The sequence below is a fragment of the Kribbella antibiotica genome (assembly GCF_004349055.1).
Classification (GTDB): Bacteria; Actinomycetota; Actinomycetes; order Propionibacteriales; family Kribbellaceae; genus Kribbella; species Kribbella antibiotica.
The window spans coordinates 1-45,224 of record NZ_SMKX01000062.1; the positions used below are offsets into that span (position 1 = coordinate 1).

Annotated in this window: 41 protein-coding genes and 1 tRNA gene; 22 read left to right on the forward strand and 20 right to left on the reverse strand. The window is 67.0% G+C overall.

All coding sequences use genetic code 11. The annotated features are described in order from the left end of the window. Together E1263_RS21300 and E1263_RS21305 are read right to left on the reverse strand one after the other, a co-directional pair. On the reverse strand, positions 1–2,373 hold a 2,373-nt coding region (locus tag E1263_RS21300), incomplete at its 3' end, for a polysaccharide lyase family 8 super-sandwich domain-containing protein (protein WP_132170046.1). A 700-nt stretch (positions 2,374–3,073) separates the two neighbouring features. Beyond that, on the reverse strand, positions 3,074–5,191 hold the full coding sequence (locus E1263_RS21305) for a DUF8094 domain-containing protein (RefSeq protein WP_132170048.1): 2,118 nt from the start codon (positions 5,189–5,191) through the stop codon (positions 3,074–3,076). A gap of 181 nt (positions 5,192–5,372) precedes the next feature. Between E1263_RS21305 and E1263_RS21310 the strand changes: the two genes are divergently transcribed. Next, entirely contained in the window at positions 5,373–5,909 is a 537-nt protein-coding gene (locus E1263_RS21310; protein ID WP_132170050.1) for a TetR/AcrR family transcriptional regulator, read from the forward strand. Positions 5,910–5,921: 12 nt separating this feature from the next. On the opposite strand, the gene E1263_RS21315 is transcribed toward E1263_RS21310, so the two are convergent. Both E1263_RS21315 and E1263_RS21320 read right to left on the reverse strand, forming a co-directional pair. Next, positions 5,922–7,052: a DUF6652 family protein gene (locus tag E1263_RS21315; RefSeq protein ID WP_132170052.1), complete on the reverse strand. Its 1,131-nt coding sequence runs from the start codon at positions 7,050–7,052 to the stop codon at positions 5,922–5,924. A 29-nt stretch (positions 7,053–7,081) separates the two neighbouring features. Next, a tRNA-Gly gene (locus E1263_RS21320) sits at positions 7,082–7,155 on the reverse strand. Positions 7,156–7,476: 321 nt separating this feature from the next. On the opposite strand from E1263_RS21320, the gene E1263_RS21325 reads away from it, so the two are divergent. Beyond that, positions 7,477–7,917, forward strand: a complete 441-nt coding sequence (locus E1263_RS21325; RefSeq protein ID WP_132170054.1) for a MarR family winged helix-turn-helix transcriptional regulator — start codon at positions 7,477–7,479, stop codon at positions 7,915–7,917. 136 nt (positions 7,918–8,053) lie between these two features. Continuing rightward, entirely contained in the window at positions 8,054–8,629 is a 576-nt protein-coding gene (gene dcd / locus E1263_RS21330) for a dCTP deaminase (protein ID WP_132170056.1), read from the forward strand. On the opposite strand, the gene E1263_RS21335 is transcribed toward dcd, so the two are convergent. The 3 genes from E1263_RS21335 to E1263_RS44070 all read right to left on the reverse strand — a co-directional run bounded on the left by E1263_RS21335 (position 8,630) and on the right by E1263_RS44070 (position 10,561). After that, entirely contained in the window at positions 8,630–8,863 is a 234-nt protein-coding gene (locus tag E1263_RS21335) for a hypothetical protein (protein WP_132170058.1), read from the reverse strand. 91 nt (positions 8,864–8,954) lie between these two features. Beyond that, entirely contained in the window at positions 8,955–9,797 is an 843-nt protein-coding gene (locus E1263_RS21340) for a DUF4097 family beta strand repeat-containing protein (protein WP_420323386.1), read from the reverse strand. Continuing rightward, positions 9,794–10,561: an Arc family DNA-binding protein gene (locus E1263_RS44070; RefSeq protein WP_132170062.1), complete on the reverse strand. Its 768-nt coding sequence runs from the start codon at positions 10,559–10,561 to the stop codon at positions 9,794–9,796. The genes E1263_RS21340 and E1263_RS44070 overlap by 4 nt, the downstream gene beginning before the upstream one ends. Before the next feature lie 110 nt (positions 10,562–10,671). On the opposite strand from E1263_RS44070, the gene E1263_RS21350 reads away from it, so the two are divergent. Continuing rightward, positions 10,672–11,466 carry an SDR family NAD(P)-dependent oxidoreductase gene (locus tag E1263_RS21350; protein ID WP_132170064.1) on the forward strand — a complete coding sequence of 265 codons (795 nt, stop codon included), beginning with the start codon at positions 10,672–10,674 and terminating at the stop codon, positions 11,464–11,466. Between the two features lie 25 nt (positions 11,467–11,491). Next, complete coding sequence (locus E1263_RS21355; RefSeq protein ID WP_132170066.1) at positions 11,492–12,217, forward strand: hypothetical protein; 726 nt, start codon at positions 11,492–11,494, stop codon at positions 12,215–12,217. On the opposite strand, the gene E1263_RS21360 is transcribed toward E1263_RS21355, so the two are convergent. Together E1263_RS21360 and E1263_RS21365 are read right to left on the reverse strand one after the other, a co-directional pair. Further along, positions 12,214–13,014 (reverse strand): LolA-like protein, encoded by an 801-nt coding sequence (locus E1263_RS21360; RefSeq protein WP_132170068.1) that lies wholly within the window; start codon positions 13,012–13,014, stop codon positions 12,214–12,216. The two genes, E1263_RS21355 and E1263_RS21360, sit on opposite strands and share 4 nt — an antisense overlap. Positions 13,015–13,113: 99 nt before the next feature. Further along, positions 13,114–15,273: a (Fe-S)-binding protein gene (locus E1263_RS21365; RefSeq protein WP_132170070.1), complete on the reverse strand. Its 2,160-nt coding sequence runs from the start codon at positions 15,271–15,273 to the stop codon at positions 13,114–13,116. Positions 15,274–15,459: 186 nt separating this feature from the next. Here E1263_RS21365 and E1263_RS21370 point away from each other — a divergent pair, with 186 nt between their 5' ends. Continuing rightward, positions 15,460–16,005, forward strand: a complete 546-nt coding sequence (locus tag E1263_RS21370) for a hypothetical protein (RefSeq protein ID WP_132170072.1) — start codon at positions 15,460–15,462, stop codon at positions 16,003–16,005. 72 nt (positions 16,006–16,077) lie between these two features. Here the strand turns inward: E1263_RS21370 and E1263_RS21375 are convergent, their stop codons facing one another. Next, positions 16,078–17,529: a helix-turn-helix domain-containing protein gene (locus tag E1263_RS21375; RefSeq protein WP_132170074.1), complete on the reverse strand. Its 1,452-nt coding sequence runs from the start codon at positions 17,527–17,529 to the stop codon at positions 16,078–16,080. A gap of 82 nt (positions 17,530–17,611) precedes the next feature. On the opposite strand from E1263_RS21375, the gene adh reads away from it, so the two are divergent. Together adh and E1263_RS21385 are read left to right on the forward strand one after the other, a co-directional pair. Next, the gene (adh, locus tag E1263_RS21380) at positions 17,612–19,135 is read left to right on the forward strand and encodes an aldehyde dehydrogenase (protein ID WP_132170076.1); all 1,524 of its coding nucleotides are present in this window, start codon (positions 17,612–17,614) and stop codon (positions 19,133–19,135) included. 2 nt (positions 19,136–19,137) lie between these two features. Beyond that, positions 19,138–19,515, forward strand: coding sequence for a DUF779 domain-containing protein (locus E1263_RS21385; protein WP_132170078.1), 378 nt, complete (start codon positions 19,138–19,140; stop codon positions 19,513–19,515). A gap of 53 nt (positions 19,516–19,568) precedes the next feature. Here E1263_RS21385 and E1263_RS21390 read toward each other — a convergent pair whose 3' ends face one another. Next, the gene (locus E1263_RS21390; protein ID WP_132170080.1) at positions 19,569–20,048 is read right to left on the reverse strand and encodes a hypothetical protein; all 480 of its coding nucleotides are present in this window, start codon (positions 20,046–20,048) and stop codon (positions 19,569–19,571) included. A 250-nt stretch (positions 20,049–20,298) separates the two neighbouring features. Between E1263_RS21390 and E1263_RS21395 the strand changes: the two genes are divergently transcribed. Together E1263_RS21395 and E1263_RS21400 are read left to right on the forward strand one after the other, a co-directional pair. After that, a complete protein-coding gene (locus E1263_RS21395; RefSeq protein ID WP_202868983.1) occupies positions 20,299–21,501 on the forward strand; it encodes a S53 family peptidase in 1,203 nt (400 codons plus the stop codon). A gap of 226 nt (positions 21,502–21,727) precedes the next feature. Then, entirely contained in the window at positions 21,728–24,631 is a 2,904-nt protein-coding gene (locus E1263_RS21400) for a M36 family metallopeptidase (RefSeq protein ID WP_132170084.1), read from the forward strand. Positions 24,632–24,687: 56 nt separating this feature from the next. Here the strand turns inward: E1263_RS21400 and E1263_RS21405 are convergent, their stop codons facing one another. Both E1263_RS21405 and E1263_RS21410 read right to left on the reverse strand, forming a co-directional pair. Then, positions 24,688–25,125 (reverse strand): hypothetical protein, encoded by a 438-nt coding sequence (locus E1263_RS21405; RefSeq protein ID WP_132170086.1) that lies wholly within the window; start codon positions 25,123–25,125, stop codon positions 24,688–24,690. A gap of 151 nt (positions 25,126–25,276) precedes the next feature. Further along, complete coding sequence (locus tag E1263_RS21410; RefSeq protein ID WP_132170088.1) at positions 25,277–26,281, reverse strand: LacI family DNA-binding transcriptional regulator; 1,005 nt, start codon at positions 26,279–26,281, stop codon at positions 25,277–25,279. 137 nt (positions 26,282–26,418) lie between these two features. Between E1263_RS21410 and E1263_RS21415 the strand changes: the two genes are divergently transcribed. After that, a complete protein-coding gene (locus tag E1263_RS21415) occupies positions 26,419–27,336 on the forward strand; it encodes an amidohydrolase family protein (RefSeq protein ID WP_132170090.1) in 918 nt (305 codons plus the stop codon). After that, on the forward strand, positions 27,333–27,893 hold the full coding sequence (locus E1263_RS21420; RefSeq protein WP_132170092.1) for a cysteine dioxygenase: 561 nt from the start codon (positions 27,333–27,335) through the stop codon (positions 27,891–27,893). The genes E1263_RS21415 and E1263_RS21420 overlap by 4 nt, the downstream gene beginning before the upstream one ends. On the opposite strand, the gene E1263_RS21425 is transcribed toward E1263_RS21420, so the two are convergent. From E1263_RS21425 to E1263_RS21440, 4 genes are all read right to left on the reverse strand, one after another. Further along, entirely contained in the window at positions 27,863–28,858 is a 996-nt protein-coding gene (locus E1263_RS21425; protein WP_132170094.1) for a GlxA family transcriptional regulator, read from the reverse strand. The two genes, E1263_RS21420 and E1263_RS21425, sit on opposite strands and share 31 nt — an antisense overlap. A 149-nt stretch (positions 28,859–29,007) precedes the next feature. Further along, complete coding sequence (locus tag E1263_RS21430; protein ID WP_132170096.1) at positions 29,008–29,616, reverse strand: class I SAM-dependent methyltransferase; 609 nt, start codon at positions 29,614–29,616, stop codon at positions 29,008–29,010. 54 nt (positions 29,617–29,670) lie between these two features. Further along, positions 29,671–30,321 (reverse strand): hypothetical protein, encoded by a 651-nt coding sequence (locus tag E1263_RS21435; RefSeq protein ID WP_132170098.1) that lies wholly within the window; start codon positions 30,319–30,321, stop codon positions 29,671–29,673. Positions 30,322–30,402: 81 nt separating this feature from the next. Next, positions 30,403–31,029: a hypothetical protein gene (locus E1263_RS21440; RefSeq protein WP_132170100.1), complete on the reverse strand. Its 627-nt coding sequence runs from the start codon at positions 31,027–31,029 to the stop codon at positions 30,403–30,405. A gap of 235 nt (positions 31,030–31,264) precedes the next feature. On the opposite strand from E1263_RS21440, the gene kdpF reads away from it, so the two are divergent. From kdpF to E1263_RS21480, 8 genes are all read left to right on the forward strand, one after another. Then, a complete protein-coding gene (gene kdpF, locus E1263_RS21445) occupies positions 31,265–31,354 on the forward strand; it encodes a K(+)-transporting ATPase subunit F (RefSeq protein WP_131363646.1) in 90 nt (29 codons plus the stop codon). Beyond that, complete coding sequence (gene kdpA, locus E1263_RS21450) at positions 31,354–32,988, forward strand: potassium-transporting ATPase subunit KdpA (RefSeq protein WP_132170102.1); 1,635 nt, start codon at positions 31,354–31,356, stop codon at positions 32,986–32,988. The genes kdpF and kdpA overlap by 1 nt, the downstream gene beginning before the upstream one ends. A 68-nt stretch (positions 32,989–33,056) precedes the next feature. Beyond that, the gene (kdpB, locus tag E1263_RS21455) at positions 33,057–35,069 is read left to right on the forward strand and encodes a potassium-transporting ATPase subunit KdpB (RefSeq protein ID WP_272949680.1); all 2,013 of its coding nucleotides are present in this window, start codon (positions 33,057–33,059) and stop codon (positions 35,067–35,069) included. A gap of 14 nt (positions 35,070–35,083) precedes the next feature. Continuing rightward, positions 35,084–35,689, forward strand: a complete 606-nt coding sequence (gene kdpC, locus E1263_RS21460) for a K(+)-transporting ATPase subunit C (RefSeq protein ID WP_132170106.1) — start codon at positions 35,084–35,086, stop codon at positions 35,687–35,689. Between the two features lie 13 nt (positions 35,690–35,702). Further along, complete coding sequence (locus E1263_RS21465) at positions 35,703–38,270, forward strand: sensor histidine kinase (protein WP_132170108.1); 2,568 nt, start codon at positions 35,703–35,705, stop codon at positions 38,268–38,270. A 110-nt stretch (positions 38,271–38,380) separates the two neighbouring features. Next, entirely contained in the window at positions 38,381–39,058 is a 678-nt protein-coding gene (locus tag E1263_RS21470) for a response regulator (protein WP_132170110.1), read from the forward strand. Next, positions 39,055–39,813 (forward strand): methyltransferase domain-containing protein, encoded by a 759-nt coding sequence (locus E1263_RS21475; protein ID WP_132170112.1) that lies wholly within the window; start codon positions 39,055–39,057, stop codon positions 39,811–39,813. Before E1263_RS21470 ends, E1263_RS21475 begins: the two co-directional genes overlap by 4 nt. Before the next feature lie 51 nt (positions 39,814–39,864). Then, a complete protein-coding gene (locus tag E1263_RS21480; RefSeq protein ID WP_132170114.1) occupies positions 39,865–40,707 on the forward strand; it encodes a prenyltransferase/squalene oxidase repeat-containing protein in 843 nt (280 codons plus the stop codon). 808 nt (positions 40,708–41,515) lie between these two features. Here E1263_RS21480 and E1263_RS21485 read toward each other — a convergent pair. The 3 genes from E1263_RS21485 to E1263_RS21495 form a co-directional block, all read right to left on the reverse strand. After that, a complete protein-coding gene (locus E1263_RS21485; protein ID WP_132170116.1) occupies positions 41,516–42,937 on the reverse strand; it encodes an aromatic amino acid lyase in 1,422 nt (473 codons plus the stop codon). Positions 42,938–43,075: 138 nt separating this feature from the next. Then, the gene (locus E1263_RS21490; protein WP_132170118.1) at positions 43,076–43,321 is read right to left on the reverse strand and encodes a type B 50S ribosomal protein L31; all 246 of its coding nucleotides are present in this window, start codon (positions 43,319–43,321) and stop codon (positions 43,076–43,078) included. Next, the gene (locus tag E1263_RS21495; protein ID WP_132170120.1) at positions 43,318–44,421 is read right to left on the reverse strand and encodes a CobW family GTP-binding protein; all 1,104 of its coding nucleotides are present in this window, start codon (positions 44,419–44,421) and stop codon (positions 43,318–43,320) included. The genes E1263_RS21490 and E1263_RS21495 overlap by 4 nt, the downstream gene beginning before the upstream one ends. Before the next feature lie 75 nt (positions 44,422–44,496). Here E1263_RS21495 and rpmG point away from each other — a divergent pair, with 75 nt between their 5' ends. Further along, positions 44,497–44,664 (forward strand): 50S ribosomal protein L33, encoded by a 168-nt coding sequence (gene rpmG, locus E1263_RS21500; RefSeq protein WP_132170122.1) that lies wholly within the window; start codon positions 44,497–44,499, stop codon positions 44,662–44,664. After that, positions 44,664–44,969: a 30S ribosomal protein S14 gene (gene rpsN / locus E1263_RS21505; protein ID WP_132170124.1), complete on the forward strand. Its 306-nt coding sequence runs from the start codon at positions 44,664–44,666 to the stop codon at positions 44,967–44,969. Before rpmG ends, rpsN begins: the two co-directional genes overlap by 1 nt. Positions 44,970–45,224: the final 255 nt, after the last annotated feature.

Here is a 45,224-nt window from a genome sequence, read left to right on the forward strand (position 1 = left end):
GACCTTGATGCCGGGGGTGGGGGTTACTGGGCGGAGGTATTGGGCCCAGAGGTTGAGGGTGATGGTGGCTCGGGTGGTGGTGGGGTCTGAGACGGCGACCGTCAGGCCGGTTGGGGTGTGTTGAAGCAGGACTGAGGCGGGGCCGTTGATGGTGAGGCCGGGGAGTTGGTGGGGGCCCGGAGCGAAAGTGTTGGCGGCGGTGAGGCGGAGGCCTTGGTGGTGGATCGCTTGTAGGCGTGGGGTGTTGGCCAGTACGGCGACGCGGCCGTGGGCGTAGGCGCGGAGCGCTGGCTCGGTTGCGTGGGGGACCAAGGCGTAGGCGAGTGTGCGGGTGGATCCGGCCGGTTGGGCGGCGGTCAGGGCGAAGACCTGTTTGGTGACTGGGGTGTCGGGGTTCGCGGTTCGGACCACTCGTCGGCTGCGGGTAACGGTCTGCAGTGTGGCGGAAACCTCGGTGGGATTGAGGAAGTAGTAGCCGACGGCAACGTTATTGGCGGCGTACCGGATCCAGCGGGGTTTGCTGGACTGGTCCGCTGCGGTGATGCTGACCGCCTCGCCGGGCGCCGCGATGCGGGTGTCGAGGGTGGTGGTCACTGCACGCTCGGCGTCGTGGATGCCGGCGGCGAGGACCACAATCTCGTCGTCCAGCAGGAACCACGATTTGGTCGCGGACGCGTTCCGGTACGTGACGAAGTCGTCCGGCAACTCATCACGCCGCGCGTAGGCGAAGTCGTCCGACTGCACCCACCCGACTGCGCCGTACGCGTCGAGTGTTGCTCCGCCGGAGTGCTTGTTGGTGCCGGTCGGGAAGTAGACGTAGGTGTTCTGCGCTTCTGATGACGAGGTGAACTCTGGTGGGCGGCCGTAGTACGCCGTCCCGTAGAGCTCGGGGATCGACTTGCGGGTCTCGACAGGCGCGGTCACTCCGGCAAGCCCGTACGGCGAGACGGTCGTGAAGTAGTCGACGCCGTACGAGCGGGTTTGGTCCTGGCCGCTCAGATAGAGGTAGTGCGCGCCGTCGCCCTGGAACCACGGCATCAGGTTCTCGCCGCTCATGTACTCGTACTTGCTGATCCGATCCGAGTTCCGCGCCACCGCGAACGCGAATCCGGGCCGGCGGTGCACAGTGCGGTCCATTGCGTTGAACGCCGTACTGCTCGCCGCCGGGTTCAGATCGGCCGGCACGATTGCCGGATCTGCTCTGAGGTCCGCGAACCGCGCGATGCTGACCGGCGACACGAACGTGTTCGGGTTGATCGTCGGCCTGGCGGTGAACTTGGCAAAGGACTTCAGGCGGCGCGCATCCTCGGCCGCCGCGTAGTCGGCCAGGTCGACCACTGCCTCGACGACGACCGCGACATCGTCGTACCCGGTGGCTGTTCTCGAGACCGCGCGTCCCTTGACGATCTCCATCATCCAGCCCTCGAAGATGAGCGGCGCGAACCCGTGCTCGACCCAGCCCTGGACGACGCCGATCAGCTCAGCGGTCTGCGCGTACGACGTGTTGTCGAGGATCTTGACGGTTTGGACGACGCGGCTGAGCAGAGCCTTGCCGTAGGAGCCGGTGTAGGCGACGGATGCGTGCTGGATGAACGAGCCGTCGGCGTAGTAGCCGTCGGTCACTCCGTGCTGCAGGTTGTACGGATCGACGGTCGCGAACACCGTGAACTGGTCCGTCAGCGCCTTCCGGATCCGCGCGTCGTCGCCGAGCAATGCGCCTTGCAGGACGCGGTTCGCGGTGATGTCGACGAGGTTCGCGCCGGTGTGGAACCGCGAATCGAGATCGACATCGCCGTCCTTCCCGTTGCGGAGATACGCGTCCATCGAGGCGACGTACAGCGTGATGAGACTGGTGGGCGCGTCGATCAGCGCGAGTGTCTTGGACACGAACGTGGAGATGCCGATCTCCCACGTGAACCAGTTGCCGTAATACCCGCGCGACTGATCGCCGTACCAGTTGTCGTGGAGCTTTTGCAGCCCGTCGGTGACCTTGGTGCGGACCTGCGCGTTGCCCTGCAGATCGGACGTCGGTCCGGGGCGGCGATACGCGAGGGCGATCTCATAGAGGTGCTGGTACGACGCACTCAGATTCGGATCGCTGGTTCCTAGCGGGAGCCCCGCGAACAGCTCGTTGGAGGCGGCTCGGTCCATCGCGGCCAGCCAGGTGCGCGCGGTCGCGTCCATGGCGGTCAGCTTGGCGGCGACCTCGGTCCGGGCGTTCGACTCCGCCGTACCGGCGTAGATCGCGATCGCATTCCCCAGCAACAGGCTGGGTTCAGTAGTGCTGACGGCGCCGGCCCGGACCGGATTCACGGCGGTCAGCAGAGCGGTGGCCGGGACAAACGACAGCAGACAGCGGCGGCTGATCTCCACAACAACTCCCAGGGCGATGGGAAAAACCTCACACCCAGAGTCAATCAGCCGAAACTAACCTACGGCAACCGCTTACCGCCCTCAATCTGGGGTTGGGGCGGACGCCCATCACCGTCCAACCCCAGTTGTCAGAGCGGCCCAAGCGTGGGCGCCCGCCTCCAACGGCAGTTAGACGGTGATGGCGGTCCGCCCACCCGCCGGACCCGCCCCAACCGCAGTTCCCGATACCTCGCCGCACCGGACAAGCCGGATACGAGGCCGGTGGCTGGCCGCCGCGGCGGCCGCGTTACAGAAAGAGCTTGGCTGGGCCCGGCACGGGCTGAGGTACTGGCGATGCCGGCGACCGCGTGACCGCCGACTGAGGTACCCGCTATGGCTGAGGTCCAAAATCTGCGCCAAGTGGAAACTCCACGTCGCCATACGAACCGATCGCCGGGCTGGCCATCCCGACCAGCCACTGCGGCGACCAGCCACACGCCTCTATTCGGCCGCAGCGGCGACCAGCCATCCCCAGACGTATCCCGGCCGAGTCACCTCAGCCCACCGCCAACCGAAACGTTCTCATCACCGGCCACCCAAAAGCATCCGGCTAACGAGCAAACACTCACCCGAACGCGACCGGGGCACACAGCGAGGACTCCCGTCCGGACATGAGCCGGCCCCGCTTCCGTGGGGAAGCGGGGCCGGCTTCAGACGCGGGTCAGGAGCCGCCGGCTCCTACCAATTGCCCGTCCATGGAGAGGATGCGGATGGGGCCGCCGGTGGCTTTGGCGGGGATGACGAGGGCTACCTGGTGGAGGTAGTCCTGGTGGAGGGTCTGGGTGAACTTGACGTTGCTGCTGAAGGCGGTTGCCTCGCCGCTGGTCCAGTAGGCGTTGGAGCCTGGCTCTACGCGTTGGAGGTACTGCTCGGTGAGGCCGAGGAAGACCAGGCCTTCACCGTCGGCTGTCATGAAGGTGACGGGAGTCCCGGTGGCCTTGTAGGTGTCGCTGACGGCGGCGATATAGGACTCGGCGGCGTCGGCGACCTTGGACTTGGCGCGCTGCTCCATGAGCTTGGCCATGCCGGGGGAGGTGGTGAAGAGCTTGGACTGCGGGGCTTTGGGGCCGCCGCTGAGGTATGCCGCGAGGGTAGGCGCCACTGCCGCCGGGTGGGTGGCGAGGCTGGCGATGTCGGCGCGGCTGGGCGTGCGGACGCCCTCCATGGCGGGGAGGTCGATCGAGCGGCCGGGGTAGACGGAGTGCGTGAGCAGCCAGGGGGCGCCGGCGCTTTCGCGCTCCCAGACGCCGAGCTGCCGGGTGTCCGCGGCGTCGGAGACGCCGGAGGTGACCACGAAGCGCATCGGGTACGCCGTGAACTCCGGGGCACCGACGACCGGGTTGGTGAAGGTGAACGGCTTGCCGATGGCCTTCCCGGCGCGGTCGAGTTTGCGGCCGATCTGGTAGCCGGCGAGGGTCTGGGCGAGGTTCGGCTCGGCCTCGATGGCGGCGGCGAGTTTGCTGTCGCGGGCCGCGTTGGCCTTGTTGTTGAGCTCGTTGTACTTCGTGACGACGGCCTTGGCGTCGGCGATGGTGACGGCGGGCCGGCGGTCGGGGAGCGTCAGGTTGTTCTTCGGCGGCATCAAGCCGCAGCTCGTTGCTGTCAGCAACAAAGCGCCACTGGCGAGCAGAGCGGCCGTGCGCTTCACGGCCTCGTCGCTCTTCACGAACTCCGGCGACTCGTCCAGCGGCAACGTCTCTGCAGGCGGGGCCGACTCGGCGCTAGGAGCCGGGGCCGACTCGGCGCGAGCGGCCGGCGCGGCGGCAACCGGCACGGCGGGGGCTGTCGGGAGCGTAGCCCGCGACTTCGCCCGGGCAACGGCCGCCGGCGACATCAGCATCGGCGCCGACCGCAACGGTTGCACTCCCGGAATCGGCCGCACCGGCGCAACCTGCGCCCGGCCAACCTGGGCCGAGACCTTCTGAGCCGGCGCAGCCTGCACCGAAGCAGTCGGAGCAGTCGGAGCGGCGGCGGCGATCACGGCGAGCGTCTCGGTCGTCTCGTCGACCAGCGCCTGCTCTTTCGCTCGCACCTCAGGAGCCCGGTACGCCGGAACATCCTCGACCAGCACCCGATTAGCCGGAGCAAACGGGTTCGCGCTGCGCGCCACCACCGGACCAGCAGCCATCGGCGTACCGGCGAGCTCAGCAGCGGCTGGCTCATCAGAGCGATCCGCCGACGGGCGCCGGAACGCAAGTGCGATCCCCAGCGCCAGCGCGACGATCCCGGCGCCGAGCACCAGCAAGCTGATCCCGAACGACCGGTGCAGTTCGATCCCGAAGCTCACCTTGGCGTCGACCGCCGGGGTGCCGTCGGCGTTCATCACGACGACCGAGTAGCGACCGTCCTGCATCGGCCAGGCGATCGACTGGTTGCCGGTGCCGCCGGACTTGGCGACCCACCAGTCCAGGTCGGCCGGCGGGGTCAGCTTGTTCGAGAAGCCGTTCATGGTCTGCGTGCTGACGGTCGACGGCACGTCGTACCGGATCACGCGGGTGTGGGCGGCGCCGGAGAGGTAGTCGGCGACGTCGAGGTCCTGCGCGATGCCGACGAACAGCGGCTTGGACCCGGTCACGCTGACGCGCAGGGTCGGGCCGTGCCGGTCGAGCAGGTCTGGTGCGGTGACCACGGCCAGGCCGTCGCTGGTCAGCGCGCGGCCTCCGGTGGAGATGGTGTTGTCCGGGCCGACCAGCCAGAACGCGGCGGCGGCACCGGCCACGCCGACCACCAGACCGATGAGGGTCAGCAGCAGGCCCAAAGCAGTGCGGGCGAAACGCATCAAGAGCTCCCGTTGGTACGACGAGCCCGGCCCGCGGACGGGGGACCGGACAGCGGGCTCGACCGTGGGCCCCGTCGGGATCCCCGTACTTCACCCGTTGCGGTATCTAACTGATCGACCACGGATCTGTTACGATCTCGTCAATTAGCGAATGGTCATTCACAAATTCGGAGGCCCAGAAATGGCCCGTCCGAGGCTGGTCAGTGACGACGCGATCCTGGATGCGACCCGCCGGGTTCTGGCCGAGTCCGGGCCGGCGCAGCTGACGCTGGCCGCGGTCGGCGAGCGGGCCGGATTGGCCGCTCCGACTCTGATGCAGCGGTTCGGTTCCAAGCGCGGCCTGCTGCTCGCTGCGGTCACTCGGTCCGCGCAGCAGGTGCTGCCGGCCGCCGACGAAGCTGCGTCCCGCCACGCGTCGCCGCTGGCTGCCCTCCGCACCTTTCTCCTGGCCGCTGCCGCGCACCAGCTCGTGGACCTGGGCAACGATCCGGAGGTACGGCGTCAGGTCCAGTCCCGCTCGGATGCCGTGCTTGCCGCGTGCGAGCGCTTCTACCGAGCCGCCCTAACCAGCGGCGAGCTGCGCCCGGCGACCGACGTACAGGCTCTTTCCCGGCAGACCCTGATCAGCTGGACCGGGGCGCTCGCGGTCACCGGCCTGGGGCCGCCGCGCGCCCTGATCGCCGAGCAGCTCAGTGCGCTGCTCGCGCCACATCGTTGATCAGAGCAACGATCAACCGTTTGATCGAGCTCGGCGGGCCACCACGAGGGTGCTGATGATGTCGGCCACGAAGACGAAGTGCAGCAGCACGTGCATGGTGCAGTACCGCGGGCTGATCAGGCGTTGCCGCAGCATCAGCGCGAGACAGGTCACCCCGTAGATCGAGGTCGGGATCAGCATCAGGAACGCGGCGATCAAGGTCGGGATGAGGCCGAGGGAGGCGACGGCGCCGATCAGCCAGAAGTCTCTCGGCTCCCGCGCCATCCGCAGTGGCAGGTACGACAGGAACCCGATGATGACCGCACCCACCAGGAAGTTCTGGACGAAGAGCGGGATCATCACCAGCTTGACCACACGAGTCGAACGCCGCAGCAGTTCGAGGTCGCCGGCCAGGAAGGCGCGCACCGCGGTCCGGAACGCGACCAGCGGCACGATCGGAACCGCCACCAGGACGAAGAACGCCAGGGCCGGGACGGATGCGAGGTACCAGATCAGGTCGGCGGTGGATCGCCCGAAGATCGACGTGGAGTACGCGATCACCCAGATCGCGCCGAGAATCGACGCGACGGCCAGTACACCGGTCAGCAGGTTCCGCGACAGCCAGCTCGGCGGTCGCGCCGTACCGAGGCGGTTCCGCGCGACCTCGATCACGACAACCGCGCCGGCCACATCCACGACGAAGAGGAACTGCAGAATCAGGTGCAGGCCGTAAAACACCCGCCCGATCCGCTCGTCCCTTCGCATCACCACGAGACAAGCCACCGCGTACGCCGAGGTGGGCAGCAGCACGAGATAAGTCAGTACGACGAACAGCAGCGCAATCAGGAATCCGCGGAAACCGAAGTGGTCACTATCGTCTGCGCCGACGGAGACCACGATCCGCGTCAGTGCGACGAAGTTCAGCACGAAGAACGGAATGGCGGCGATCTTCACGACATTCGCCGAACCCTGCGCAACGTCGAGGTCCGCGCGCCGTGCGAGCCGGATCGCATCGGCGATCGCGAGCGCTCCCACGATGAAATAGATCACCAGCCACCCGATGGCCAAGGCCGGAAAGACGGGCAGATCGGCGGCCAGACCGGCCACCAGAAGAGCGCCAAGACCGAGCCAGGCCGCGAGAGCGCGGGACGCCGCACTAGCCATGGAGGGATGCCTCATCATGTGCTGACAAATGGAGCGGGTGACGAGAATCGAACTCGCACTGTCAGCTTGGGAAGCTGATGTTCTGCCATTGAACTACACCCGCGCGTCGCCGTACTGAACGAGCGGAGAAAGCATAACCGATGGGTGGGGGCACCGGCGCGGCGGGTCCGCGCGGCGGCGACCGGGGTTGTTGCGCGATCAGGTGAATGGGGCCGAACGCATCGAAAAGGGGTCCACAGACGGTTGGCGCGGACGTTTGCGGGGGAGTTTTCCACAAAGGGTCCGTCCAAGGGCTGGGCATGCCCCGCATCTTCTGGCAGATTAGAACGCGTTGCCGGGGGCAACATTCGACGCAACGTGAGGATGCGGTCCTTGCCAGGACCGGACAAGATGGTTGCGGGGCAACTGGATGAAGGGGTGAACGGTGGCAACAGACACGAGTGACGCGCTGGAGAACCTGGAGAAGGAGCTCGTCACGTTGGCGCGCCGGCTGCGTGGTTTGCAGCGGACGCTGTCCGACGAGGCGCATCCGGATCTGGAGCCGGCGCAATATGCGTTGCTCAACCACGTCGAGGATCTGGCGCCGGTGCGGATGGCCGACCTGGTGGCTGCTCTCGAGGTGGACAAGGGACCGGTCAGCCGGGCCTGTGCGCGACTCGAGGAGGAGGGCCTGCTCAAGCGCGCCGCCGACAAGACGGATGCACGAGCAACCCTGCTGACGCTGACCGCGGCCGGTAAGCGCAAGCTTGCCTCGGCGCGGAAGAAGCGGCACAAGGTGATCGAGGACCTGCTCAAGGACTGGTCGCCGGCACAGGTCAAGACCTTCGCCACCCAGGTGTCGAAGTTCAACAAGCTGTCCGACTAGTTCGTTGCCTCAGGCCACAGGACTGGTGGCGGTGCATGCCGGGGAGCTGAGGGCTCCGGACCACTCGTCACCGGCCTCTTGGGGCTGTTCGAGGCGACATGGCGCTCGGTGGAGGGCGGCACGCTAGGCTTCCTACGTGCTGCTCTCCGACCGCGACATCCTGGCCGAGCTCGACGCGAAGCGCGTCGGGCTGGAACCGTTCGACCCTGCGATGGTGCAGCCGTCGAGTGTCGACGTGCGGCTGGACCGGTTCTTCCGGGTCTTCGAGAACCACCGGTACCCGCATATCGACCCTGCCGAGGAGCAGCCGGACCTGACCCGTGAGGTCGAGCCGGAGGGTGACGAGCCGTTCATCCTGCACCCGGGTGAGTTCGTGCTCGGGTCGACGTACGAGATGGTGACGCTGCCCGCCGACGTCGCGGCCCGGCTCGAGGGCAAGTCCTCGCTGGGGCGGCTCGGTCTGCTCACGCACTCCACCGCCGGCTTCATCGACCCCGGCTTCTCCGGCCACGTGACGCTGGAGCTGTCGAATGTCGCGACCCTGCCGATCAAGCTCTGGCCCGGGATGAAGATCGGCCAGCTGTGCTTCTTCCGGCTGTCGTCGCCGGCCGAGCACCCGTACGGCTCGGACAAGTACGGCTCGCGCTACCAGAATCAGCGCGGCCCGACGCCGTCCCGCTCGCACCTGAAGTTCCACCGCACCGACATCTGATCACCGGACGACCGAGAGCCCCGTACTGCGGGCTTCGGGGCGGGCGTGCCTGGCCTGCGGCGCGGAGTTCGTCAGCGGCTCCAGCTTGTCGGCCAGCCGCCGCAACGCGGTGGCCAGGCCGTGCCGGGTTCCGCCATCGGTCTCTTGGTGGTCGTGCATCAGCGCGCGGTTCTCGGCGGCCCGGACCTGCTCGGCGACGCGGTAGCGGGCGACCTCTTGGTGTTCGGTGATCATGGCTGTTCTCCTTCGAATGAGGGTGATTTTGGGATGGCTGCCGCCAGGTCCCGCCGGACCGATGCCGGCGGAACCTTCTGGAGGGCGTGGATCAGACCTTGACGACGGTGATGTCGCCGGTCACGGTGCGGGCCCGCAGAGTCAGCGAGCGTTCGCCCGCCTCGGGCTTCGCGCTCGGCTCCAGCTCGGAACGGATCCGGCCGGTGACCGTCTTCAGGTCCAGGTACGTCGGGATGCCGTCGGGAACCCCGACGCGGACATCGCCGTTGGCCGTCTCGGCCTGGATGCTCGGTCCGTCGGCCACCTCGACCGTGACGTCACCGGAGCCGGAGGTGGCGACCGAGTGGTCGCGGACCCGCTCGATGGTGATGTCACCGGAGCCGACCTTGATGCTGGTCGGTCCGGCCGCGTCACCGATCCGGACGTCGCCGGAGCCGGTGCTCAGCCCGATCGTGGTGGCGGCTTCGCCGATGTCGATCGAACCCGATCCGGTGCTGCCTTTGGTGATGCCTGCCACGTGGGCCACCCGTACGTCGCCACTTCCGGTGCTGACCGCAAGGTCGCCCTGGACGGACTCCAGGCGGATGTCGCCGGAGCCGGTGGACAACCGGGCGGTGCCGAGCGGGACCTGTGAGGTGATGTCGCCGGAGCCGGTCTTGGCTCGCACATCCAGGACTGCCGGGGTGGAGATCCGAACGTGGATCTCGGGGCCGCGGCGGGTGTTGAAGCGACGTCCCTTGCGGAGCTCGACGATCAGCTCGCCGTCCTCCACGGTGTAGATGACGTCCTCATCGGTGCCGTCCTCGACCTCGAGGTCGACGAACGTCTGGGTGCCGTCGACGGGGACCAGCAGGACCTCGCCGGAGCCGATCTCGATCCGTGTCCGGGTGACCTCGCCCTCTTCGGCGATCAACTGACTCGTGAAGCCGCTCACTGTGTCCATCCTTGGAATCGCTGGCTGGAGCCGCGCTCACTGCGGCGGCTGTCTTTCTCTGCGCGGCGCTGGTCGGCCTCCGCGCGACGCTCGTCACGCCGGGCGTCCCGGTCGCGCCGGCCACGTTCGGGGCCGAAGACGCCGTCGTCTCCGAACGGTCCGCCAGGACCGAACACGCCGTCCGGGCCGAAGACACCGTCGGGTCCGAGCGGACCGTCAGGGCCCAGCGGGCCGTCCGGGCCGAATATCCCACCACCACGCGGCGGGCGCGGCGGCCGTGGCGGACGGGGAGCGCCACCACGGCGTCCCCGGTCGCTCAGCGACATCATCACCGTGCGCATCAGCCATGCGTTCGAGGAGATGCCCTCGGCGGTGGCGGCCTCGTCGACCTTGTTCTTCACCGACATCGGCAGCCGCAGTGTGATCCGCGCGGTCGGCTCGTCGGCGTCGAGGGACAGGTCGTCGCCCTCGGTGTCGTCGTCCAGGTCATCGGCTGGGTCGTCCGGCCCGGTCAGCTGGCTGGGGGCCGGCGTGACTACGAACTCGGGACGGCCGCCGGCCATCCGGAGCTCGACCGAACCGGGGGACAGCTCACGGCTGATCTCACCGGCGGCGTCGGACAGGGCTGAGATGAGGGCCAGGCGGCCTGCGTCATCCAGCGTGGCTGCGAGGCGCTGGGCCACGCTGCGAGTCTGGTCGTCGGCCAGGGCGGTCGCGTTCTCCACGCTCCGCCGTACCGACTCGAGGTACGGGTCAAGTTCCATGACGCCAACTATGACGTCATCGTGACGTCAATGTCAACCATCAATGATGTCATCGCGATGTCATCGCGGCGTCAGGGCAGAATGGGTGGCACCGAAACGATGGAGGAAACGTGTCCAGAGGAGTGCTTGTCACCGGCGCATCGCGCGGGGTCGGAGCTGCCGCGGCAATGGCCTTCGCGCAGGGCGGTGACCGGGTCGTGCTGCACTGCCGGGGCGCCGTCGAGCGCGCCGAAGAAGTGCGCGCCGGACTACCTGGTGCCGGGCATGCGGTGGTCGCTGCTGACATCGGCGATCCGGCCGAAATACCTTCCCTGGTTGACGAATCGGCCCGTCTTCTGGGCCGCATCGACGTACTGGTGAACAATGCGGCCATGTACGTCGACGAGCCGGTCGCGGGGTCGCGTCGAGTCGGTCATCCGCTGGCCGAGACGTCGTACGAGGAATGGGTCACGGCCTGGCGGCGGACCCTCGCAGTGAACCTCGAAGGTACCGCGCATGTGACCTGGTGCGTGGCCCGCCAGATGCTCGACATCGAGCCGGCCGAGGGTGTACGGCGGGGTGCGATCGTCAATGTTGGTTCGCGCGGCGCCTACCGGGGTGAGCCTGATGTGCCTGCTTACGGCGCCTCGAAGGCCGGATTGCACGCACTCGGCCAGTCGCTCGCCGTCTCGCTGGCGCCACATGACATCACCGTGACGTCAATCGCCCCCGGTTTCATCGCCACCGACCTGACCGCCGACTTCCTCAAAGGCGCCGGCGGTGACGCCATCCGCGCCCAAAGCCCCTTCAACCGCACCGCAACGGCGGAAGAGGTCGCCGCCGCCATTCACTGGCTGGCGTCCTCCCCGGCCGGGTGGTCCTCCGGCGCCGTCCTCGACTTCAACGGCGCCTCGTACCTGCGTTGACCTACCAGCGACCTACGATCCAGCCATGGATGGGGACCTGGCCGTGCTGATCGGCCTCGTGGTCGTGATTCCGGTCGGTCTCCTGGTCGCGGCGCTCTATCGCCGCCTCAACCGGGCCGACAATCGGAGCCGGCGGACGGCCTTCCTTGCCGAGACCGGCTGGTCGCCGGCGCCGGTGAACGACTGGGCGTTCGCCAGTGTGCGGAGCGGCTTCCCGACAGCCATGGTCGAGGACGTCATCACGGTGGGAGCATTCGAGGGGCGTGAGTTCGCCGTCGTGGACTGCACCCACCACCAGGACGAGATCGCCGGGCATCCAGAAGGTACGACGCTGCACTATCCGATGAAACTGCATCTCGTGCTGCTGCAGTTGCCGGTCGCGCTTCCGTCGATCGTCGTCGCGCACCACAACTGGATCAGCCGCGGCCTGACCGCCACCCGGAAGACCGGCGTCGCGCCCTTCGACAAGCAGTTCCAGGTTGTCAGCGGCGACGGCGGCTTCGCATCAACAGTGCTGAGCCCTTACCTGATCCACTGGATGCTGAACAACCCGGGGCTGCAATGGCGCATCGTCGGCAATGCCCTGGTCGGCTGGCACCAGGACCGCTGGTACCCGCCGGAAACCGTAGCCCTGGTCACTGCCCTCGGCGGCATTGCAGACTCCATCCCGCCCGACGTCCAGGCCCGCTACGGCCAACCCGCGCCCAGCACAGCGGGCCTACCGCCCGCCCTGCCAGGCATTGCCAGCTAGCTGACGATCTTGCTTGCGGGCGGTGCGGTGATGCTGACCGGTTTGTTGTAGTCGGACAGGGTCATCTCCATCGAGACGCCGCTGACGTCGAACTCCATCCGGCGGACCCGGTGCGACTTGTCCATCCACAGCGTGTAGGGGATGGTGGCCGGCATCCCCTTCGGCAGCTTCTTGCCCTGGGTGGCCAGCATCTTCGCGGCGTTCAGGTTGACCTCGTACTGCTCCATCTTCTCGCCGACGATGGTGTCCTCGCCGACGAACTTGACGCTGACCAGGCTCTTGTCGAACGACTTGAACGCCTGCGTCGGGTCACCGCTCTTGAGCAGTGAGTCGAGCTCGGCGACCTGGCCGGACTTGAACTTGAGGTACTTGCCGGCCGGAGTCGCGCCCGGGATCGAGGCGTAGCCGGCGCCGCCGGAGACGATCATCTTGGCCGTCTTGCCCTTGAAGGCCGCGCCGGTCATCTCCATCGACATGGCGGCCGGCTTGACGCTCTGGACACCACGGATCGTCATCAGCGTCTGGCCGTTGCCCTTCATCGTGGCGAACGTGCGCCACGATGTCGCCTTGGTCAGCGCGGAGTTCATCTCCGGTACGAAGGTGACGCGGTTCAGGCGGACGACGGCCGGCGGCGCGATCGGCGTCTCGACGGTCTTGGACGGCTCGCTGCTGGCGACGGTGGTCGGTGTCGGTGTCGGCGGCGGCACGGCGGCCGGCTTCTCGTTGCCGCCACAGGCGGCGAGGCCGAGGGCCAGGGGTACGACGGCGGCCGTGGCGACGGCGGCGCGGAACTTCATGGTGCGATTCCCTCCCAGGTGGTTCAAACCTCGGAGCTTAAGGTCTGAACCACCTGACAAGGAAGGAAATTGCACGTTGCTGCAATCGCGGAGGACTACTTAGCCACGTTTCACCGAGGCGAGCAGCAGCTGGGCGACGTCCTGCACCTCCACCTCCTCGCGCGCAGTGCCGTCGGCCTGCTTGGCGGTGAGGCCGTCGGACAGCATCACGCGGCAGAACGGGCAGCCGGTGGCGATCTTGTCGGCGCCGGTCTCGACGGCCTCGTTGGTCCGGTTCATGTTGATCCGGGTGCCGACCTTCTCTTCCATCCACATCTGCGCGCCACCGGCACCGCAGCAGAACGACTTCGTCTTGTTCCGCGGCATCTCGGCGTACTCGGCGCCCGGGATGATTTCGAGCAGTTCGCGCGGGGCGTCGTACACCTGGTTGTGGCGACCCAGGTAGCACGGGTCGTGGTAGGTGATCTTCTGGCCGTTGAGCGTGCTGTCGGCCGGAGCGACCGGGGTCAGTTTGCCTTCGCGGACCAGCCGGTTGAGCAGCTGGGTGTGGTGGATGACGTCGAGCTCGACGCCGAGCTGCGAGTACTCGTTCTTCAACGTGTTGAAGCAGTGTGCGCAGGTGGAGACGACCTTCTTCGCGCCGGTCTCCTTGAAGACCTCCGCGTTCTGCATCGCCAGCTGCTGGAAGACGAACTCGTTGCCGGACCGCCGCGCCGGGTCACCGGTACACGTCTCGCCATCACCGAGCACTGCAAACGAAACGCCGGCGATGTTGAGCAGCTCGGCCACGGCCTGCGTGGTCTTCTTCGCGCGGTCCTCATAAGCGCCGGCGCAGCCGACCCAGAACAGGTACTCGACCTCGGCCAGCGTCTCTGGGTCAGTTTCAGCCGTGCCGCCGATTTGTTTGACCTCGAACGGCAGGTCCTTGGCCCAGTCCATCCGGCCGGACGGGCTCATGTTCCACGGGTTGCCCTTGTTCTCCAGGCCCTTGAACAGCCCGTTGAGCTCGGACGGGAACGACGACTCGATCAGCACCTGGTAGCGGCGCATGTCCATGATCGCGTCCACGTGCTCGATGTCGACCGGACACTGCTGTACGCAGGCACCGCACGACGTACAGGCCCACAAGGCCTCTTCGTCGATGACCGCGACATCGGCCGGGCCGACCAGCGGCTTCTCCTGCTCGTCGAGCACCAGCTGGGACAGCGACTTGCGCTCGTCCTCGGACGCCAGCAGGTACGGCGCCTTCGCGTACGCGTGCTCGCGCAGGTTCATCATGATCAGCTTGGGCGACAGCGACTTGTCGGTGTTCCAGGCCGGGCACTGCGACTGGCAGCGACCGCACTCGGTGCAGGTCGTGAAGTCGAGCAGGCCCTTCCAGGTGAAGTCCTCGATCTTGCCGACGCCGAGGGCCGCGTCCTCGTCGAGCTCCTCGATGTTCTCGAAGTCAATCGCCTCGCCCTTGACCATGATCGGCTGCAGCGCACCCAGCGCCGTACCGCCATCGGCATCACGCTTGAACCAGATGTTCGGCCACGCGGTGAACCGGTGCCAGGCAACACCCATGGTCGCGTTCAGCGAGATGGTGATCATCCACGCGAACGAGATCAGGATCTTGATCATCGCGACCAGGTAGACCGTGTTCTCCAGCGCGTGCTCGGACAGTCCGCTGAACAGCAGGTCGCCGACCCAGAAGGTGGTCGGGAAGTGGAACTTGCTGCCCGCGCCGAGCGAGTACTCCAGGCCGCGCAGCAGTGCGATACAGATCAGTACGCCGAGAATCGTGTACTCGACGTAGTACGCCTGCCACGCAGTGGAGCCGAAGAACCGGCTGTACCGGCCCTTCTCCCCCCGGGGCAGCGCACGCAGCCGGATCACCACCAGGCCGATGATCGAGATCAGGCCGGTCCAGGTCAGGAACTCGCTGACCCACTCGAAGACGAACCAGTGCCCGATGATCGGCAGCGCGAAGTGCGCGTCGAACAGCTGGCCGAACGCGGTCACCAGGCTCAGCACCAGCCCGAGGAAACCGAACGCCACGAACCAGTGCAGGATGCCGATATGGCTCCACTGCAGCATCCGGGTGTGGAGGAGGGTCTCCTTGCCCAGCGTGAGGCTTCGCAGCCCCGGCTGGTCGGTACGGCCGGGAGCGGGCTGACCCAGTCTGATGACGGACACGATGTGCCCGATCGTCTTGCCGAACAACGCGACGCCGACCACGGCGATCGCGAGCGAGACGATGATGGCGAGGATCTGCATACCAGCGATGTTATTGGTTGGTTACCGATCAGTCATGTCGGTGTCGGGCTCGTCACGCGTGAGATGTGACTGTGAACAAACCTACACAGAGCGTTACGAAGAACTCATTGCCTATCGAGTAGACCAATCCGTAGGTTTCCAACCACTGCGAATGCAGGGATGGAAATGATTTCACGGGAGAACGAGATGCGTTTTCAGAGGGCAGCGGTCGCAGGCGCGGTGCTGGCGAGTGGGTTGCTGGTACCGGGCGCGGGTACGGCGAGTGCGTCGGTCGACCCGGAGGTCCGGGTCGCGAAGAAGTGCGACACCAAGGTGGTCTACTGGTACACGCGCGGCGGTAAGGAGGTGTACGTCGGGACGAACCTCTACAGCGAGTGGCTCGAGGGCCCGGGCCGGATCACCTACCAGAAGACAACGACCTCGGAGTCGAACTCGGCCTGGACCGGTGACCTCGGGGTGAGCATCCCGCTGGTGATCGCGGACATCCAGAGCAAATACGCCAAGACCGTCGGCAAGTCGCACTCGGTCTCGCAGGCCTGGTCGTACACCGCCGAGGTCCCGGCCGGAAAGATCCGCCGCCTCCACCAGCTCAAGCAATCCTGGCGCGTCCAGGTCGTCCGCTGGCGCTACACCACGTCCGACTGCAAGAAGACCAAGGAACTCAGCAGCAAGACCGCGACTTTCCCGGTCAAGAACCGCGACTACCTGTGGATTCTCATCGGCCGCGAGTGAAGCCCGTACGGCGACATCACGTGCCGCCGATCGCTGTCGTGCTCACCGGCCGTGCGACTGGAACACTGAAGGTCAGTCGGCGAGGCGGTGGAGGCGGGCGGCGACGGCGGCGCGGCGGCGATCGGCCGGCGGCAGGTTCGCTTCCAAGGTCTCGAAAATCTCCAGATCCTCTGCTCCTGTTGAGGTTTGAGCGAATCGCCACAACAGCTCGATGTCCGCGGAGTCGAGGACGGCGTGGCGCAGGGTGGCGTCGAGTTCGTCGCGCTCGGCGCGCAGAGCCGGGGCATCGGAGCGGGTGAGCAGCGGGCCTGCATAGAGGTCGACCGCGGTCCGCAGATCACCGCGGTGCATTGCCTTCTGTACGTCGGTGATGTCGCCGGTGACATCGGCGATGATCCGGTACGGCTTGGTGTCGAGGACTCCGCCGCCGAGCAGGTTCCGCAGCCGGTGCATCTCGGCCCGGACGGTCGTCGGATTGCCCTCGTCGCCGTACAGCTGGAGCATCAGTTGCTCAGCGGTCAGCCCGGTTGGGTGCAGGAGGAGCAGTGTCAGCACCTCGGCCCGGCGCAAGGTCAGCTTGATCTCGCGACCGCCGACGACGGCCAGTGGCTGACCGGCGCCGAGCAGCTTCAGGCGCAATGACGGTCGGGTACGGCGGATCGGCGTACCGGGGATGCGGAGCAGGTAGCCCTCGTCGAGGGGTTCGATCAGGCCTTCACGGCCGTCGCCGAGATCAATCCGGTCGGTCCCGGGTGGCACAACCAGTCGCTTCGGCAGCCACTCGAGTGGCTGGACGGCGAGCACTCGGCCGCTCGGGGTGAGCAGCGCGCCGGGTGCATCGCCGAGCGCGACCAGGTGCTGCATGTTGCGGGCGCGCAGCATCTCGTCGGCCGCAGCCATCCGGACTCGCAGTTGGCCCTCGGCGAGCTGGGCTGCGGCCGTCACCAACGCGACCATCGCGGGATGGACTGTGCGCAGCGGACCGGAGACATCGACGGCGCCGATCAATTTGCCGGTGTCGGGGTCGTGCACCGGTGCGGCCGCGCAGGTCCATTCGTGGATCCGGCGGACGAGGTGCTCGGCGGAGTGGATCTGCACGGGCTGGCCGGTAGCGAGCGCCGTTCCCATCCCGTTGGTGCCGATCTGGTCCTCGGACCAGATCGCTCCTTCGGACAAGGCGATCCGGTCGGCCTGACGCCGGACGGCGGCTGATCCTTCGCGCCACAGGATCGTCCCCTGGGCATCGGTGATGATCATGATGTGCGACGCCTCGTCGGCGATCGTGGTCAGCGTCTGCCGCAACACCGGCAGCACCGCATGCAGCGGGTGGTCGGCCCGGAGCGCCTCCAACAGGTCGAGGTCGACGACCATCGGGGGCGCATCCAGCTCGGGGTCGACTGCGGCGGCGAGTGAGCGTTCCCACGACGCAGCGACCAGCGGGCGCGGTGCTCCGGGCACCCGGTGACCACCGAGCACCTCGTCGTACAGCGCGCTCAACTTGCGCGCCCGGTCGCCCGCGTCCATCGCCTCACCTCGTCGGTGCAACGTCGATGCAACGTCGCACTCCGTAGATTCCGGTCCACGTCAGGTATCCCAAGGAGGACCTATGACGATCTTCGCAGCTCCTGGGCAGGATGGAAGCCCGGTCACCTACAAATCCCGCTACGACCACTTCATCGGTGGTGAGTGGGTCCCGCCCGCCAAGGGCGGCTACTTCGAGAACCCGACACCGGTCACCGGTGCGACCTTCACCGAGATCGCCCGCGGTACGGCGGACGACGTCGAGAGCGCACTCGACGCCGCCCACGGTGCCGCGCCTGCCTGGGGCCGCACCTCACCGGCCGAACGGGCGAACATCCTGAACAAGATCGCCGACCGGATGGAGGCCAACCTCGAACTGCTCGCGGTGGCCGAAGCCTGGGACAACGGCAAGGCAGTGCGCGAGACGCTGGCCGCCGACATCCCGCTCGCGATCGATCACTTCCGGTACTTCGCCGGGGCGTTGCGGGCCCAGGAGGGGTCCGTCTCGGTGATCGACGACGACACGATCGCCTACCACTTCCACGAGCCGCTCGGCGTCGTCGCGCAGATCATCCCGTGGAACTTCCCGATCCTGATGGCGGTCTGGAAGCTGGCGCCGGCCCTGGCGGCCGGAAACGCGATCGTGCTGAAGCCGGCCGAGCAGACCCCGGCGTCGATCCACGTCTGGCTCGAGCTGGTCGCGGACCTGCTGCCGCCGGGTGTCCTCAACGTGGTCAACGGCTTCGGCGTCGAGGCCGGCAAACCGCTTGCCTCTAGCAACAGAATTGCCAAGGTCGCGTTCACTGGTGAGACCACGACCGGCCGGCTCATCATGCAGTACGCCTCGGACAACATCATCCCGGTGACGCTGGAGCTCGGTGGCAAGAGCCCGAACATCTTCTTCGACGATGTCGCGGCCGCCAACGACGCGTTCTACGACAAGGCGCTCGAGGGTTTCACGATGTTCGCGCTGAACCAGGGCGAGGTCTGCACCTGCCCGTCGCGGGCGCTGATCCAGTCGTCGATCTACGACCGGTTCCTCGGCGACGCGACCGCGCGCACGCAGGCGATCAAGACCGGCAACCCGCTCGACACCGACACGATGATCGGGGCACAGGCGAGCAACGACCAGTACGAGAAGATCCTCGCCTACATCGACATCGGCAAGGCCGAAGGTGCCAAGGTGATCACCGGTGGCGAGCGGCTCGAGCAGTCCGGCGATCTGGCGGGTGGGTACTACATCCAGCCGACGATCTTCGAGGGCGACAACAAGATGCGGATCTTCCAGGAGGAGATCTTCGGCCCGGTCGTCTCGGTGACCCGGTTCGACGACTACGCCGACGCGATGAAGATCGCCAACGACACCTTGTACGGTCTCGGCGCGGGAGTCTGGTCGCGCGACATCAATACGGCGTACCGGGCCGGTCGCGAGATCCAGGCCGGCCGCGTCTGGACGAACTGCTACCACGCCTACCCGGCGCACGCGGCGTTCGGCGGCTACAAGAACTCCGGCATCGGCCGCGAGAACCACAAGATGATGCTCGACCACTACCAGCAGACCAAGAACCTGCTGGTCAGCTACAGCCCGGACAAGCTCGGGTTCTTCTGATCGTGGTCGCGAAGGTTCTGCTCAGTGCGGCTGCGGAGGACTTGCTCCGCAGCCTCACCGAGACGCACGGTCCGCTGATGTTCCATCAGTCGGGCGGGTGTTGCGACGGGAGCTCGCCGATGTGCTTTCCCGACGGCGAGTTCCGGACCGGTCCGGCTGACGTGCACCTCGGCAACCTCATGGTCGAGGGGCTCGATCAGCCGATCGGCTTCTGGATGTCGGCCGTTCAGTACGAGTACTGGAAACACACGCAGCTCACTGTCGACGTCGTGAAGGGGCGGGGCAGCGGATTCTCGGTCGAGGCGCCCGAGGGCGTTCGCTTCCTGATCCGCTCCCGCCTCTTCACCGACCAGGAGTCCGAGGCTCTAGGACTCCTCTGAAGCGGGTGCCGACCGTCCGGTGGCGTTGCCGGGCGGCCGGCACTCTTCTGCAGCTACAGATCCAGTACGGCGTTGTAGATCATCGTGCTGTCTAGGCCGCTCTCCTTGAGTCGCAGGATGGTTAGCCGCTGCTCATCGGTTGCCGCCGCGACCCGCTCGGCGTACTCGACGTGCGGGCGGTCGACGACGTGCAGCCAGAAGGTCAGGTCGATCTTCCAGGTCGCCGTGTGCAGTACGGCGTAGTACCGCTCGTCGGTGATCGCCGGGGTCGGCCGCCGGTCGGCGCGTTCGTCGCGGAAGTCGATGGACTCGAGTTGAACCCGTTGCGCGAGGGTGGTGAGCCCGCTCAGGACGGTGGGGCCGGTCGCGTCGGGGGCGTCGAACATGACGTCCAGGTCGCGCGTCGCCATCAGCCCGGACCGGGCGCTGCCGATGAGCGTCGGCGGCCAAGGGAACGCCGTACCGAGGTCTAGTTCGGTGAACAGTTGGTGAGCTTCGGATTGCAGGGTGTGAGCGCGATCGGCGAGGGACATGCGCCCATTCTCCGGAAAGACGCGGGGAATCCTTCAGTGTTTTCCCGATCAGGCAGATTGCCGGATTCACGGGGAAAACCGGGGTGTTTCGGGGCGGGTGTCACGGGTGCGCCCATGACATTTGTCAGAGGCGTAATCGCTGGCTTCCGATCCGTGGCCGGGCGGACGATTCGAGCACCAACCAACTGTCGGTCGCCGCCCTTCCGATGAGGTTTTCCGGGGCGGCGACCTGCCCACTCGAGGAGTTCTGTTGAGGCAACGGATTCTCGTGTCCGCCCTGGGCGCCGGCGCACTGGCCGTCGCGGGACTGACCGCAGCAACAGGGGCTTACGCAGCCCCGATCACCCCCTACACCGCCGGGAAGCACGCGGCGCAAGTGTGTTCGGCCGCCAAGGCCAAGCACACCGCGAGCTGCCACGCGATCAAACTGGTCGCGAGCAACGGCGTCACCCCCGCAACGGCCGCACCGCCGGCCACCGGACTCACCCCCACCGGTCTGCGGGACGCATACAAGCTCGATGGCCTGAAAGCCGCCGGCCGAACCGTCGCGATCGTCGACGCGTACGGCTATCCGAACCTGGAACGCGACCTCGGTGTCTACCGCTCCCAGTTCGGCCTGTCCTCCTGTACGACGGCCAACGGCTGTCTGCGGATCATCAACCAGACCGGCGGGACCACCTTGCCGACGTTCAATGTCGGCTGGGCCGGTGAGCAAGCACTCGACGTCGACGCGGTTTCGGCCGCAGCTCCGGATGCGAAGATCCTCGTCGTACAGGCGAAGTCGGCGAGCTTTGCCGACCTCGGTACGGCGGTGCAGACGGCGGCCAAGCAGGCCGGTGTCGTGGCGATCTCCAACAGCTACGGCGGTGGCGACGCCTCCGACAGCGACTACGGCACGTACTACAACCACCCGGGCATCGCGGTCACCGCGTCGACCGGTGACGACGGCTATCAAGGGGGCAGCTACCCGGCCTCCTCGTCGTACACGACAGCAGTCGGCGGTACGTCGCTTGTTGCCGCGAGCAACTCTCGCGGCTGGAGCGAGTCCGTGTGGGACGGCGCCGGTTCGGGTTGTTCGACGTACAACACTGCTCTGAGCGCGGCGGCCTCGTTCGGCACCGGCTGCTCGAAGCGGGCGATGGCCGATGTGTCGGCCGCGGCCGACCCGGGCAAGGGCGGGATGGCGGTCTACTACCCGACCAGCAAGACGGCGTCGACCTGGGCACAGTTCGGCGGGACCAGTGAGGCCGCGCCGATCATTGCCGCGGTCTACGCACTGTCCGGCAACACCGCCGGCTACGCGAACGCGCTGCCCTACGCACACCCGGGCTCGCTGTTCGACGTAACCACCGGCAGCAACGGAAGTTGCCCGACAACCCAGTGGTGCAACGCGCGCACCGGCTGGGACGGGCCGACCGGACTGGGTACCCCGAACGGAGCTGGCGCCTTCTAGGGAACCCGTTGAATGAGCGGCCGGGCCCTTACCGCGATTAGGGCTCGGCCGCTCAGTTACGCCCTTTTGTCTGTTGTCTTCAGTAGTGTTTCGCTCACGAAGGACAACCCTCGTCTCCGCGCCATTCCGGGGATATCTCTTCCCCGGTGCCGTTTGCGGGCCTAAGGTCGGGCCCGGACGGGTCGCGGAGGGCGATTCGCGCTGTCAACATTTTCTGGAGCGTTCTTTGAGCACATCACGCAGACGGCGGGGGCTCTTCGCAGCTACCGCGGTCTCCGCCGCCACCTTGCTGGCCGTCACCGCCGCTGCCGGCGGCGCGACCGCGGCCCCGACCGCCGGTCCCGGCGAGGGTAAGGCGGCCTCGGCCGACAAGAACCTGAGCAAGGAGCGGAAGGGCAACTACGACGCCCGGACGCCGAACGCGAAGACCACCTACGACCGCGCCGCCAAGGTGGCCGGCAAGGAGTCCGCAGCGTCGAAGAAGTTCCGCGACTCGCTCGGCATCCAGGGTGTCGCCGAGATCGACCCGAACACCGGCACCCCGGCGCAGGTCACGAAGCTGAACGGCTTCCTGACCGGCCGCAGCGCCAAGAAGGCGCCGGACGTTGTGCTCGCCTACGTGAAGGCGCACCCGGAGGTCTTCAAGCTCACGACCGCCGACCTGGCGACGCTGAAGCTGCGCAAGGACTACGTCGACGATCTCGGCATCCACCACGTCTTCTGGTCGCAGGTGGTCGACGGCACGGAGGTGTTCGGCAACGGCCTGAAGGCCAACGTCACCAAGCACGGCGAGCTGATCTCGATCATGGGCTCGCCCGTGGCCGGACTGACCGCCCAGGCGCAGGCGCGCTCGGCCGACCCGGCGGTCTCCGCCGACCAGGCCCGGACCAAGGCTGCCGACGACATCGACGCGACCGCCGCCACGGCGACCGCGAAGACGACCGGCAACGACGTCAAGTGGACCAACGGCGACACCGCCAAGCAGGTCTGGTTCCACACCGCAGACGGCCTGCGCAAGGGCTGGATGACGTACGTCAACGCCGGCGGCACCAAGGTCTACACCCACGTCATCGACGCCCAGACCGGCGCGCTGCTGTACCGGCGTGACCTGTCCAGCGCCGGCAACGGCGACGCCCTGGTTCAGGACAACTACCCGGGCGCTGCCAAGGGCGGCACCCAGCGCGTCGAGAACCTGATCTACAACAAGTGGCTGCCGAAGAACGCCAAGACGCTGCTCGAGGGCACCTCGGTCGCGGCCTGGGCCGACATCAACGACGACAACCAGCCGAACACCGGTGAGACCGTCAACGTGCCGGGCACCCCGACCGGCGGTCAGTACAAGATCGTTCCGTTCCAGAGCTCGTCGACGTTCTGCTCGGCGGTGTTCGTCTGTACCTGGGACCCGGCCAAGCCGGACTCCTGGAAGACGAACATGAACCAGGACGTCACCAACGGCTTCTACCTGGCCAGCAACTTCCACGACTGGCTGGCCAAGCCGCCGATCAGCTTCACCAAGGCGGCCGGCTCGTTCGACGCCGACGGCGGCGACCCGGTCCTGCTGAACGCGCTCGACGGCGCGGGGACCGGTGCGGACGGTGGCCCGGACGCCAACCACATGAACAACGCGAACATGAACACTCCGCCGGACGGCACCCCGCCGACCATGCAGATGTACCTGTTCCAGGACCCGTCCGGCGGCTACATCCCGAGCAGCTCGTCGAACGACGCCAGCATCCTGTACCACGAGTACACCCACGGTCTGTCGAACCGCCTCGTGGTCGACGCCACCGGTAACGGAACGCTGAACAGCATCCAGGCCGGCTCGATGGGCGAGGCGTGGAGCGACTTCTACGCGATGGACTACCTGGTCGCGCACAACCTGGAGAAGGACACCACCGGTCCCGGTGAGATCCTCGAGGGCAAGTACGTCGGCCACGGCGGTCTGTTCCGGACCCAGGCGATCGACTGCCGCGTCAAGGCCGTCAGCCCGAACTGCATCCAGCCCGACGGTTCGAAGGGCGGCTACACGTACGGCGACTTCCCGACCATCGGCGGTGCGCCCGAGGTGCACGCCTCCGGTGAAGTCTGGGCCCAGACGCTGTGGGACCTGCGAGAGCGCTTCGGCCGTGCCTACGCGCTGAGCATCATCACCCGCGCGATGGAGCTGTCGCCGGCCGACCCGACGATGCTCGACATGCGTAACGCGATCGTGCAGGCCGACCTGGTCGCCAGCGGCGGCAAGAACGCCGGCATCATCTGGCAGGTCTTCGCCAACCGCGGCATGGGCTGGTTCGCCGGTGTCCTGGACGGCGGCGACCCGTTCCCGATCGAGGACTTCCACAAGCCGCCGACAGGCGCCACGACCACGGTCACCGGCGTTGTGACGGACAAGGACACCGGCGCTCCGGTGCCGGGCGCGCTGGTCTTCGTCGGCGGTCATGCCTCCGGCTATGCCGGTGACTACGCCGCGACGACGGATGCCGCCGGCAAGTACAAGATCACCGGTGTCGCTCCTGGCACCTACGGCAAGTTCGTTGTCTCCGGTCCGGGCCTCGAGGTGCTGACCGCTCCGCTGACCGTCAAGGCCGGCGGCACGACAGCCAACTTCGCACCGCGGCACAACTGGGCAGCAAGCTCGGGTGGCGCCGCGGTGGTCGGCTTCAACGGTCCGGACTTCAGCCCGCAGTGTGGGCCGGCGTACGCGATCAACAGCAGCCAGGGCACTGGCTGGGGCAGCACCACCGGTAACGACGCCGGTGCGCCGTCCGGTGTGATGATCCCGAAGCACGTCGACATCAAGCTGGGTGCGCCGGTCACGGTCACCAAGTTCTCGGTCGACCCGTCGAACACCTGTGGCGACCCAGGCAGCGCCTCGACCGGCAAGTACCGGATCGAGACCTCGGCCGACGGTCAGACCTGGGCGACCGCCCAGGAGGGTGAGTTCACCGCCGCCAACCGCGGCAAGTACACCGAGCTGGCCCCGACCGCCAACGCCACCGGCGTTCAGTACGTGCGGTTCTGGATGCTCAGCCCGCAGGTTCCGGACTTCGCGAACAACTGCCCGGCCGGCGCCTTCGGCGGCTGCCGGTTCACCGACATGACCGAGCTCCAGGTCTTCGGCAACAAGTAGTAGTCCTGCACCACTGACTGTGGCGGTCACCTTGCTGGGTGGCCGCCACAGCTGCGTTACCGGTTGGTCGCGGCGGTGGGGAGCGGGTTGGGGTTCGGCTCGGGCGTCGCCAGCGAAAGGAACCAGCCACCGTTCCGCCGCCGTACCTCCAGGTCGAACTCACGGCATGCACTCTGGCCGTGGGGGACGGTGACAATGCCAGAGGCGAGGTAGTCGGCGAGTTCGCTGCGGAGGACTGTGACGCGAGCTCCGCTGAAATCCGATCCGCGGCACTGGTCGATCAGCCGTCGGGCCGCTTGCTCACGTCCGCTGAGGTCGGGGTCTGCCACCTTGAGCAACCCGTCCTTGTCCTGTGCGGACAGTGCCTGGAGCGCGCTGTCGGCAGCTATCTGCGGGGTGTCCGCACCGTCCGGATCGTTGAACTTGTCGACGACCAGCACCGTCGCTGTGCCCCAGACCGCGACCACGCCCGCGATGGCGAGCAGAACCTTCATCGCACCAGCCCCCTTGCTCGTGTGGTCTGGTGAGACGCCCGCTCGCGGGGGTTCGTTGCCGGTATCCACATTCTGGGACCGGACAAGTAAGTGCAGTGACTTGGTTTAGTTTCAAAGGGTGGATGCAGGGAGTGGTCGGTCGCCGCTCCGCTCAGGTGGGCGGAGCGGCGACCGAACCACGCTCGATCAAGGTCGGTACGACGGTGGTGCGGCGGACGCGGCGGTTGGTATCGACCGTGGCGGTGACGCGGGCGACCACGTCGGTGACCAGGTCGTCCAAGGGCCAGTGGAAGCTGGACAGCGGCGGCGTGAGCAACTGCGAGAGCGGCTGGTCGTCGTAGCCGAGCAGCGAAACGTCCTCGGGGACGCGGAGGCCGAGCTCACGGCTGGCGGCGTACACCCCGAAGGCCATCGAATCGGCGAGCGCCAAGATGCCGGTCGGGCGCGGCGCCGAGGTCAGCAGCTTGCGGGCCACCTCGGTGGCGCCGGGCAGGTCGTGCGGGCACTGCACGATCCGGATCTTGAGCTTGAGGTCGACCGCGACGCGCTGAGCAATCTCCTCCGCCGGGCGGTCGATCTCGGCGCGCAGGGTTGGGCTGAGCACGGCGACCTCGCGGTGGCCGGCATCGGCCAGCCGCTGCAGCGCGACGCTGACGCCGGTCTCGTTGTCGAAGACCACCTCGGACTTCGCTTTCGCGCCGGCCAGTGCGTCGCCGATCGCGATCACCGGGGCCTGCTGAGCGATCGTGGCCCATCCCGGCGCGGAGGGGTCGATCGGGATCACCACGATCGCGTCGGCACGGTGGTCGACCAGGTGCTGAGCCAGCTCGAGCTGGCGAGCGGCGTCGCCGGCGGAGTCGATGATCCAGGCGTTGCGGTCGGGGGCGAGGAGCTCGCGGCCGAGCGCGGCCGCCAGGCGCTGCTGCCACAGGTCCTCGAGGGATGCGCAGAGCACGCCGATCGAACCGCTCTTGCCGGAAGCCAGGGCGCGGGCCACGGGATCGGCGGAGTAGCCGAGTCGCTCAGCGGATTCCTGCACTCGCTGCCGGGTCTCCGGAGTTCCATGCAGACCACGCAGCGCGTACGACACCGCAGCCATCGACAGGCCGGTGTCGGCGGCGATGTCTTTGAGGGTCGGCCGTCGGCTTCCGGGCATGGTCTGAACCCTAGCCCGGCCCTCGGACAAAAACTTGACAACCAAGGCTTTGAAGCGCTTCACTCTTCATGTACTGAAGCGCTTCAATCTGATCAAACAAAATTGGCCCGTCAGGTATCCGGCCGGAAGGAGGAGCTGTGATCGACATCCACCAGCACCTCTGGCCGGCCGAGTTCCTCGACCGCCTCCGCGCCCGGACCGAGCCGCCGTACCTCGATGGCTGGACGCTGCACACCGCGACCGAGCCGCCGTACGACGTTGATCCGGCGGCGCATGACGTCGAGACGCGGGTTGCGATCGAGCGTGAGCTCGGGACCGAGATCGCCGCGATCTCGCTGTCGTGTGCACTCGGGATCGAGTCGCTGGGCGACGATGCGCTGTTCGGGGCATGGCACACCGGGGCAGCGGCCATGCCCCAACCCTTTCGGGCCTGGGCCTCGGTGCGGTTACCCGAGCCGGACCTCGATGAGGCGAAGACGCTTCTGGACCAGGGCTTCCTCGGGATCCAGCTTCCGGCGCATGTGCTCACCACGCCGGCCGGGTGGTCGTCGTACGGGGATCTGCTGTCGCTTGCCGAAGGCTGGGACCGGCCGGTGCTCGTGCACCCCGGGATCGCCGAGCCAGCGGGCGACGTACCGGGGTGGTGGGCGCCGGTGGTCGACTACAGCCAGCAGTTGCAGGCCGCATGGTGGGCCTGGCACGCGTATGGCGGTCGCCGTGAGTTCCCGCGGTTGCGGATCTGCTTCGCGGCCGCAGCCGGCCTCGCCCCCGTGCACCACGAGCGCCTGACCGCCCGCGGCGGCCGCCTCGGCACCATCGACACCAACCTGTACGTCGACACCTCGAGCTATGGCCCGCAGGGAATCGACGCGGTCGCGCGAGTCCTCGGTATCGACCAGGTCGTGCATGGCACCGACCGGCCGTACGCCGGACTCGTCGACCTCCGCCAAGGCGCCGCCGCAACCGCGGTGATCCGCCACAACAACCCACACCGGTTGCTGTTCGGGGGAGACCCCAGCGCCGGCCGTCCATCTCCTGAGAGGGGAGTGCAGTGACTGCTCAGCCCATCGACGCACCCGTCGTCCCGGCACGTCAACCCAGCCGTTTAGTGGATCTCAACAACTGTCAGTCGCTGGACAACCTTCCCGGCCGCGACCTCAGCCCGCAGGAACTCGCCGAGCTGGCGTCCTCCATCGCCGCCCAGCCGCACCTGTGGGAGGACAAGGTCGCCTACAGCGACGACGAGCGCGTGTTCGCCTCCCTGCACCGCGACGCGAACGTCGACGTCTGGCTGATCTGCTGGACCCCCGTCAACGACACCGGCTGGCACGACCACGACACCTCCTCCGGTGCCGTAGCCGTCGCCAAGGGAACCCTCGTCGAACACAACCTCGCCATCGGCGCCGACTCCATCGAGACCGAAGTCCCCGCCGGCGCCGTCTACGGCTTCGGCCCCGACCACATCCACCGCATGGTCGGCCGCGACAAAGGCAGCGTCAGCGTCCACGCCTACAGCCCCCCGCTGTGGCGCATGGGCCAGTACTCCGTCAAGGACAACGTCCTCCGCCGAGTCTCCGTCTCCTACGCCGACGAACTCCGCCCGATCGACTGAAACGCTCTGCGATAACCGATCGGGGAGGTCCGCACCTGGCGGGTGAAGTGCTGGCGCATGTTGATCGCCGTACCGAACCCGCAGTGCTGCGCGATCTCCTCGATCGGGATCGTCGTGGTCTCCAGTAGCTCCTGCGCGTGCTGGATGCGCTGCCGCAGGAGCCACTGCAGTGGCGTCGTACCGGTCTGTTCACGGAACTTGCGGTTGAGGGTCCGCGGACTGACGGTCGCGTACGCCGCCATGCCGGCCAGCGTGATCGGTTCGGCGAGGTTCTCCCGGATCCAGCGCATCGTCGGCTCCAGTGAACCGCAGTCCGGACCGGGCTCCGGATGCACGATGAACTGGGCCTGCCCACCGTCCCGCTGCGGCGGCAACACGATGTGGCGGGCAGCCTCGGCGGCGACGGCCGCCCCGAAGTCCTTGCGCACCATGTGCATGCACAGGTCGAACCCGGTCGCTGCCCCCGCCGAGGTCAGGACGTTGCCGCAGTCGGCGAACAGGACGCTCGCGTCCACCTGCACCTCCGGGAACCGCTCACCCAGCGCGTCGGCCGTCGTCCAGTGTGTGGCCGCGATCTTCCCGTCCAGCAGCTCGGCCGCAGCGAGCACCAGTGCACCGCCGCAGATCGACGCGATCCGCACCCCGCGCGCATGTGCGTCCCGCAGCAACTCCACCAGTTCGGCCGAGGGACAACTCACGTTGTCCCCGCCGGGCACGATGATCGTGTCTGCCGTCCGGGCGTCCTCGTAGGTGTAGGGCGCCGTCATCGTGAACAAGTCGAGCCCGCCCGGCCCCGACATCGTCGCCCCTGGCCGCTCACCACACACGATGACGTCGTACAGGCGGTCCCCCCACAGCTCGCCCGGCGCCTTCTCCAACGCGCGCGCTGTCCCGAACACCTGCGCCGGAATCGCCACATCCAGCGCAGCCGATCGATCCGCCACTACCACCGCCACTCGATGCATGACCACAATCTATCGAAGAACGGCATTCTCGCCACTGTCTCCCGCGGTCGCCGAACAGAACCATGGAGACATGCTGCTGGTCCAGATCGCTGTCCATGCCCTCGCACTCGTCCTCTTCGTCCTGTGCGGATATCTCGTCGACCGAGTGCTCAATCACGCTGACCGACCCCGAGCAGGAGCGGACTCGACTGGACCAGGTCGGGTCGCCAGTCGCCGAGGCGCGCGCACTCGAGAGCAGCCTGCAGCGGTGCCGGATCGCTGTCCGGTAGCGACAAACCGCTGTAGTGACTGTCGACCATGACGCTCAGCCAGTCGCCCGGTCCGCTCAGACCGTGGATTTCGACTGCGCGGAGGCCGGCGCCCATCAGCTCGGATCGCAGTTGCGCGACTGAGTGGTAGGCCGTCCGCGCCGACCTGGCCGCGGTCCGGTTGATCGCGACGGCAGCCACGAAGCCGCCGTACCTCGTGACGCGCACCGCCTCCTGCAGAGCGGCCCGCCGGTCGGCGGCGTTAGCCAGGAGGTACATCAGGCCCGGCAGGAACGCCGCATCGAACTCCTCGTCCTGGGCCTCGCGCGGATGAGGACCCAGCATCCGTACGTCGTACCCGTCCGCCCGCAGTCCCGGCGAGTGAATCTCTTGTCCACCCCCGATATCCGCCACCCTCGCGGGCGGCTCCGGCAGGTACTGCCGCAGTAACTCCCGCACCCGTGCCGCCTCGAGCCGTCCAGTGAACTCGCGTTCGTCATGAATCGTCATGACAACCAAGCCTCACCACACTTCACCCCCAGCGGCAGGGCAGATCGCGGGGCATCACGGGGCAGATTGCCAGTCCCCGTTGAGCATCCGGGCAGATCTCTCGCTGAAGGCTTTCCGGGCATGCCCGATGACCTGCAGTTTGTCGAGCCGGCGGCGGAGCAGCGGCCGGATCCAGACCACGCGCCGCCAGCCGACGCGGTACTGGATCAAGGTCGAGAACTGCTGGACGATCAACCACTCCGCCGGGGTGGCTCCGTCGCCCTCGTTGGGAAGTGCCTGGGCCGACGGCGGTTCGCCGATGTTCATCGCGGCGGCCTTCGATGCCGGTGGGCGCGCCCAGGCAAGGCGCGCGTGGATGGTGACCTCTGCGCGCAGCAGTTCGACCAAGGCGCTGTAGACGCGGCCCAGCTCGGCGCTCTCTCCGCTGACCCAACCGGTCGAGTAGGCCAATGCCGCTTTGAGATCTGCACCCATGGTCTCGAGACGCAGCAGAGTCTCCGGTGAGTCATCGACGCGCCGGTAGATGCGTTCCGGGTAGTGGCCCCAGGCGTTGAGTGCCTTGATGGCATCGGCATAGCCGTCGCGGATGAGCTCGGCGCGGGCGCCGGTGCGGTCGAGTAGCTTGCCCGCCAATGTGCCCAGCACGGATGACCCGAAGGCGATCGGCACGATCGCCGTCCAGGTAGCGGCATCCGGCATCGACATCACCCCCACCACTCGACTGCCGACTCACCCATCATTCTCGGTGCTGGATGGGGAGTCGGCAGCGACAGCGCGAGTCGTGGATCAGGCCCAGGACTCCGCGTGGGTGGGGATGCCGTTCGGGGCGGAGAGCTCGCTGGTGATGTCCTCTGCGTCCGGGTCCAGGGGCTCGAAGGGAGCCTCCGGTACGACGTACGCGCGGGCGCCGGCGAGCATTTCGATGCCGGGGAGTTCGAACCAGGCCTCGCCGACCTCGCGGCTGATCTCGAAGATGGCCTGCTCGGCGGTCTCGACGGGGTCGATCTCGCCGCCCTCTTCGAGCTCGGCGGGGTGGCGCTCCTGGGCGGCGCGGCCGGCTTCCAGGAGGGTGTCCAGGTCGACGACGCGCAGGTCGAAGCGGGACACGACGCTGATCACGTGGTCCTCGTCGGTCTCCTCCTCGGGGTCGACGTCTTCCTCGTCGTCCAGGAGCAGCGGCGTGGTGCCGGTGTGCTCGAAGACGGCGTCGTTCCAGTCGGCGACGAGCTCCTCGAGAGCAGCGTTCTGCTCGTCCAGGGTGTCGTGCTCCTCGGAGCCGTTCATCGCGAGCAGGGCCTCGGTGTGGGCCGCGAGGCGCTCAGCGAGCTTACGGCTGGCTTCGGCGAGGGCCTCGCGGCTCTCAGTGGAGAAGAACTGCTCGGTGGGGGCGGTCGTGGTGTCCAAATCAGTCACTGGCTGTTCTTCCTCAGTCGTTGTGGCTACTGCCGTCGTAAGTATGAGAGAGACGTGTGAGAGAGCCGTCGGCGGGTGTGAGAGAGCTGTGAGAACCCTCCTGAGCAGGCAGCGAGCGGTGTGCAGTGGAGCCATGAGCAATGTGAGGTGCAGTCGTGGCTGACGTCATCTACCTGGCAGTCACCGTCGTCGTGTTCGCGGCCGTCTGGTTCGCGCTGCGTGGAGTGGAGAAGTTGTGAGCGCCGAGAACATCGCCGGGCTGGTGGTGGCCGTGGCTCTGGTCCTCTACCTGGTCGCCGCCCTGATCTTCCCCGAGAGGTTCTGATGTCCGACACCGCCGCCGGCCTGTTGCAGGTCGGCTTCCTGGTTGTGTGCCTGGCCGCGGTCTACCGGCCGCTGGGCGGGTACATGGCGCGGGTCTACACCTCCGAATCGGACCTGCGGGTCGAGCGGGGAGCCTACCGGCTTTTCGGGGTCGACTCGAAAGCCGACCAGACCTGGGCCGTCTATGGCCGCTCGCTGATCGCGTTCTCTGCGGTCAGTTTGATCCTGCTGTACATCCTGCAGCGGGTGCAGAGTCACCTGCCGTTGTCGCTGGGTCTGCCGGATGTCCCGTCCGGGCTGGCTTTCAACACTGCGGCGTCGTTCGTGGCGAACACGAACTGGCAGTCGTATTCGCCCGAGGCGACGATGGGCCACCTGGTCCAGTTCGCCGGACTCGCCGTCCAGAACTTCCTGTCCGCGGCGGTCGGGATCACGGTCGCGATCGCGCTGATCCGCGGTTTCGCACGGTCCAAGACCGATCGGCTCGGCAACTTCTGGGTTGATCTGACGCGGACAGTACTGCGGGTCCTGCTGCCGATCGCCGTGATCGGGACACTGGCTCTAGTTGCTCTTGGCGTTGTCCAGAACTTCGCTGGTGGGCACGAGGTCACCTCGGTGGTCGGCCAGACGCAGACGATCCCTGGCGGCCCTGTTGCCAGTCAGGAGGTCATCAAGGAGCTCGGCACCAACGGTGGTGGCTTCTACAACGCCAACTCCGCGCACCCGTTCGAGAACCCGAACGGGCTGTCGAACCTGTTCGAGATCTTCCTGCTGCTGGTCATCCCGGTCTGCCTGACCCGGACCTTCGGCGTGATGGTCAAGGACAAGCGCCAGGGGTACGCGATCCTCGGCGTGATGGGCACGCTGTGGGCCGCGTTCACCTTCTCCGCAACCTTCTTCGAGGTCCGCGGGAATTCGCTGGAGGGTAAGGAAACCCGCTTCGGTCAATGGGCTTCCGCGCTGTTCGCCAGCTCAACGACCGGTACGTCGACCGGTGCGGTCAACGCGGCGCACGATTCGTTCACCCCACTCGGCGGCGGTACGGCGCTCTTCCACATGATGCTCGGTGAGGTCTCACCAGGCGGTACCGGGACTGGCCTGTACGGCATGCTGGTCCTCGCCGTACTGACCGTGTTCATCGCCGGCCTGATGGTCGGCCGGACGCCGGAGTACCTGCGCAAGAAGATCACCGCCCGCGAGATGAAGCTGGTCTCGCTCTACATCCTCGCGACACCGACCGTCGTACTGGTGGGTGCTTCGCTCGCGATGGGTCTCGCTAGCGCGCGGGCATCGATCTTCAACACCGGCGGCCCGCATGGGTTCTCCGAGGTGCTGTACGCGTTCACCTCGGCCGGTAACAACAACGGGTCCGCGTTCGGTGGGCTCAGTGCGAACACGCCGTTCTACAACACGGCTCTCGGCATCGTGATGCTGCTCGGCCGGTTCGTGCCGATGGTGTTCGCGCTGGCGCTGGCGGGGTCGCTCGCCAAGCAGCAGCCGGTACCGGTCACTCAGGGCACGCTGCCCACTCATAAGGCCTTGTTCGTCACGATGCTCGTCGGCGTCGTCCTGATCGTGACAGGCCTGACCTACTTCCCTGCACTCACACTCGGACCCCTCGCGGAGGGACTGTGACCACGCTCGTAACGACCCCACCTCCTGCTGCTCAGGAGAAGTCGGTCGAGAAGAAGGCGTCTTCGGGTCTGTTCGACCCCAAGATGCTCTTGACCTCGCTCCCGGATGCCGTGCGCAAGCTCGATCCGCGGGTGATGGTGAAGAACCCGGTCATGTTCGTGGTCGAGGTCGGCGCGGTTGCGTCGACAGTCATCGCGATCACCGACTCCACCGTGTTCGCCTGGTGGATCGTGGTGTGGCTCTGGCTGACGGTTGTGTTCGCCAACCTCGCCGAAGCGGTGGCCGAGGGCCGCGGCAAGGCCCAGGCCGAAACCCTGCGTCGTGCCAAGACCGAAACTACTGCTCGCCGGCTCACCTCCGATGGGGAAGAGGAGATCCCGGCGGCTCAGCTGCAGCTCGGCGACCGGGTGGTTGTCGAGGCTGGGCAGATCATTCCTGGCGACGGTGACGTGGTCGAGGGTGTGGCGAGCGTCGACGAGTCGGCGATCACCGGCGAGTCGGCTCCAGTCATCCGTGAGTCCGGTGGCGACCGCAGCGCGGTCACCGGCGGTACCAAGGTGCTGTCGGACCGGATCGTCGTGAAGATCATGACCAAGCCCGGTGAGAGCTTCATCGACCGGATGATCGCGCTGGTCGAGGGCGCATCGCGGCAGAAGACGCCGAACGAGATCGCCCTGAACATCCTGCTGTCCAGCCTGACGATCGTCTTCCTGATCGCCACGGTCACGCTGCCGACCTTTGCGAAGTACGCCGGTGTGGATCTGAGCGTGATCATCCTGGTGGCCCTGCTGGTCTGCCTGATCCCGACCACGATCGGCGCGCTGTTGTCCGCGATCGGCATCGCCGGTATGGACCGGCTGGTGCAGCGCAACGTGCTCGCGATGTCCGGTCGCGCGGTCGAGGCGGCCGGCGACGTGAACACCTTGCTGCTGGACAAGACCGGCACGATCACGCTGGGCAACCGGCAGGCGGCCGAGTTCATCCCGGTAGCCGGAGTGACCGATACCGAGTTGGCCGACGCGGCCCAGTTGTCCAGCCTGGCTGACGAAACTCCCGAGGGGCGGTCGATCGTCGTACTGGCTAAGACTGGGTACGGATTGCGCGAGCGGCACACCGGAGAGTTGCCTCATGCAACCTTTGTCGAGTTCACCGCGCAGACGCGGATGAGCGGTGTCGACGTCGATGACCGCGAGGTCCGCAAGGGCGCAGCCGGGGCGGTCAACAACTGGATCAACGCCCACGGCGGTACGACGGATCCTCAGCTCGGCGAGATTGTCGACGGCATCTCGGCCTCGGGCGGTACGCCGCTCGTCGTGGCCGAGGCGGTCGGCGGCACGGCTCGCGCGCTCGGGGTGATTCACCTCAAGGACGTGGTGAAGTCCGGGATGCGGGAGCGGTTCGACCAGATGCGCGCGATGGGCATCCGGACCGTGATGATCACCGGCGACAACGCGCTGACCGCGAAAGCGATCGCCGAGGAGGCCGGGGTCGACGACTTCCTGGCCGAGGCGACGCCCGAGGACAAGATGGCGCTGATCAAGAAGGAGCAGGAGGGTGGGCGGCTGGTCGCGATGACCGGTGACGGTACGAACGACGCGCCCGCGCTTGCCCAGGCTGATGTCGGGGTCGCGATGAACACCGGGACGTCGGCGGCCAAGGAGGCCGGCAACATGGTCGACCTGGACTCCAACCCGACCAAGCTGATCGAGATCGTTGAGATCGGCAAGCAACTGCTGATCACCCGGGGATCGCTGACCACGTTCTCGATCGCGAACGACGTGGCCAAGTACTTCGCGATCCTGCCGGCGCTCTTCGCGGCGGCCTACCCGGGGCTGGACAAGCTGAACATCATGCAGCTGCACTCGCCGCAGACGGCGATCGTGTCGGCCATCGTGTTCAACGCACTGGTGATTGTCGCGCTGGTTCCGCTCGCACTTCGCGGAGTCCGCTACCGGCCGTCCTCGGCCTCGGCGATGCTGCGCCGCAACCTGCTCGTGTACGGCGTTGGTGGCCTCATCACACCGTTCATCGGCATCAAGCTTCTCGACCTGGTGATCTCTTTGATCCCCGGTCTTCGGTGAAAGGTCAGATTCAGATGAGGATATTCGGAGTTGCAGCGCGGGTGCTGCTGGTCTTCACGGTGGTGCTCGGTGTCGTCTATCCGTTGGCGATGACCGGGGTGTCGCAGCTGTTGTTTCACGGCAATGCGAACGGCTCGATCATCAAGGTGAACGGCAAAGAGGTCGCTTCCGACCTGATCGGTCAGTCGTACACGATGGACAGTGGAAAGAAGGACGACAAGGGCGACGCGATCATGGTCGCCGACCCGAAGTGGTTCCAGACCCGGCCGTCCGCGGCGTCGTACGACGGCAAGGCCAGCGCGGCCTCGCAGTACGGGCCCAACAACGCCGATCTCCGCGCGGCGATCGACGAGCGGCGCAAGGAGGTCGCGCAGTTGGAGGGTGTCGACCCGGCTCAGGTCCCGGACGACGCACTCACGGCCAGCGGCTCAGGGCTCGATCCGGCGATCAGCCCGGCGTACGCGGCCTTGCAGATCAACCGGATCGCGCGGGAGCGGGGGCTGTCGGTGGCTCAGGTGGCCAAGTTGGTGCAGGAGAACACGCACGGGCGGGCGCTGGGGTTCCTCGGCGAACCGTACGTCAATGTCGTCACACTCAACGCTGCGCTGGCCGCGAGCTGACATCATCGGAAGCATGAGTAGGAGCGGTCGCGGGTATCTGCGGATCTACCTCGGTGCCGCACCTGGCGTAGGGAAGACCTACAAGATGCTGGGTGAGGGTCAGCGCAGGCTGGCCCGGGGCACCGATGTGGTGATCGGTTTCGTGGAGACCCACGGCCGCGAGCACACCGCGGCGATGGTCGAGGGGCTCGAACTGGTACCGCGGCGGATCATCGACTACCGCGGTGCCAGCTTCACCGAGCTCGACCTGGACGCCCTGCTGGTACGGCGGCCTGACGTGGCGCTCGTCGACGAGTTGGCGCACACGAATGTGCCGGGCAGCCGCAACGAGAAGCGTTGGCAGGACATCGAGGAGTTGCTGGCGGCCGGGATCGACGTGATCTCGGCGGTCAACATCCAGCACCTCGAGTCGATCAATGATGTGGTCGAGAAGATCACCGGCGTACCGCAGCAGGAGACGGTGCCGGACCGCGTGGTTCGGGCCGCGGACCAGATCGAGCTGGTCGACATGACTCCGGAGGCGCTGCGCCGCCGGATGGCGCATGGGAACGTGTATGCGGCGGACAAGATAGATGCTGCCTTGGGCAACTACTTTCGGGTCGGCAATCTGTCTGCGCTGCGTGAGCTAGCGTTGCTTTGGCTGGCCGATCGGGTAGATGCCGGGCTGCAGCAGTACCGCGCTCAGCACGACATCGACTCGACCTGGGAAGCGCGGGAGCGGGTGGTCGTCGCTCTCACCGGCGGCGCCGAGGGCGAGACGCTGATCCGGCGTGCTGCCCGGATCGCCGCGCGCTCGTCCGGTGGGGACCTGCTTGCCCTCCACGTTGCCCGGTCCGACGGGTTGACCGGCGCTGACCCGAAACGTCTTGCCGAACAACGAAATCTCGTCGAATCGCTGGGCGGGACTTACCACCAGGTGGTCGGGGATGATGTTCCGGCTGCGCTGCTGACCTTCGCGCGGGCTGAGAACGCGACCCAGTTGGTGCTGGGCGGTTCGCGGCGGTCGCGGTGGTCGGCGATCACCGGGCCGGGGATCGGTACGTCGACGATCCGGGGTTCGGGCGATATCGACGTACACATCGTCACGCACTCGCAGATGGGGCGCGGGCGGCTGCCGCGGTTGCGCGGGAGCCTGTCACGGCGGCGAAAGATCCAGGGGTTCGTGCTGTCGATCCTCCTGCAGCCGATTCTCGCGCTCGCGCTGGATCTGGGCGGCGATCGCCTGAACCTGACGAGCGACGTACTGGCGTTCTTGCTGGCTGTGGTCGTGGTTGCGCTGGTGGGCGGGCTGTGGCCAGCGTTGGTGACCGCGATCGGTGGGTCGCTGGTGATCAACTACTTCTTCACGCCACCGACGCGGACGTTCACGATTGCCGAGGTGAACAATGCGCTCGCGCTGGCGATCTTCGTGCTGGTGGCGGCGCTGGTGAGCTCGGTCGTGGACCGGGCGGCACGCCGTACGAGACAGGCCGCGCGGGCGGCGGCGGAGTCGGAGACGTTGGCGACGCTTGCCGGCTCGGTGTTGCGTGGGGAGACCGCGCTGCCGGCGTTGTTGGAGCGGGTGCGCGAGGCGTTTGGGATGACGAGCGCCTGCCTGATGGAGCGCGTGGACGACGACGAGCTGACCGAGATCTGGCGACCGATCGCATCCGCCGGTACGCCGACCTGCCGGCGACCGGAGGATGGCGACGCGGAGATCCCTGGTCGCGACGACCTGGTCCTCGTGCTGCAGGGTCGCCAATTGGCCGCAGACGAACGGCGATTGGTCGGGGCGTTTGCTGCTCACGCGGCCGCGCTGGTGGATCGGGCCCGGCTGACCGAGGCCGCCGCGGAGGCGAAACCGCTGGCTGAGGCGGACAAACTCCGTACGGCGTTGCTTCGGGCGGTCGGTCATGATCTGCGATCGCCGTTGGCGTCGGCCAAGGCCTCGGTGACTTCGTTGCGCAGCGCCGATGTGGACTGGAGTGAATCCGAGCGGGCCGAGTTGTTGGAGACCGCTGACGAGTCACTCGACCGGCTGTCCCGGCTGGTCGACAACCTGCTCGACCTGTCGCGCCTGCAGGCGGGCGTGCTGCCAGTGTTCACGCGGCCAATGGCGCTGGATGAGGTCATTCCCGGCGTACTGGCTGAGCTTGGTGACGACGGTGAGCGGGTGGTCGTGGATATCCCGCACACGCTGCCGCTGCTCGAGGCCGACCCGGCGCTGATCGAGCGCGTGATCGCGAACCTGGTGGCCAATGCACTGCGGTATTCACCCGACGACCGTGGACCGTTGGTGATGGGGAGTTCGCTCGGCGAGACGGTGGAGATCCGGGTGATCGATCGCGGGCCGGGGATTCCGCGGGAGGAACGCGATCGGGTGTTTGCGCCGTTCCAGCGATTGGGGGACACCGACAACACGGTTGGGGTCGGGCTCGGGCTTGCGCTGGCTCGGGGATTGGCCGAGGCGATGCAAGGGACGGTGCAGCCGGAGGACACTCCGGGTGGCGGATTGACGATGGTGGTGTCGATACCGGCGGCACTTTCGGCCGACGTACCGGTGCCTGGAACGCGGGAACGAACGGGGCTTGCAGATGACTAGTCTCAATGCCACGCTCCGCGCGGCGAGTCATGGGGCTTTAACTCCAGCCCTTCCCTCGTCGCTCCAGTCGCTTCGCTCCCTACACTCCTCAGTCCAGGTCAGGAGGCCCCATGACTAGGGTTTTGGTGGTTGACGACGAACCGCAGATCGTGCGGGCGTTGCAGATCAACCTGAAGGCGCGCGGGTACGAGGTGCACATGGCCGGCACGGGTACAGCCGCTTTGAAGGTGGCTGCGCAACATCCGCCGGAGCTGGTGATCCTGGATCTCGGGCTGCCGGATCTCGACGGGGTCGACGTGATTCGTGGGCTACGTGGATGGACCGAGGCGCCGATCCTGGTGCTGTCCGGGCGAACCGATCAGACCGACAAGGTCGAGGCGCTGGACGCGGGGGCCGACGACTACGTCACCAAGCCGTTCGGGATCGACGAGTTGCTGGCGCGGATGCGCGCTGTACTGCGGCGAAGCAACCTTGCACAGGATGAGCCTGTCGTCGCTGTCGGTGGTATTCGGGTCGATCTCGCCGCCAAGCGCGTGACGTTGGAGACCGGTGAGGACATCCGGCTCACACCGACCGAGTGGCATCTGCTGGAGGTTCTGGTCCGGCATCCCGGCAAATTGATGGCGCAACGGCAGTTGCTGACCGAGGTGTGGGGGCCGGGATACGAGAGCGCGAGTGGAAACCTTCGCTTCTACATGGGTCAGCTGCGGCGCAAGCTCGAAGCCGATCCGGCGCGCCCGAAACATCTGCTGACCGAACCCGGGATGGGCTACCGTTTCGAGCCGTGACTACTACGGGGGACCCACGCCGGGTCAATTATGCGCGCCGTACCGCCGAGACCCATGCCGCCTTTTTCACAAGGCATTTACGGCCCGGAATCAGCCTGCTCGACCTGGGCTGTGGACCGGGCTCCATCACCGTCGGCTTGGCCGAGCGAGTGCATCCAGGAACGACCACCGGCTTCGACCTGCATCCCGGACTGCCGGAAGGAGCAGACTCCATCACTTTGGTCGAGGGAGATGTGACGCACGGGCTTCCGTTCGAGGACGGGACCTTCGGCGCGGTCTTCTCCAGCGCGATGCTGCAGCACCTGCCCGACCCGCTCGCTGTGCTGCGTGAGGTACGACGGGTTGCCGCGCCAGGTGCCGTGGTCGGTTTCGTCGACGCCGACTGGGATGGGCAGCTGCTGTACCCGACCAATCCGTTGCTAGAGGCATCTTTCGAGGTGATGCGCCGGCTCCGCGCCGGTACGTCGCCCTTCGTCGGCAAGCAACTGCGCTCGCTACTGGTGGAAGCGGGCTTTGTTGGTTGCGAGAGCTATGCCCGGGTCGTCCACCACGGGACAGCCGAAGAAGTCGCCGGTGTTGGCACCTTCACCGCTAGCCTGATGTCGGGACAGCGCGACCAGATTGTCGAACAGAACATCGCCACCGGCGCCGAGGTCGACGAGATGGAACAAGCCTGGCTTGCCTGGTCTGCCGAGCCCGGCGGATTCCTGGCCCGGTTCTGGATCGAAGCCATCGGCTGGGCGCCCGAGGGCTGAACGTCCGATTCGTTCAAGACATGCCGTGGGGTTCTGGGGGAACCTCTAGGTATGGACATCTTCACCGCAGGTCGTGATTTCGTACGTCTCGAGGGTCGGCTGGTTGAGAACCGCTTGCTCTCGGTTGTCTTCGACGGCGCTGACCCCGCTGGCGTGGTCGACGCGCTCCGCGGCTACCAGAACGCAGACGGTGGTTTCGGTCACGGCCTGGAGCCGGACAAACGCTGCCCGGACAGCCTCGGTCTCGACGTCGAAACCGCCTTCGACATCCTGCTGGCCGCCGGTGCCTGCGACTCCGTGATGATCGGCCGCGCGGTCGATTGGCTGGCATCGGTGGCTACTCCGGACGGCGCGGTCGCGCTGGCCGCACCCGTGATCGAGAACTATCCGCGGGCTTCGCACATGAGCGAATGGACCTACGAGCCTTCGTTGAACCCGACCGCCGGTCTGGTCGGCCGTCTACACAAGCTCGGTGTCGAACACCCTTGGCGGTCGCTGGCCGGTTCCTGGTGCGCTAGGCAGCTTGAGTTGGGTCTGCCGACCGAGGCGCATTCGCTCCACGAATCGCTGGAGTTCCTTGAACACGCCGGCGATGTCGACCTGGAGCGGATCCGCGACTGGCTGCCGAAGGTGTCGTATTTCCGTGCAGATGCGGCCGATCCGTCGTACGGGGTTACGCCGTTGCAGTTCGCGCCGACCCCGGACAGTCCGTGGGCTGCGCTCTTCACGACGGAGCAGTTGGAGGCCCACCTCGATCGCCTGATCGCCGACCAGCAACCCGACGGCGGCTGGGCCATCACCTGGGAACCACCCGGCCAAGCCGCGACCCTCGAGTACCGAGGCATCGTCACCGTCGCCGCCCTCCGCACGTTGAAGGCCTACAACCGCCTCTAACCCGGACCGCCGAACGGCATTTGGTGGGTGGACCCATCGGATGGGGTCGGTACGGCGGGGATGGCTGGTCGCCGCTCCGGACAAGCCGGGCACGTTGTCTGTGGCTGGTCGCCGCGGCGGCCGCGTTACATAAAGGGCTTGGCTGGGCCCGGCGGGTGGTTGAGGTAGTGGCGAGGTCGGCGATCGCGTGCCCGCGGCTTGAGGTGCTCGCTATGGCTGAGGTGCAAGATCTGCACCGGGTGGAAACTTCTGTGCGTCATTTGCGAAGAATGTTCCACCCAGCGACCCCGGCAGCCCGGGGCGCGGGTGCTGCGGACGGCGGGCTGCGGTTGAGGGGTCGGGGTCTGCGTTAGTCGGTAATTTAGGGTCGGTATTTGAGAAAAAGTTCACGGCTAACGACCCCCGCCAGGCCCGGCCGGGTGATCCGCTCAACGCGGGGATTTTTCGGGTCTATGCGCCGAAAAAGTCACGTGTAGTGAGGCGGCAAGGGTGAGTTGGGCGCGGCAGGACCCCCGCTTCCTTGCTGGCGTCTTTCACCACCGCGGAGGGTCACTTTCCAGGCTTCCTCGCTACCGGCCGCAACCACAGCGGGTACCTCAAGCGGCGGTCACGCGATCGCCGACCTCGCCAGTACCTCAGCCCCGTGCCGGGCTCAGCCAAGCTCCTTCTGTAACGCGGCCGCCGCGGCGAGCAACCCCAAGCAACGTGTCCGGCCTGTCCGGTGCGGCGAGCAACCACTCCGCCGTACCAGCCCCAGCGACAAGCCCGCTGCCGCACCAGCGGCCAGGCGCCGCATGCGCCCTTGCCGCTAGGCAGATTCAGCCGGGTGTTCGACCTGGCGGTCACCCCATTGGGTGAGGATTCCGCGAGCGATCTCAAGGTCTTCGCGCAACGAACGGTCCGTGAGGTCGTCAGGGAGGGCGGCTAGCGCGTCGGCCAGCCAGGGGGCGATGGCGGCGGGCGCCAGGTCATCAGGAGTCAGTCCGGCTAGGCGAATAGCCCGGACAGCCGTGACCAATTCGCAGGAGATGACTTCGCGGAGTGCATCCAGCAGTTGACCAGTCAGTACGGCGGCCTGGGGCGCGAAGCTGGCGTGGTGTTCGGCGCCGCGCGACAGGGTCGCCGTACCGAGGGTGGCTGGTTGGGCGGAGGAGCGGACGGCGGCGAGGGCGTCGTGGGCGACGTACTCGATCATCATGACGCCGGAGCTGGCCTCGGCGCCGCTGGCGAGGAAACGGGACAGGCCGGTGAAGTCGGGGTCGACCAGGTTTGCCACGCGGGAGGTGGAGAGGGTGGCGACGCTGTGCAGGCTGAGGCGGAGTGAGTCGAGGTGGAGCGCGATCGGCATCGCGTGCCAGTTTCCGTTGTGCAGAACGGTATCGCCGGCCACCAGCGGGTTCTCGGCCGACGCGTTGATGTCGATGCGGAGACTGTTGCCTAGGGCATCGACGTGATCGACGGCGGGGCCGAGGACCTGAGCGAATGCGCGCAGACCGAACGGGTCCTGGATTCGCGCCGGGGGAAGCGGCAAGCCTTCGAGCAGACCGCGCATCCGACGCGCGACCCGAACCTGCCCGGGTTGCGGACGGGCCTCGTGGACGCGGACGTCGTACACCTCGGAGTTGCCTCGGAGAGCGACATGCGAGAGGGCGCCGACCAGCGGTACGACGTTGATCAGGGTGGCGGCCTCGACATACGCGAGGCAGCATTCGGCGAGTGTGATCGCGTTGCTGGACAGCAGGGGGAGCGCGCTGACCCCGTCGATGACATCGCCCAGCGCGAGACCGAGCTCGGCCAGCGGACCAAGGTCGCCGGTGCCGATCGCACCACCACGATGGAGATCCGGGAGCTCGTCGTCGTTGAGCAGGGCAACGATCGCGTCGGCGACTCCCGGCTCGAGTCCCGACCCGCCGGACGCCAACTGGTTGACGCGAATCAACAGTCCGAGGCGGGTGACATCCTTCGGGTACGGCGTCGTACCGGTCGTGGAGTGTGAGCTCAGCAGGCGGGCGCCGTGTTCGGGGTCCGACGTGAGGACATCGCGGTTTGCGCCAACGCCAGTCGTGCGACCGTAGACCGGCTGGCGGCTCGCTACTTCAGCGACTGCGAGAGCTGACTCGTGCATCCGTTTCCGGGCGTCGTCCGCCAACCGCACCGCGGTCCGCCGCTGCGCCAAGGCAACGGCCTCCAACGGCGCCAACCCACCCCCGGACAGCTCCACCGGCTCCATTGGCCCAGTGTGAGACCGCCCAGGCCGTCTCGGTAAGCGCCGCGCCCGCACCGACGTCTGAAATCCGAGACGTCTGGGTCCGGGCAAAGCGAAAGGGCCCACCCCGCCCCGGGTGAGCCCTCTCGCTGCTTGTGGTTCTTACAGCTGGCCGTAGCGCTTCTTGAACTTCTCCACGCGGCCCTGGGTGTCCATCACGCGCTGGTTACCCGTGTAGAACGGGTGACTGGCGGACGAGATCTCCACGTCGACGACTGGGTACGTGTTCCCGTCGGTCCAGACAATGGTCTCGTTGCTGGTGCTGGTCGAACCCGTGAGGAAGCTGAAGTTACCGGACTTGTCCCGGAAGACAACCCGGCGGTAGTCGGGGTGAATGTCATTCTTCATGCTGCACTACTTCCTTCCAGATAAGGGGCGAACGGGTCGGTCAGTGAATGAACCGCTTCGTCCGCACGTAGGACACAACCGTCGAGTCGTGCCGTTAATTCCCGGGTGTCTAGATCGACTCCGGTGATCGAGAGGTACGACGCCCGGTCGCCGTACTCGGGGTGCCATTCGAGCGCCGACCGGGCTTGGTGCTGCTGCCCGACGCCGGCCCAGCGATCGGCGGGCAGGTCGGCCAGCCATGGGCCGAGTACGCCGATCGAGATATTGGTGCCGAAGCTGTCCCAGCTCAGGCGGTTGCGATGCTGGGTCGCGATCCAGACGGTCCCGCGGCCGCGCGCCGTACCGGTCACTAGGTCCTCGAGCACTTCGTAGAGCCGCTCGGGGTGGAACGGGCGCGCCGACTGCCAGACCAGGGTGTTGACCGGGCCGTCCTCGCGGATCGGCGCAGTAATAGAGCCCGGCTCGGTGCGGGTCTCGGCCGCATCGGGGTCGTGCAGCCGGAGCTTGAGCAGGTCGGTCGGGGTGGACTGGATGCGCGCCTGCGGGTTGATCGCCTCGATCAAGGCTTTGGCCGTGGCGTCTGGACTGCTCAGTACGACGGCATCGGCGTACTCGAGTTGCCGCGCCACCACCTCGGCCATCACGCGACCGTCCTCGGCGGCAGTCGCGACACCGCGGTCCTGGATGAACTGATCGCCGGTGAGGTCGTCGACCACGGTCGCGGTATCGGCCGCCACGATCACCACATCGACCCGAAGCTCGTCCTCGCGGGCAATCTCCTCCGCCACGGATTGCGAGTCCCCGGCTCCAGGCACCGACACGATCGCAACGTCGTACCGGTCGACGGCGGCGATGCTGTTGAGCAACTCCACCAGCGTCTTCCGCATCGCGCACGACACACACGGGTGGCCCATCCGGATCGTCTCCCGGTCGATCACCCCGGTCGCCGTCCGCGCGATCCGCACGACATAACCCGCGCTGAGGCTGCTCACGTCGTACTCGACCAGGACGCCGTTCGAGCCCGCGGCGGCCAGCAGGTTCGATCCCACGGCCCCTCGGAATTCCTCGTCGACGCCGGTCAACAGGGTCACCGGCAGCATCCGCACTCCCACCTTATTGAAAATGATTACCAGTACAAGATACACTCTGTGTCGTACTTGAGGAAAGGAACCAGCATGGCCAAGAACAACGAACTCCGGCCGATCATCAAGCTCCGCAGCACGGCCGGCACCGGCACCACCTATGTAACGCGGAAGAACCGCCGGAACAATCCCGACCGGCTCGTCATCCGCAAGTACGACTCCCGGATCCGCCAGCACGTCGACTTCCGCGAAGAGCGCTGATGGCCAAAACCAGCAAGATCGCCAAGAACGAACAGCGCAAACGCACCGTCGCCCTGTACGCCGACCGTCGCGCCGAGCTCAAGCGCGTCATCGCGTCCGTCGCCTCCTCCTCGGAGGAGCGCACCGAGGCCCAGCTGAAGCTCCAAAAGCTCCCCCGCGACGCGAGCCCGATCCGCATCCGCAACCGAGACGCCGCCGACGGCCGCCCCCGCGGCTACCTGCGCAAAGCCGGCATCTCCCGAGTCCGCTTCCGCACCATGGCCCACCGAGGCGAACTCCCCGGCATCACCAAGTCCTCCTGGTAATTCCCGGCGGCGCGCGACGTGGATGCCGCGCACCCCGGGTCACGACGGCCCTCCGAGCTCAGGTGGCTCGGAGGGCCGTCGCATGCGTACAGAAGGACTGTTAGTAGTCCCCGGTCCGGCGATCGCCGCCGCCGTCCGTCCGCTCAGGAAGTGCCGAGCGACCTACCTCTAACAGTTCTTCTGTACGCCGGTCAGCCGTGGAGGCGGCGGGTCAGAGCGTTGGCGGCCTGGCGGAGGCGGTGGGCCAGGTGGGGG

Bases quoted from the DNA above. Each gene is read 5' to 3' on its own strand.
- E1263_RS44070 (WP_132170062.1), bottom strand. From the start codon at position 10,561: ATGGAACTTGACCCGTACCTCGAGTCGGTACGGCGGAGCGTGGAGAAC.
- kdpA (WP_132170102.1), top strand. From the start codon at position 31,354: ATGTCCGACACCGCCGCCGGCCTGTTGCAGGTCGGCTTCCTGGTTGTG.
- E1263_RS21485 (WP_132170116.1), bottom strand. From the start codon at position 42,937: ATGGAGCCGGTGGAGCTGTCCGGGGGTGGGTTGGCGCCGTTGGAGGCC.
- E1263_RS21360 (WP_132170068.1), bottom strand. From the start codon at position 13,014: ATGAAGTTCCGCGCCGCCGTCGCCACGGCCGCCGTCGTACCCCTGGCC.
- E1263_RS21465 (WP_132170108.1), top strand. From the start codon at position 35,703: ATGAGTAGGAGCGGTCGCGGGTATCTGCGGATCTACCTCGGTGCCGCA.
- kdpC (WP_132170106.1), top strand. From the start codon at position 35,084: ATGAGGATATTCGGAGTTGCAGCGCGGGTGCTGCTGGTCTTCACGGTG.
- E1263_RS21370 (WP_132170072.1), top strand. From the start codon at position 15,460: ATGCGTTTTCAGAGGGCAGCGGTCGCAGGCGCGGTGCTGGCGAGTGGG.
- E1263_RS21435 (WP_132170098.1), bottom strand. From the start codon at position 30,321: ATGTCGATGCCGGATGCCGCTACCTGGACGGCGATCGTGCCGATCGCC.
- E1263_RS21375 (WP_132170074.1), bottom strand. From the start codon at position 17,529: ATGGACGCGGGCGACCGGGCGCGCAAGTTGAGCGCGCTGTACGACGAG.
- E1263_RS21470 (WP_132170110.1), top strand. From the start codon at position 38,381: ATGACTAGGGTTTTGGTGGTTGACGACGAACCGCAGATCGTGCGGGCG.
- E1263_RS21355 (WP_132170066.1), top strand. From the start codon at position 11,492: ATGGATGGGGACCTGGCCGTGCTGATCGGCCTCGTGGTCGTGATTCCG.
- E1263_RS21405 (WP_132170086.1), bottom strand. From the start codon at position 25,125: ATGAAGGTTCTGCTCGCCATCGCGGGCGTGGTCGCGGTCTGGGGCACA.
- rpsN (WP_132170124.1), top strand. From the start codon at position 44,664: ATGGCCAAAACCAGCAAGATCGCCAAGAACGAACAGCGCAAACGCACC.
- E1263_RS21480 (WP_132170114.1), top strand. From the start codon at position 39,865: ATGGACATCTTCACCGCAGGTCGTGATTTCGTACGTCTCGAGGGTCGG.
- E1263_RS21305 (WP_132170048.1), bottom strand. From the start codon at position 5,191: ATGCGTTTCGCCCGCACTGCTTTGGGCCTGCTGCTGACCCTCATCGGT.
- E1263_RS21315 (WP_132170052.1), bottom strand. From the start codon at position 7,052: ATGGCTAGTGCGGCGTCCCGCGCTCTCGCGGCCTGGCTCGGTCTTGGC.
- adh (WP_132170076.1), top strand. From the start codon at position 17,612: ATGACGATCTTCGCAGCTCCTGGGCAGGATGGAAGCCCGGTCACCTAC.
- rpmG (WP_132170122.1), top strand. From the start codon at position 44,497: ATGGCCAAGAACAACGAACTCCGGCCGATCATCAAGCTCCGCAGCACG.
- E1263_RS21425 (WP_132170094.1), bottom strand. From the start codon at position 28,858: ATGCATCGAGTGGCGGTGGTAGTGGCGGATCGATCGGCTGCGCTGGAT.
- E1263_RS21490 (WP_132170118.1), bottom strand. From the start codon at position 43,321: ATGAAGAATGACATTCACCCCGACTACCGCCGGGTTGTCTTCCGGGAC.
- E1263_RS21390 (WP_132170080.1), bottom strand. From the start codon at position 20,048: ATGTCCCTCGCCGATCGCGCTCACACCCTGCAATCCGAAGCTCACCAA.
- E1263_RS21495 (WP_132170120.1), bottom strand. From the start codon at position 44,421: ATGCTGCCGGTGACCCTGTTGACCGGCGTCGACGAGGAATTCCGAGGG.
- E1263_RS21430 (WP_132170096.1), bottom strand. From the start codon at position 29,616: ATGACGATTCATGACGAACGCGAGTTCACTGGACGGCTCGAGGCGGCA.
- E1263_RS21365 (WP_132170070.1), bottom strand. From the start codon at position 15,273: ATGCAGATCCTCGCCATCATCGTCTCGCTCGCGATCGCCGTGGTCGGC.
- E1263_RS21310 (WP_132170050.1), top strand. From the start codon at position 5,373: ATGGCCCGTCCGAGGCTGGTCAGTGACGACGCGATCCTGGATGCGACC.
- E1263_RS21410 (WP_132170088.1), bottom strand. From the start codon at position 26,281: ATGCCCGGAAGCCGACGGCCGACCCTCAAAGACATCGCCGCCGACACC.
- E1263_RS21335 (WP_132170058.1), bottom strand. From the start codon at position 8,863: ATGATCACCGAACACCAAGAGGTCGCCCGCTACCGCGTCGCCGAGCAG.